The organism is Thauera phenolivorans, assembly GCF_001696715.1.
GTDB lineage: Bacteria > Pseudomonadota > Gammaproteobacteria > Burkholderiales > Rhodocyclaceae > Thauera > Thauera phenolivorans.
In genome coordinates this window covers 179,756-234,631 of the sequence record NZ_MBFM01000002.1, presented here as the reverse complement: position 1 = coordinate 234,631, position 54,876 = coordinate 179,756, and the positions used below count along the sequence as shown (strand labels likewise).

55 protein-coding genes (1 of these 55 running past the window's edge) are annotated in these 54,876 nt (G+C 68.3%); 29 read left to right on the top strand and 26 right to left on the bottom strand.

The genetic code is table 11. The features are described 5' to 3' along the window. Positions 1-385: the 5' end (the start) of a tRNA 2-selenouridine(34) synthase MnmH gene (gene mnmH, locus BB334_RS04620; protein WP_068804968.1), read on the bottom strand. It extends 665 nt beyond the left edge of the window; 385 of the gene's 1,050 nt are visible here — the first part of the coding sequence; the start codon lies at positions 383-385; the stop codon falls past the left edge of the window. Between the two features lie 48 nt (positions 386-433). Between mnmH and selD the strand changes: the two genes are divergently transcribed. Continuing rightward, entirely contained in the window at positions 434-1,474 is a 1,041-nt protein-coding gene (gene selD, locus BB334_RS04615) for a selenide, water dikinase SelD (RefSeq protein WP_068804965.1), read from the top strand. Positions 1,475-1,499: 25 nt separating this feature from the next. Here the strand turns inward: selD and BB334_RS04610 are convergent, their stop codons facing one another. Beyond that, positions 1,500-2,123 carry an arylesterase gene (locus tag BB334_RS04610; RefSeq protein WP_068806121.1) on the bottom strand — a complete coding sequence of 208 codons (624 nt, stop codon included), beginning with the start codon at positions 2,121-2,123 and terminating at the stop codon, positions 1,500-1,502. On the opposite strand from BB334_RS04610, the gene BB334_RS04605 reads away from it, so the two are divergent. Beyond that, positions 2,107-2,820 carry an ABC transporter ATP-binding protein gene (locus BB334_RS04605; protein WP_068804962.1) on the top strand — a complete coding sequence of 238 codons (714 nt, stop codon included), beginning with the start codon at positions 2,107-2,109 and terminating at the stop codon, positions 2,818-2,820. The genes BB334_RS04610 and BB334_RS04605 overlap by 17 nt on opposite strands. A 25-nt stretch (positions 2,821-2,845) precedes the next feature. Here BB334_RS04605 and serB read toward each other — a convergent pair whose 3' ends face one another. The 8 genes from serB to amrB all read right to left on the bottom strand — a co-directional run bounded on the left by serB (position 2,846) and on the right by amrB (position 13,029). After that, on the bottom strand, positions 2,846-3,676 hold the full coding sequence (gene serB / locus BB334_RS04600; protein ID WP_068804959.1) for a phosphoserine phosphatase SerB: 831 nt from the start codon (positions 3,674-3,676) through the stop codon (positions 2,846-2,848). Next, positions 3,673-4,752, bottom strand: a complete 1,080-nt coding sequence (locus tag BB334_RS04595) for a 3-deoxy-7-phosphoheptulonate synthase (RefSeq protein ID WP_068804956.1) — start codon at positions 4,750-4,752, stop codon at positions 3,673-3,675. The genes serB and BB334_RS04595 overlap by 4 nt, the downstream gene beginning before the upstream one ends. 67 nt (positions 4,753-4,819) lie before the next feature. Then, positions 4,820-5,785 (bottom strand): magnesium/cobalt transporter CorA, encoded by a 966-nt coding sequence (gene corA, locus BB334_RS04590; RefSeq protein WP_068804953.1) that lies wholly within the window; start codon positions 5,783-5,785, stop codon positions 4,820-4,822. 43 nt (positions 5,786-5,828) lie between these two features. Further along, positions 5,829-6,878, bottom strand: coding sequence for a GGDEF domain-containing protein (locus tag BB334_RS04585; RefSeq protein WP_198531177.1), 1,050 nt, complete (start codon positions 6,876-6,878; stop codon positions 5,829-5,831). Between the two features lie 18 nt (positions 6,879-6,896). Further along, positions 6,897-10,334: a transcription-repair coupling factor gene (gene mfd, locus BB334_RS04580; protein ID WP_068804947.1), complete on the bottom strand. Its 3,438-nt coding sequence runs from the start codon at positions 10,332-10,334 to the stop codon at positions 6,897-6,899. Between the two features lie 238 nt (positions 10,335-10,572). Further along, positions 10,573-11,655 (bottom strand): AmmeMemoRadiSam system radical SAM enzyme, encoded by a 1,083-nt coding sequence (amrS, locus tag BB334_RS04575; RefSeq protein ID WP_068804944.1) that lies wholly within the window; start codon positions 11,653-11,655, stop codon positions 10,573-10,575. Further along, the gene (gene amrA / locus BB334_RS04570) at positions 11,652-12,224 is read right to left on the bottom strand and encodes an AmmeMemoRadiSam system protein A (protein WP_068804941.1); all 573 of its coding nucleotides are present in this window, start codon (positions 12,222-12,224) and stop codon (positions 11,652-11,654) included. Before amrA ends, amrS begins: the two co-directional genes overlap by 4 nt. Next, complete coding sequence (gene amrB, locus BB334_RS04565) at positions 12,205-13,029, bottom strand: AmmeMemoRadiSam system protein B (protein ID WP_068806118.1); 825 nt, start codon at positions 13,027-13,029, stop codon at positions 12,205-12,207. Before amrB ends, amrA begins: the two co-directional genes overlap by 20 nt. A 177-nt stretch (positions 13,030-13,206) precedes the next feature. Here amrB and ispD point away from each other — a divergent pair, with 177 nt between their 5' ends. The 3 genes from ispD to thpR are packed head-to-tail and all read left to right on the top strand — an operon-like array spanning position 13,207 to position 15,032. Beyond that, positions 13,207-13,908, top strand: coding sequence for a 2-C-methyl-D-erythritol 4-phosphate cytidylyltransferase (gene ispD, locus BB334_RS04560; protein WP_068804938.1), 702 nt, complete (start codon positions 13,207-13,209; stop codon positions 13,906-13,908). Positions 13,909-13,912: 4 nt separating this feature from the next. Continuing rightward, a complete protein-coding gene (ispF, locus tag BB334_RS04555; protein ID WP_068804935.1) occupies positions 13,913-14,416 on the top strand; it encodes a 2-C-methyl-D-erythritol 2,4-cyclodiphosphate synthase in 504 nt (167 codons plus the stop codon). Then, a complete protein-coding gene (gene thpR / locus BB334_RS04550; protein ID WP_068804932.1) occupies positions 14,409-15,032 on the top strand; it encodes an RNA 2',3'-cyclic phosphodiesterase in 624 nt (207 codons plus the stop codon). The genes ispF and thpR overlap by 8 nt, the downstream gene beginning before the upstream one ends. 71 nt (positions 15,033-15,103) lie before the next feature. Here the strand turns inward: thpR and BB334_RS04545 are convergent, their stop codons facing one another. The 3 genes from BB334_RS04545 to BB334_RS04535 all read right to left on the bottom strand — a co-directional run bounded on the left by BB334_RS04545 (position 15,104) and on the right by BB334_RS04535 (position 16,906). Next, complete coding sequence (locus BB334_RS04545) at positions 15,104-15,544, bottom strand: host attachment protein (RefSeq protein WP_068804930.1); 441 nt, start codon at positions 15,542-15,544, stop codon at positions 15,104-15,106. A gap of 112 nt (positions 15,545-15,656) precedes the next feature. Then, positions 15,657-16,124: a flavodoxin family protein gene (locus BB334_RS04540; protein ID WP_068804926.1), complete on the bottom strand. Its 468-nt coding sequence runs from the start codon at positions 16,122-16,124 to the stop codon at positions 15,657-15,659. Then, the gene (locus BB334_RS04535) at positions 16,121-16,906 is read right to left on the bottom strand and encodes a M90 family metallopeptidase (protein WP_068804923.1); all 786 of its coding nucleotides are present in this window, start codon (positions 16,904-16,906) and stop codon (positions 16,121-16,123) included. The genes BB334_RS04540 and BB334_RS04535 overlap by 4 nt, the downstream gene beginning before the upstream one ends. A gap of 239 nt (positions 16,907-17,145) precedes the next feature. Between BB334_RS04535 and rfbC the strand changes: the two genes are divergently transcribed. Genes rfbC through BB334_RS04520 form a run of 3 tightly spaced genes read left to right on the top strand, consistent with a single transcriptional unit; the run spans position 17,146 to position 21,059 of the window. Continuing rightward, positions 17,146-17,727, top strand: coding sequence for a dTDP-4-dehydrorhamnose 3,5-epimerase (gene rfbC / locus BB334_RS04530; protein WP_068804920.1), 582 nt, complete (start codon positions 17,146-17,148; stop codon positions 17,725-17,727). A gap of 7 nt (positions 17,728-17,734) precedes the next feature. After that, positions 17,735-18,802 carry a dTDP-glucose 4,6-dehydratase gene (rfbB, locus tag BB334_RS04525; protein WP_068804918.1) on the top strand — a complete coding sequence of 356 codons (1,068 nt, stop codon included), beginning with the start codon at positions 17,735-17,737 and terminating at the stop codon, positions 18,800-18,802. A 49-nt stretch (positions 18,803-18,851) separates the two neighbouring features. Continuing rightward, the gene (locus BB334_RS04520) at positions 18,852-21,059 is read left to right on the top strand and encodes a RelA/SpoT family protein (RefSeq protein WP_068804915.1); all 2,208 of its coding nucleotides are present in this window, start codon (positions 18,852-18,854) and stop codon (positions 21,057-21,059) included. A gap of 24 nt (positions 21,060-21,083) precedes the next feature. Here the strand turns inward: BB334_RS04520 and wecB are convergent, their stop codons facing one another. Further along, entirely contained in the window at positions 21,084-22,193 is a 1,110-nt protein-coding gene (gene wecB, locus BB334_RS04515) for a non-hydrolyzing UDP-N-acetylglucosamine 2-epimerase (protein ID WP_068804913.1), read from the bottom strand. 76 nt (positions 22,194-22,269) lie between these two features. Continuing rightward, positions 22,270-24,351, bottom strand: coding sequence for a polyphosphate kinase 1 (gene ppk1, locus BB334_RS04510; RefSeq protein WP_068804910.1), 2,082 nt, complete (start codon positions 24,349-24,351; stop codon positions 22,270-22,272). Between the two features lie 152 nt (positions 24,352-24,503). Here ppk1 and ppx point away from each other — a divergent pair, with 152 nt between their 5' ends. From ppx to BB334_RS04490, 4 genes are all read left to right on the top strand, one after another. Further along, the gene (gene ppx, locus BB334_RS04505; RefSeq protein ID WP_068804907.1) at positions 24,504-26,006 is read left to right on the top strand and encodes an exopolyphosphatase; all 1,503 of its coding nucleotides are present in this window, start codon (positions 24,504-24,506) and stop codon (positions 26,004-26,006) included. 144 nt (positions 26,007-26,150) lie between these two features. After that, entirely contained in the window at positions 26,151-27,803 is a 1,653-nt protein-coding gene (locus BB334_RS04500) for an acyl-CoA synthetase (RefSeq protein ID WP_068804904.1), read from the top strand. 94 nt (positions 27,804-27,897) lie between these two features. Then, a complete protein-coding gene (locus BB334_RS04495; protein ID WP_068804901.1) occupies positions 27,898-28,698 on the top strand; it encodes an enoyl-CoA hydratase in 801 nt (266 codons plus the stop codon). A 13-nt stretch (positions 28,699-28,711) separates the two neighbouring features. Beyond that, the gene (locus tag BB334_RS04490) at positions 28,712-29,500 is read left to right on the top strand and encodes a TatD family hydrolase (RefSeq protein ID WP_068804898.1); all 789 of its coding nucleotides are present in this window, start codon (positions 28,712-28,714) and stop codon (positions 29,498-29,500) included. On the opposite strand, the gene BB334_RS04485 is transcribed toward BB334_RS04490, so the two are convergent. Next, a complete protein-coding gene (locus BB334_RS04485; RefSeq protein ID WP_068804893.1) occupies positions 29,473-30,084 on the bottom strand; it encodes a TetR/AcrR family transcriptional regulator in 612 nt (203 codons plus the stop codon). The two genes, BB334_RS04490 and BB334_RS04485, sit on opposite strands and share 28 nt — an antisense overlap. 179 nt (positions 30,085-30,263) lie before the next feature. Between BB334_RS04485 and BB334_RS04480 the strand changes: the two genes are divergently transcribed. From BB334_RS04480 to BB334_RS04465, 4 genes are all read left to right on the top strand, one after another. Continuing rightward, positions 30,264-31,013 (top strand): electron transfer flavoprotein subunit beta/FixA family protein, encoded by a 750-nt coding sequence (locus tag BB334_RS04480; protein WP_068804891.1) that lies wholly within the window; start codon positions 30,264-30,266, stop codon positions 31,011-31,013. A 1-nt stretch (position 31,014) separates the two neighbouring features. After that, positions 31,015-31,944: an electron transfer flavoprotein subunit alpha/FixB family protein gene (locus BB334_RS04475; RefSeq protein ID WP_068804888.1), complete on the top strand. Its 930-nt coding sequence runs from the start codon at positions 31,015-31,017 to the stop codon at positions 31,942-31,944. A 25-nt stretch (positions 31,945-31,969) separates the two neighbouring features. Then, positions 31,970-32,635, top strand: a complete 666-nt coding sequence (locus BB334_RS04470; protein ID WP_068804885.1) for an energy-coupling factor ABC transporter permease — start codon at positions 31,970-31,972, stop codon at positions 32,633-32,635. Positions 32,636-32,696: 61 nt separating this feature from the next. Further along, positions 32,697-34,493 (top strand): acyl-CoA dehydrogenase C-terminal domain-containing protein, encoded by a 1,797-nt coding sequence (locus tag BB334_RS04465; RefSeq protein WP_068804881.1) that lies wholly within the window; start codon positions 32,697-32,699, stop codon positions 34,491-34,493. A gap of 120 nt (positions 34,494-34,613) precedes the next feature. Here the strand turns inward: BB334_RS04465 and BB334_RS04460 are convergent, their stop codons facing one another. The 7 genes from BB334_RS04460 to ompR are packed head-to-tail and all read right to left on the bottom strand — an operon-like array spanning position 34,614 to position 39,182. Next, entirely contained in the window at positions 34,614-35,393 is a 780-nt protein-coding gene (locus BB334_RS04460) for a peptidylprolyl isomerase (protein ID WP_068804878.1), read from the bottom strand. Positions 35,394-35,415: 22 nt separating this feature from the next. Continuing rightward, complete coding sequence (locus BB334_RS04455; protein ID WP_068804875.1) at positions 35,416-35,685, bottom strand: BolA family protein; 270 nt, start codon at positions 35,683-35,685, stop codon at positions 35,416-35,418. Continuing rightward, a complete protein-coding gene (locus BB334_RS04450; RefSeq protein ID WP_068804872.1) occupies positions 35,682-35,981 on the bottom strand; it encodes a YciI family protein in 300 nt (99 codons plus the stop codon). The genes BB334_RS04455 and BB334_RS04450 overlap by 4 nt, the downstream gene beginning before the upstream one ends. Next, a complete protein-coding gene (locus BB334_RS04445) occupies positions 35,981-36,589 on the bottom strand; it encodes a septation protein A (RefSeq protein ID WP_068804869.1) in 609 nt (202 codons plus the stop codon). Before BB334_RS04445 ends, BB334_RS04450 begins: the two co-directional genes overlap by 1 nt. Before the next feature lie 9 nt (positions 36,590-36,598). Further along, the gene (locus tag BB334_RS04440) at positions 36,599-37,033 is read right to left on the bottom strand and encodes a group II truncated hemoglobin (RefSeq protein WP_408646416.1); all 435 of its coding nucleotides are present in this window, start codon (positions 37,031-37,033) and stop codon (positions 36,599-36,601) included. After that, positions 37,030-38,433 (bottom strand): ATP-binding protein, encoded by a 1,404-nt coding sequence (locus BB334_RS04435; RefSeq protein ID WP_408646415.1) that lies wholly within the window; start codon positions 38,431-38,433, stop codon positions 37,030-37,032. The genes BB334_RS04440 and BB334_RS04435 overlap by 4 nt, the downstream gene beginning before the upstream one ends. Further along, positions 38,430-39,182, bottom strand: a complete 753-nt coding sequence (ompR, locus tag BB334_RS04430) for an osmolarity response regulator transcription factor OmpR (protein ID WP_068804862.1) — start codon at positions 39,180-39,182, stop codon at positions 38,430-38,432. Before ompR ends, BB334_RS04435 begins: the two co-directional genes overlap by 4 nt. Before the next feature lie 228 nt (positions 39,183-39,410). On the opposite strand from ompR, the gene BB334_RS04425 reads away from it, so the two are divergent. From BB334_RS04425 to BB334_RS04410, 4 genes are read left to right on the top strand one after another with little or no spacing between them, the layout of a single operon-like run. Then, positions 39,411-39,752, top strand: a complete 342-nt coding sequence (locus BB334_RS04425) for a hypothetical protein (protein ID WP_158014349.1) — start codon at positions 39,411-39,413, stop codon at positions 39,750-39,752. A 59-nt stretch (positions 39,753-39,811) separates the two neighbouring features. Then, entirely contained in the window at positions 39,812-40,519 is a 708-nt protein-coding gene (gene tsaB / locus BB334_RS04420; RefSeq protein ID WP_068804854.1) for a tRNA (adenosine(37)-N6)-threonylcarbamoyltransferase complex dimerization subunit type 1 TsaB, read from the top strand. 29 nt (positions 40,520-40,548) lie between these two features. Further along, on the top strand, positions 40,549-40,977 hold the full coding sequence (rimI, locus tag BB334_RS04415; RefSeq protein ID WP_068806108.1) for a ribosomal protein S18-alanine N-acetyltransferase: 429 nt from the start codon (positions 40,549-40,551) through the stop codon (positions 40,975-40,977). A 29-nt stretch (positions 40,978-41,006) separates the two neighbouring features. Further along, the gene (locus BB334_RS04410; protein WP_068806111.1) at positions 41,007-41,858 is read left to right on the top strand and encodes a uracil-DNA glycosylase; all 852 of its coding nucleotides are present in this window, start codon (positions 41,007-41,009) and stop codon (positions 41,856-41,858) included. An 8-nt stretch (positions 41,859-41,866) separates the two neighbouring features. On the opposite strand, the gene lplT is transcribed toward BB334_RS04410, so the two are convergent. Beyond that, a complete protein-coding gene (gene lplT / locus BB334_RS04405) occupies positions 41,867-43,117 on the bottom strand; it encodes a lysophospholipid transporter LplT (protein WP_068804851.1) in 1,251 nt (416 codons plus the stop codon). A 155-nt stretch (positions 43,118-43,272) separates the two neighbouring features. Between lplT and BB334_RS04400 the strand changes: the two genes are divergently transcribed. The 9 genes from BB334_RS04400 to BB334_RS04360 all read left to right on the top strand — a co-directional run bounded on the left by BB334_RS04400 (position 43,273) and on the right by BB334_RS04360 (position 53,444). Continuing rightward, the gene (locus tag BB334_RS04400; protein ID WP_083200285.1) at positions 43,273-44,193 is read left to right on the top strand and encodes a LysR family transcriptional regulator; all 921 of its coding nucleotides are present in this window, start codon (positions 43,273-43,275) and stop codon (positions 44,191-44,193) included. After that, entirely contained in the window at positions 44,193-45,566 is a 1,374-nt protein-coding gene (radA, locus tag BB334_RS04395; RefSeq protein WP_068804845.1) for a DNA repair protein RadA, read from the top strand. Before BB334_RS04400 ends, radA begins: the two co-directional genes overlap by 1 nt. Before the next feature lie 106 nt (positions 45,567-45,672). Further along, positions 45,673-46,494 carry a trehalose-phosphatase gene (otsB, locus tag BB334_RS04390; protein ID WP_083200284.1) on the top strand — a complete coding sequence of 274 codons (822 nt, stop codon included), beginning with the start codon at positions 45,673-45,675 and terminating at the stop codon, positions 46,492-46,494. Continuing rightward, positions 46,491-48,293, top strand: a complete 1,803-nt coding sequence (locus tag BB334_RS04385; protein ID WP_068804842.1) for a glycoside hydrolase family 15 protein — start codon at positions 46,491-46,493, stop codon at positions 48,291-48,293. Before otsB ends, BB334_RS04385 begins: the two co-directional genes overlap by 4 nt. 11 nt (positions 48,294-48,304) lie before the next feature. Next, positions 48,305-49,714 carry an alpha,alpha-trehalose-phosphate synthase (UDP-forming) gene (locus BB334_RS04380; protein WP_198531176.1) on the top strand — a complete coding sequence of 470 codons (1,410 nt, stop codon included), beginning with the start codon at positions 48,305-48,307 and terminating at the stop codon, positions 49,712-49,714. Between the two features lie 89 nt (positions 49,715-49,803). Beyond that, positions 49,804-51,372, top strand: a complete 1,569-nt coding sequence (locus BB334_RS04375; RefSeq protein WP_068804835.1) for an NYN domain-containing protein — start codon at positions 49,804-49,806, stop codon at positions 51,370-51,372. Between the two features lie 41 nt (positions 51,373-51,413). Then, on the top strand, positions 51,414-52,088 hold the full coding sequence (locus BB334_RS04370) for an SOS response-associated peptidase (RefSeq protein ID WP_068804832.1): 675 nt from the start codon (positions 51,414-51,416) through the stop codon (positions 52,086-52,088). Positions 52,089-52,131: 43 nt separating this feature from the next. Further along, a complete protein-coding gene (locus tag BB334_RS04365) occupies positions 52,132-52,371 on the top strand; it encodes a YbhB/YbcL family Raf kinase inhibitor-like protein (protein ID WP_083200283.1) in 240 nt (79 codons plus the stop codon). A 62-nt stretch (positions 52,372-52,433) separates the two neighbouring features. Then, a complete protein-coding gene (locus BB334_RS04360) occupies positions 52,434-53,444 on the top strand; it encodes a nucleoid-associated protein (protein ID WP_068804829.1) in 1,011 nt (336 codons plus the stop codon). A 21-nt stretch (positions 53,445-53,465) separates the two neighbouring features. Here BB334_RS04360 and BB334_RS04355 read toward each other — a convergent pair whose 3' ends face one another. Beyond that, positions 53,466-54,305, bottom strand: coding sequence for an aldo/keto reductase (locus tag BB334_RS04355; protein WP_068804826.1), 840 nt, complete (start codon positions 54,303-54,305; stop codon positions 53,466-53,468). 81 nt (positions 54,306-54,386) lie between these two features. Then, positions 54,387-54,818, bottom strand: coding sequence for an amino acid-binding protein (locus BB334_RS04350; RefSeq protein WP_068804823.1), 432 nt, complete (start codon positions 54,816-54,818; stop codon positions 54,387-54,389). Between the last annotated feature and the right edge of the window lie 58 nt (positions 54,819-54,876).

Genomic DNA, 54,876 nt, shown 5'->3' with positions numbered 1-54,876 from the left:
TGACGTGATGGCGGAAGGCCTTGTAGCCGCCTTCGAGCTGACAGGCATCCCAGCCGACCATGCGCAGCCAGGCGACGAAGGCACCGCTGCGCTGGCCGCCGCGCCAGCAATACACCAGCGGCCGCCAGTTGCGGGGGCGATCGTGGAGCGTGCTGCGCAGATGGTGGGCGATGTTTTCCGCCACCATCGCGCCACCGAGCTTGCGCGCATCGAACGGCGACTGCTGCTTGTACATCGTGCCGACGACGATGCGCTGCTCGTTGTCGAGCACCGGCAGGTTGATCGCGCCGGGAATATGGTCCTCGGCAAACTCCGCCGGGGTGCGGGCGTCAATGATCTCGTCAAACTCGCCGCTCTGTGCTACGGTCGCCACGCCTTTTTTCATCTTATCCAGGGCCGCCGAAACCGCGCTGCCCCCTCGCTCCCTTCCGAAATGAATGAAATCAAATTGACGCAATTTTCCCACGGTGGTGGATGCGGCTGCAAAATCGCGCCCGCCGTGTTGTCCAATCTTCTTGCGTCGATGCCTGCCGGCCTGATGCCGGCCGAGCTGCTGGTCGGCACCGACACCGCCGACGACGCGGCAGTGTACAAGCTCAACGAGCGCCAGGCGGTGGTCGCAACCACCGATTTCTTCACCCCGATCGTGGACGACCCCTACGACTTCGGCCGCATCGCCGCCACCAACGCGCTGTCGGACGTGTATGCGATGGGCGGCACGCCGATCTTCGCGCTCGCGGTGGTCGGCATGCCGCTTGACAAGCTGCCGGGCGAGGTGATCTCGCGCATCCTCGAAGGCGGCGCCTCGGTTTGCCGCGAGGCGGGCATCCCGATCGCGGGTGGCCACTCGATCGACGTGCTCGAGCCGATCTACGGCTTGGTCGGGCTCGGCGTGGTCGACCCGGCGCGCGTCAAGACCAACGCCGGCGCGCGCGAGGGCGACGTGCTGATCCTGACCAAGCCGCTCGGGGTCGGCATCCTGTCGGCGGGTCTCAAGAAGGGCAGCCTCAGTGCCGCCGGCTATGCCGAGATGCTGCGCTGGACCACGATGCTCAACCGCGCCGGCGCGACGCTCGCCGAAAACGACGCGGTGCATGCGGTGACCGACGTCACCGGCTTCGGCCTCGCCGGCCATCTGCTCGAAATGTGCCGCGGCAGCGGGCTCGGGGCCGAAGTGCGCTTCGCGCAGCTGCCGCTGATCGAGGAGGCGGTGCGCCTTGTTCGCGAGGGTGTCGCCACCGGCGCCTCGGGGCGCAACTGGGCGAGCTACGGCGAAGGCGTCGAGCTCGTCGCCGACGCGCCGGAATGGCAGCGCAAGCTGCTCACCGATCCGCAGACCTCGGGCGGCCTGCTGGTCGCCTGCGCGCCCGAGGCGGTCGAGGCGGTGATCGCGACGGTACGCACCGAGCAGGGCTGCGAGGCGAGGGTGATCGGGCGCATGCTCGCGGGCGCACCCAGACTCAGGGTGATCTGAGCGGCAAAAGGCGGGCCGCCCGGCGTCAGCGGGCGGCCCGCCGCTCGCCGAGCAGGGGCTCGAGTCCGGTCCACACGGTGTCGAGCATGCGCGCCTGGGCGCCGGCGTTGGGATGGATGCCGTCGGCCTGGAAATGCTCGGGCTGGTCGGCGAATCCGTCGAGCAGGAAGGGCACGAGCGCGACCTTCTGCGCCTCGGCCACCGCGATGAAGGTCTGCGCGAAGCCGCGCGTGTAGGCCGGGCCGTAATTCGGCGGCATCTGCATGCCGACCAGCAGCACGCGGGCACCCGCGGTGCGCGCGGCGGCGATCATCGCCTCCAGATTGTCGGCGAGCAGCGCCGGACGCAGCCCGCGCAGCCCGTCGTTGGCGCCGAGCTCGAGGATCACGATCTCGGGTTCATGCTGTGCCAGCGCGGCCGGCAGGCGGGAACGCCCACCCGCCGAGGTTTCGCCCGAGACGCTGCCGTTGACCACGCGGTGCGGGAACCCCTGGTCGGCGAGGCGCGTCTGCAACAGGTCGGGCCAGGCTTCGCCGGGACGCAGGCCGTAGCCGGCCGAGAGGCTGTCGCCCCAGATGAGGATCGTCGCCGCTTGCGCGGTGCCGCCGAGAAGCACGAACAGGAAGGTGATGATGAATCGCAAGGGCATTGAATTCTCCACGCCGGTGGTCGAGGTCGAGGGGCTGTCGAAGAGCGTGCCCCAGGCCGACGGCCTGGGCACGCTGCACATTCTGCGGGATGTCGGATTCGCCGTCGCCGCGGGCGAGTCGGTAGCGATCGTGGGCGCCTCCGGCTCCGGAAAATCGACCCTGCTGGGATTGCTTGCCGGCCTCGACGTTCCCGTCGCAGGCAGTGTGCGCCTGCTCGGCACCGAGCTGTTCGGGCTCGACGAGGATGCGCGCGCGGCGCTGCGCGGCGAGTCGATCGGCTTCGTGTTCCAGTCCTTCCAGCTGCTGCCGGCGTTGACCGCGCTCGAGAACGTGATGCTGCCGCTCGAGCTGGCCGGCGCGACCGATCCGGCGGCGCAGGCCGGGCAGTGGCTCGAGCGCGTCGGCCTCGGCAGCCGGCTGCGGCACTACCCGAAGCATCTGTCGGGCGGCGAGCAGCAGCGGGTCGCGCTCGCCCGCGCCTTCGCCACCCGCCCGCAGCTGCTGCTCGCCGACGAACCCACCGGCAACCTCGACGCCGAGACCGGCAGGGCGGTCATCGAGCTGATGTTCAGCCTCAACCGCGAGGTCGGCACCACGCTGATCCTGGTCACCCACGACGAGGCGCTCGCGCGCCGTTGCGACCGCGTGCTGCGCATGAATGCGGGGCGGCTGGCCGAGGTCGCGCAGGCAGCCTGACGCGCCTCGGGCCGGCGCGGCGGGCTCAGGCGAAGAGATTGAGGATGCCGTCGAGCCCGCTGTGCGACAGGCTGGCATCGGCGGCCTCACGCAGCACCGGCTTGGCGTGGTAGGCGACGCCGAAGCCGGCGGCGCGCAGCATCGGGATGTCGTTGGCGCCGTCGCCGGCGGCGATCGTCTGCTCGGGCGCGAGTCCGAGGTGGTCGCGCACCCGCACCAAGTGGGCGGCCTTCGCCGCACCGTCGACGATCTCGCCGTGCACGCGGCCGGTCAGGCGACCGTCGGCCACCTCGAGCTCGTTGGCGTAGGCGTGGTCGAAGCCGAGGCGTGCCTTGAGACGGTCGGTGAAGAAGGTAAAGCCGCCCGACACCAGCATGGTGCGCAGCCCCGCGCGCTTGAGGCCGCGCATCAGCGCCTCGGCGCCCGGGTTGAGCTGCAGGCGCTGGTCGTACACCTCGCCGAGCGCGGCCTCCGGCAGGCCGGCGAGCAACGCGACCCGACGCGTCAGCGACTCGCGGAAATCGATCTCGCCCTGCATCGCGGCTTCGGTGATCGCTGCCACCTCGGTCTTCAGCCCCTGCATGTCGGCGATCTCGTCGATGCACTCGATGTTGATCAGGGTCGAGTCCATGTCGGTGACGAAGAGGCCGAAATCGGCGAGGCGGCGCTCGCCGCAGACCCAGCTGCAGTCGAGCCCGAGTTCGATGCAGCGCGCCGCCAGTTCGGGCCGGGGCTGGGCGTCGACCAGGCGGAAGGCGTGCGGGGTGATCTGAACGATCCCGCCCGCCTGCACCAGGCACGCGACCTGCTCGAGGGCGACGCTGTCAACCTCGACGGCCTGCACCACGAGCTTCATGCAGCGCGCTCCCGCTGCGCGAGCGCTTCGCGCAGCACCGCGTGCGCCTTGCGGATCATGTCCTCGGTGGCCGCCCAGTCGACGCAGGCGTCGGTGACCGAGCAACCGTACCTGAGCTGCTGGAGGTCGGCGGGGATCGGCTGGTTGCCGGCCTCGATGTTGCTCTCGATCATGAGGCCGACCACCGAGCGGTTGCCTTCGCGGATCTGGTGGACGACGTCTTTCATCACCAGCGGCTGGTATTCCGGCTTCTTCCACGAGTTCGCATGCGAGCAGTCGACGACGATGTTCGGCTGCAGCTTGGCCTTCGCGAGCGCCTGCTCGGCGAGACGGATCGACACCGTGTCGTAGTTCGGGCGACCGCCACCGCCGCGCAGCACGACGTGGCCGTGGCGATTGCCACGGGTGCGGATGACCGACGACTGGCCGTGGTTGTTGATGCCGAGGAAGCTGTGCGGATGGGCGGCGGAGATGATCGCGTTGATCGCCACCTCGAGGTCGCCGTCGGTGGCGTTCTTGAAGCCGACCGGCGTGGACAGGCCGGAGGCCATCTCGCGGTGGGTCTGCGACTCCGAGGTGCGCGCGCCGATGGCGGTCCACGACACCAGGTCGCCGTAATACTGCGGCGCGTTCGGGTCGAGCGCCTCGGTGGCGGTCGGCAGGCCGAGCTCGCAGACGTCGAGCAGGAAGCGACGCGCCTTCTCCATGCCGACGTCGATGCGGAAGGTGTCGTTCATGAAGGGATCGTTGATGAAGCCCTTCCATCCGGTGGAGGTGCGCGGCTTCTCGAAGTAGACCCGCATCACCAGCAGCATGGTCTCGGAAACCTCGTCGGCCAGCGCTTTCAGTCGCCGCGCGTAGTCGAGCCCGGCCACCGGGTCGTGGATCGAGCACGGGCCGACGACGAGGAAGAGGCGCGGGTCCTTGCGATCGAGGATGGCGCCGAGCGCCTGGCGGCCCGCCAGCACCGAGGCGGCGGCGCGCTCGGTGAGCGGCACCCGCGCCTTGATCTCCTCGGGCGAGGGCATGTGATCGAAGGAAGCGATGTTGAGGTTTTCGGTTTTTGCGACGGGCATTCAGCGCTCCGGATGCAGCCTGTGAAAGCGATGATTATAACGCCTGCACGCACGCGTCCCGGCAGGCTCAGAGCCAGCCGGCGCGACGGAAGCGCCAGAACAGTAGCCCGGCGCAGCCGACGATCACACCGATCGCGACCGGGTAGCCGTAGCGCCAGTCGAGTTCCGGCATGTGCGCGAAGTTCATGCCCCAGATGCCCGCGAAAGCGGTCGCGACGGCGAAGATGCCGGCCCAGGCGGCGAGGCGCTTGCTGACCTCGGTCTGCTCGATGGTGACCATCGACAGGTGCACCTGGATCGCGGTGGCGATCGTGTCCTCCAGGCCGTCGAGGATGGCGTTGAATCGCGTCAGGTGGTCGAACACGTCGCGGAAATATTCGCGGTTGCGGCGCACCAGCGGCGGCACGCGTCCGCCGTGCAGCTTGGCGGTCGCCTCCATCAGCGGCGCGACCGCGTGCTTGAGGACGGCGAGCTTGCGCTTGAGCTTGTAAAGGCGGCGGACGTTCGAGCTCGCTGCGCCGCGGATGAAGATGCGCTCCTCGAGCGCCTCCAGCTCCGTCTGCAAGGTCTCGATCATCGGCAGGTAACTGTCCACGACCGCGTCCATCAGGGCGTACAGCACGTAGCCCGCGCCGCGGGCGAGCATCTTCTGGTCGCGCTCGCAACGTGCGCGCACCGCGCGCAGGTCCTGCTTGCGGCCGCGGCGCACCGAGAGCAGGTAATTGGTGCCGACGAACACGTTGAGCTCGCCGACGACGAGCGCACCGCCCTTGTCCTCGAGCAGCCGCATCGCGACGAAGAGGCCGTCCTCGTATTCCTCCACCTTCGGGCGCTGGCGTCCGTGCACCGCGTCCTCGACGGCGAGCTCGTGCAGGCCGAATTCTTCCTGCATGCGGGCGAGTTCGTCCGCGCTGGCGTCGTTGAGGCCGACCCAGACGAAGCACTCGGGGCGCGCGAGATAGTCCTTGATCTCGCTGACCGCGATGTCGGCCAGCTTGCGGCCGCCCTGATAGGCAACGCAGTTCATGAGCATGGTGGCGGGGACCCGGGTGGCGCGCCGTGGTCGGCGGCGTGATTCATCGATCCGGCTGCGCGAGGCCATCGCGGCGGGTGGCGAGCACGGTGCAGTTGCGGCCGGCGCGCTTGGCGGCGTACAGCGCCTCGTCGGCACGGAGGAAGAGGTCGGCGACCGAGATCGCTGCCTCGCCGGGCTGCCAGCTCGCAGCGCCGAAGGACGCGCTCAGCTGTACCGGCCCGGGCGCGCTCGGGATCGCTACGGCGGCCACCGCCTGCCGCAGGCGTTCGGCGATGCCGAACGCGGTGTCGCCGCCGGCGTCCGGCATCAGCAGGGCGAATTCCTCGCCGCCGTAGCGTCCGAGCAGGTCGCCCGGGCGGGTCGCACCTGCGAGCGCTTCTGCGAACTTCCGCAGCGCCTGATCGCCAAATGCGTGTCCGTGCGTATCGTTGAGCTGCTTGAAATGGTCGATGTCGCACATCAACAGCGTGACCGGGCGCGCCTCGCGTTGGCAGCGCTCGAGCTGGCGGGCGAACTGCTCGTCGATCCAGCGCCGGTTGAAGACGCCGGTGAGCGCGTCGCGCCGGATCTCGTGTTCGAGGTCACGACAGATGTGGTGGCTGCGGATCAGCGCACTGTTTACCGAGCGCAACCGGCCGCTGAGTACCTGCATCAGGTTGAACGCGAGCAGCGGTTCGACCCGCATCATCGGCCATAGGTCGCGGCTGGCGATGGACAGCAGGCGACAGTCGGCGACTGCGATGACGGTGGCGGAACTGCCCGTGCGGTCGATCAGCGACATCTCGCCGAAGCACTGGCCGGGGCCGAGCGCCAGCAGGTGGCCGAGCAGTTCGTCCTCGAGCTGGACGGTGAGGGCGCCCTCGAGCACCACGAAGAGGCGATCGTTGGCGCAGCCGGGCGCGAGCAGGACGCTGCCCGCGGGGTGCGCCTGGATCACCGCGCCGGAGAGGAAGCCGTAGACGATCTGCTCCATCTCGAGCGGCGGGATCCCGCGGAACAGCTCGGCGCCGGCGAGGAGGGCGATATCGCTCTCGCGCAAGGCCTGCATGCTGCGCCCGGCCGGCGGGTCGGTCTGGATGGCGACGCTCATGTCGGAACTGGCTTCCATTCAGGCGGAGACGGCGTCGAGCAGATCCTTGACCGCCTTCGCACGCTGGCGCAGGTCGGGCAGCTGGATGCGGCGGATGAGTCGGTCGGGACCGGCCATCCTCGTGTTGCGGTCCTTCTGCATGAGGAAGATCACCTTCGCCGGATCGATCGACGGATCGGGGCCGAACTGCACGCTGATCTGGCTTTCCGAGGCGTCGAGCTTCTGCACGCCCCACGGCCGCACCAACAGGCGCAGGCGGTGAGTCTCGATGAGCGCCTGGGTCTGAGGCGGCATCTCGCCGAAGCGGTCGATGAGCTCCTCCTGCAGCGCGCGCAGTTCGTCCTCGGCTTCGCAGTTGGCGAGCCGCTTGTAGAGGGTGAGGCGCTCGCCGACGTCGGGGCAGTAGGTGGTGGGCAGCAGCGCAGGGGTGTGCAGGTTGATCTCGGACACGACCTCGAGCGGCTGGCTCAGGTCAGGCTCCTTGCCCGCCTGCAAGTCCTTCACCGCGCGCTTGAGCATCTCGGTGTACAGGCTGAAGCCGACCTGCTGGATCTCGCCGGACTGGTTCTCGCCGAGCACCTCGCCGGCGCCACGAATCTCGAGGTCGTGCATCGCGAGGTAAAAGCCGGAGCCGAGCTCCTCCATCATCGCGATCGCCTCGAGGCGCTTGCGCGCCTGTGGCGTCGGCCGCGCCTCGGCGTCGGTCAGCAGGTAGGCGTAGGCCTGGTGGTGGCTGCGCCCGACGCGGCCGCGAAGCTGGTGCAGCTGCGCGAGGCCGAAGCGGTCGGCGCGGTTGATGATGATGGTGTTGGCAGTGGGAATGTCGATGCCGGTCTCGATGATCGTGGTGCACAAGAGCAGATTGGCGCGCTGCTGCGTGAAGTCGCGCATCACGCGTTCAAGCTCGCGCTCGGGCAGCTGGCCGTGACCGATCACGATGCGGGCCTCGGGCAGCAGCTCGGCGAGCGTGTCGCGCATGTTCTCGATCGTGTCGACCTCATTGTGGAGGAAATACACCTGGCCGCCGCGCTTGAACTCGCGCAGCACCGCCTCGCGCACGATGCCCTTGCCGTAGGACTGGACGAAGGTCTTGATCGCCAGCCGCTTCTGCGGCGCGGTGGCGATCACCGAGAACTCGCGCAGGCCCTCCATCGCCAGGCCGAGGGTGCGCGGGATCGGAGTCGCGGTGAGGGTCAGGATGTCGACCTCGCTGCGCAGCGCTTTCAGCGCTTCCTTCTGGCGCACGCCGAAGCGGTGCTCCTCGTCGATGACGACGAGCCCGAGGCGCTTGAACTGCACGTCCTTCTGCAGCAGGCGGTGGGTGCCGATGAGGATGTCGACCTTGCCCTCGGCGAGCAGGCGGATCGCCTCGGCCTGCTCCTTGGCCGATTTGAAGCGCGACAGCTCGGCGACCTTGATCGGCCAGTCGGCGAAGCGGTCGGCGAAAGTCTGGTAGTGCTGCTCGGCGAGCAGCGTGGTCGGGCACAGCACCACCACCTGCTTGCCGTCCGCGACCGCGACGAAGGCGGCGCGCAGCGCGACCTCGGTCTTGCCGAAACCGACGTCGCCGCACACCAGGCGATCCATCGGGCGGCCCGACTTCATGTCGGCGACAACGGCGTCGATCGCCGCCTGCTGGTCGGGGGTGGTCTCGAAACCGAAGGCCTCGGCGAAGGCTTCGAGGTCGTGCTGCTTGAAGTCGAAGCGATGGCCGGCGCGCGCCGCGCGCTGGGCGTAGAGCGCGAGCAGCTCGGCGGCGGTGTCGCGCACCTGCATCGCCGCCTTCTTCTTCGCCTTTTCCCACTGGCCGGAGCCGAGGCGGTGAAGGTCGACCGCTTCCGGGTCGGCACCGGCGTAGCGCGTGATCACGTGCAGCTGCGACACCGGCACGTAGAGCTTGTCGCCGCCGTTGTATTCCAAGTGCAGGAACTCGGTGTCGCCTTCGCCGAGGTTCATATGCACCAGGCCAAGGTAGCGGCCGATGCCGTGCGAGATATGCACCACCGGGTCGCCGATCTTCAGCTCGGAGAGGTCGCGCAGCCAGCCTTCCATGGTGGCGGCCTTGCGCGCGTCGCGCCGGCTGCGGGTGCGGGCGGTGGTGGCGTAGAGCTCGGTTTCGGTGACGACCGCGATCGCCGCGTCCGGCAGCACGAAGCCCGAGGCGAGCGGACCGACGCCGAGCGCGAGCGGCGCGTCGCCGTCGACGAAGGCGTCGAAGTCGGCGCTCGCCGCCGGCTGCAGGCCATACTCGGCGAGGAACTCGGCGATCGTCTCGCGCCGGCCGGCGGAGTCGGCCAGCAGCAGTACGCGGCCATCGAAGCCGGTGCAGAAATCCTTGAGCTTGTGCAGCGGGTCGGTGGCCTTGCGCTCGACGGCGAGCGCGGGCAGCGGCAGAGCGGGGCCGCCCTCCGTACCGGCGCCGAGCAGGAGACGCGGGTGCTCCTTGAGGGCGAGGAAGAAGGCTTCCTCGGTCAGGAACAGCGCATCGGGTGCCATCACCGGGCGGCTGCGGTCGCCCTTGAGCAGGTCGTGGCGGGAGCGGGTGTCGCGCCAGAACTCGGTGATCGCCGTCGGCACGTCGTGGTGCAGCAGCACCGGCGTGCCTGCCGGGAGGTAGTCGCCGAGGGTGGCGGTGTCCTCGAAGAACAGCGGCAGGTAGTACTCGATGCCGGCCGGGGCGATGCCGTTGGACACATCCTTGTAGATCGTCGAGCGGCTCGGATCGCCCTCGAAGGTTTCGCGGAAGCGGCTGCGGAAGCGCACCCGGGCCGGCTCGTCGAGCGGAAACTCGCGCGCCGGGAGCATGCGGATCTCGGGCACCGGATAGACCGTGCGCTGGGTGTCGGGATCGAAGGTCTTGATGCTTTCGATCTCTTCGTCGAACAGGTCGACCCGGTAGGGCAGCGGCGCACCCATCGGGAAGAGGTCGAGCAGGCCGCCGCGCACCGAGAACTCGCCCGGACTCACCACCTGGGTGACATGGTTGTAGCCTGCCACCGTCATCTGCTCGCGCAGCCGGTCGAGGTCGAGACGATCGCCCTGCTTGAGGAAGAAAGTGTAGGCGGCGAGGAAGGCGGGCGGCGCGAGCCGGTAGAGCGCGGTTGAGGCCGGCACCAGCAGGACGTCGACCTCGCCGCGACTGACCGCATACAGGGTCGACAGGCGCTCGGAGATGAGGTCCTGGTGGGGCGAGAAGTTGTCGTAGGGCAGGGTCTCCCAGTCCGGCAGCAGGTGCAGGCGCAGCCCCGCGGCGACCCAGGCCAGCTCCTCGCGCAGGCGCTGAGCGTCGAGCGGGTTGGCGGTGATCACCAACAGCATCTGCCCGCGACCCGCCAGTTCGGCGATCGCCAGCGCGTCCGCCGAGCCGGCGAGCGGAGGCAGTTCGAGGCGGACGCCCGGTTTGGGCAGTTTCAGGGCGGCGAGATCGGGCAGCAGGGCGGGGCGGGAGCGGGGCATCGGAAGCGTCAATAGCGCGGCTGGCTCGATTACCGGCTGCGCGCGTGGGCGGAAAGAGGACGAATTATAGCGACCGGCCACCGCCGCCGCGCGGCGATTGCAGCGCACGGCCCCACGGGTTTCTGTAGGAGCGCAGCCCTCTGCGCGATCGACGGTGAAGGCGCCCGCGATTAAGACCGCGATCGCCCTGATGTCGGGCGCCTACGGTGCCTTCGTGACGGGCGCCGGCGCCAGCCCGTCAGGCGCCGCGGTGGATTGCCACCGGAATGCGGCGCGCGCCGAAGGGCTCGCCATGCTCGCCATACTCGCCGAAGCGACCGGCGAGCAGCTTGCCGCAGCCCGGGCAGGCGCCTTTGGGGTCGAGGCGGTAGTCGCGGATCTCGTACCAGTCGCGCACGATCAACCTGGCCCCGCAGCCCGGGCAGGACGTGGTGTCACCCTCCACGTTGTGCACGTTGCCGGTATAGACATGCTGCAGCCCGGCCTCGAGTGCGAGGCGACGAGCCCGCACCAGCGTCGCGGGCGGCGTGGACGGCACTTCGTTCATCTTGAAGTCGGGGTGGAAGGCGGAGAAGTGCAGCGGCACGTCGGCGCCGAGCTCGTTGCGCACCCAGGCGGCGAGGGCGGCGATCTCGGCGTCGGAATCGTTGTGGCCGGGGATCAGCAGGGTGGTCAGCTCGACCCAGACGTCGGTCTCGTGGCGCAGCCAGATCAGGGTGTCGAGCACCGGCTGAAGATGGCCGCCGCACAGCTTGACGTAGAAGTCGTCGGTGAATGCCTTGAGGTCGACGTTTGCGGCGTCCATCTTCGCAAAGAAGTCGCCCCGGGCGAGCTCGGTGATGTAGCCGGCGGTGACCGCGACCGTTTTCAGCCCGCGCGCATGGCAGGCGTCGGCCACGTCCATCGCGTACTCGGCGAAGATCACCGGGTCGTTGTAGGTGAAGGCGACGCTGCGGCAGCCATGGCGGGCGGCGGTGGCCGCGATCTCCTCGGGCAAGGCCGCGTCCATCAGGCTGTCCATCTCGCGAGACTTGGAGATGTCCCAGTTCTGGCAGAACTTGCAGGCGAGATTGCAGCCGGCGGTGCCGAAGGAAAAGACGCTGCTACCCGGGTAGAAGTGGTAAAGGGGCTTTTTCTCGATCGGGTCGATGCAGAAGCCCGAGCTGCGGCCGTAGGTGGTCAGCACGACCTGCCCGCCCTCGCGCATGCGCACGAAACAGGCGCCGCGCTGCGCGTCGTGCAGCTTGCAGTAGCGCGGGCAGAGGTCGCACTGCAGACGGCCGTCGTCGAGCGCGTGCCAGTAGCGTCCGGGATGGTTCATTCCACCTCCTCGGGGTTTTCGTCCCACTTTTCAACGGTGTAACGTGCCGCCATCAGGCCGGCGGCCGGCCGCGCGGGGTCGAGCCCGGCCTTGCGCTTGAGGGCGGCGAGGAACTGCGCCGGCTCGGGCAGCTGTTCCCACACCTGAGGCAGGAAGGTGGCGCCGCCGCAGCCGGAAAAGAGGGTCAGACCGTCCACCCCGGGGCGCAGCTTGCCCAGCAGCTCGGCCTCGTCGGCGAAGTCGATGAACTCGGAGGGCGAAAGCAGCGAGACACCGATGTGAACGCGCCCGAACTCCGCGGCCGACAGCGGCGGGAAACGCGGGTCCTCGAGGGCCGCGGCGCGCGCGTTGGCGACCACGTCCTCGCCGAGCGTGCGATGCGGCTTCAGGCTGCCGATGCAGCCGCGCAGCTCGTCGTCGAGCGTCAGGGTCACGAAGGTGGCGCCGCGTGCGCGCAACGCGGGATCGTCGTCCCAGCGCGGCGCGGGCCCGAGGCCGAGGGCGTTGGCGATCGATGCCCGCGCCAGCGCGAGCAGCCGCACGCCTGCATCAGTGGGTGTTGCTGTCATCGCGGGCGTCCTCGCTGAAGGCGATGCTGGCGTAGCCGACGACGCTGCTGCGGTCGCCGGCGGTGTCGCCGGAGTTGCGCAGATCGAGCAGGATCGGCGCGAGATGGTGACGTCGGGCCAGGTGGAGCAGGCCGTTGATCGGCGTCGCGCCGCAGGCCTGCTCGTGGTCGAGGTCCGGGCGCAGCGCGAGCACCCGGTCTACGGTGACGCGGTCGAGCGCCTGGGCGGCGGCGTAGGGGTGATAGTGGGAGAGGTCGGAGCTGATCACGATCAGGGTTTCCGGCCCGCCCCACAGGCTCTCGAGGACCTCGGCCACCGCCTCGCTCGACGCGTTGCCGACGAGCAGCGGAACGAGCACGAAGCTCTCGACGACCGTCTGCAGGAAGGGCAGCTGTACTTCGAGGCAGTGCTCGAAGGCGTGGGGGGCGTCGTCGACCACCACGTCGCCGCGCGACTGCAGTGCCAGCCAGTCGGGGCGGCTCAGCAGCACCTCGCCCAGCGGGGTCCTGAAGCTCTGCGCCGCAGGCAGCGCGAAGCCGTCCACCCAGACGCGATGCGCGGGCCCGAGCAGGACCACGCGACGCACGATCGCGCGCAGCGGCGCGAGCGCGGCATAGGCCGCGGCCGCGACCGGGCCGGAATAGACGTAGCCCGCGTGGGGGACGATCACCGCCTTCGGTGCGCTGACCGTCTCCAGCGGCACCGAACTCGACAACATCCCGGCGAGCTGGGCGCGCAGCGCCTGTTCGTCGCGGGGGTAGAAATAGCCGGCCACCGCGGCCGGCCGGATCGAAGCAGTGGCCATCTCGACTGGTTCCGTGTTGCGCTTGAAAAAGTATAGGCGCCCGGCGGCGAATACGCTCGCGGGGAGACCGATCGACAGGCCGATGCCGATCGGTCTCGGCACGGGGGCTCGGTGGGGGACGGGTCGCGCGCGAAGGCGTCGTTCATGGCTGGGACGGGCTTCGGCTAGAATCCGCGCATGCAAGCTTCCCGACCCCGACATTTCGCGCTGGTTCCTGCCGCCGGCAGCGGTTCGCGCATGGGTGCCTCGCAGCCCAAGCAGTACCTGCCGCTGCTCGGCCGGCCGCTGATCCATCATGCGCTCGCCACGCTGTGCGCCGCGCCCGACATCGACGAGGTCTTCGTCGTGCTTTCGGTGGATGACGCCGAGTGGGCGCGCCACGACTGGGCGGCGCTCGGGCCGAAGCTGGTGCCGCTGTTCTGCGGCGGCGCGACCCGCGCCGACACCGTGCTCGGCGGCCTGCGCGCGATCGGCGCGAAGGTGGAGCCCGCCGACTGGGTACTGGTACATGACGCCGCACGTCCCTGTATCGCACCCTGGCACATCGATCGCCTGGTACGCGAGCTCGCCGACGACGAAGTCGGCGGTCTGCTCGCGGTGCCGGTGGCCGACACCCTGAAGCGCGCCGACGCCAATCGCCGGGTGGCGGGCACGGTCGCGCGCGAGGGGCTGTGGCAGGCACAGACGCCGCAGATGTTCCGCTACGTGATGCTGCGTCGCGCGCTCGAGTCGGCTAGCGCGGTGACCGACGAGGCCGGTGCGATCGAGGCCGCCGGTCTGCGTCCGCGCCTCGTGGCGGGCGACGCGACCAATCTCAAGGTGACCTATCCGCTCGACCTCCACCTCGCCGAGTGGATCCTCCGCAACCGACAGGGCTGAGCCAATGAGCATTCCCATGCACGACATCTCCTTCCGCATCGGGCAGGGTTTCGACGTCCACGCCCTCGTGCCCGGCCGCAAGCTGATCATCGGCGGGGTCGATATCCCGTACGTGGCCGGCCTGCTTGGCCATTCCGACGCCGATGTGCTGCTGCACGCGCTCACCGACGCCTTGCTCGGCGCCGCCGGGCTGGGCGACATCGGACGCCTGTTTCCCGACAGCGATCCTGCGCACGCCGGCGCGGACAGTCGAGTGCTGCTGCGCGAAGCCTTCGCCCGGGTGCGCGCCGCGGGCTGGCGGGTGATCAACGTCGACGCCACGGTCATCTGCCGTGCGCCGCGCATCCTGCCGCACGCCCCGGCGATGGTGTCGAACATCGCCGACGACCTCGCGATCGAGCCGGCGGCGGTCAACATCAAGGGCAAGACCACCGAGAAGCTCGGCTTCACCGGGCGGGGCGAGGGGATCGCCGCGCAGGTCGTGGCTCTGCTCGCGCGCGATGCCTGAGCCCGCTGCGCCGCGTCCTGCGCCGGCTGATCGCGCCCGCGTCTTCTTCGCCCTGTGGCCGGACACCCGCACCGCCGCGGCGCTGCACGAGATCGGTAGCGGACTGCACGCCGACTGCGGCGGCCGGCTGATGCGCGAGGCGAGCCTTCACCTGACGCTCGCCTTCCTCGGGGAGGTGCCGCGCGCGCGGGTGGACGAGTTGTTGGCGCTGGCGGGCAGGCTGCGCGCTGCGCCCTTCGGGCTGGCACTCACGCGCAGCGGCAGCTGGAAGGGCAACCGGGTGGTGTGGCTCGCGCCAGACGATACGCCGCCGGCGCTCGAAGCGCTCGTCGCCTCCCTGTCGCAGGCATTGCGCGCCGCAGGCTTCGGCCTCGAGGAGCGCCCCTTCTCCGCTCACCTCACGCTGGTGCGCAATGCGCGACAAGCACCGCAGCCGCTCACGCGCGAACTCGGCTGGCAGGTCGGGGATTTCGTGCTGGTGGAGTCCGGACGGCGTGCCGAAGGCGCGCAGTACCGGATCCTCGGGCGCTGGCCGCTGCGCGGCGGCGCAGCCGGGGAGGCGACGGACGGCGACGACGGCAGGGCGGGCCCTGGCACGGGCGACGCGGTTGCATGACAAGAAACGGGGCGCCTCGCGCCCCGTTGGTCAGCAGGGCCGCTTGTGGAGAAGCAGCGGCGGAAGCTGTTTCAGACGAAGACCGCCGATGACAGGTGACCGGCGAGCTCGCCGTCGGGCGTCTTGGTGTAATCCTTTTCGAAACGGTCGGTGACGAGTTGCGCGGTGGGCGCGTCGAGCACACCGTTGAGCATGCCCATGAAGGAGGGCGGCGCCACCAGCACGAGACGCTTGTAGGCATTGGTTGCGCGGCCCTGATATAGCTCCTGCGCGATCTCCTGTGCGAACACCTTCGCTTCGTGCTGCTTTGGCAGCGTCTGCGGCTGCATCGAGCCGCCGCCGGTGCCGTTGCCGGCCATCGCGCCAGATCGGTCGGAGACGAGTTCGCCGTTCTTCTGTCGGCTTTCGGGGTGGACCAGTTCCTTGACCAGCTTGAGGCCCTTGTTGGGGCCGGAGTTTTCATAGAGTTTCGCCAGGCTGGCGTTGGCAACCAGAATCCAGGTCATAGACATTTGACAGCCTCCGTTGCGTGCACTTTTTTGCGCCGGCCGCGGACAGTTGCGCGTCCGGCTGCGATTTCAGCTTAGCGATTTGCGCCGCGACTGCCAACCGTGATCGACGCCTTCAGAGGATGCCGATCGACAGCGCGGTGGCGAAGCCTTCGCCGAGCTCCTCGGCGCGGGCGAGATCTTCGGCCGCGATGCCCTTGCGGGCGATCAGCGCCTCGGCCGCCGGCTTCCATCCGTAGCCCTTCGCGATGCGCCCGATCTCGCGCACCGCGCCGCTGCCGTCGTTGCCGGCGCTGACGAAGACGGCGTAGGGCAGGCCTTCCAGACGGCCTTCGCAGGGGTAGTAGGTGCGGTCGAAGAAGTCCTTCAGCGCGCCCGACATGTAGCCGAAGTTCTCCGGCGTGCCGAGCAGCAGGGCGTCGCACGCGAGCAGGTCCTCGGTGCCGGCGTCGAAGGCGCGCTTGATCACCGTGTCCACCTCCGCCACCCGGCGCGCGCCGCGCAGCACCGCGTCGGCGAGCTGGCCGGTGTTGCCCGATTGGGTGTGATAGACGATCAGGAGACGCTTGCGCGCATCGGTCATTGCACCCGGGCCTCGCGGTCGAGCGCGCGTTCGCCGGCGGCGGGGTCGAGCTGGTAGAAGCGCGCGAGCTGTCCGTACACCTCGGGATAGCGGCCCTGCAGCGCGAGCGGGGTCTCGAAGAAGGCTTCCGAGGCGACCGCGAAGAACTCCCCCGGGTGCTCGGCGCCGTAGGGGTCGAGCACGGTGTCGCGGCCGGCATCCACCTCGGCGCAGAATGTCTCGTAGGCGGCGGTGAAGGCCGCCGCCCAGGCAGCACGCGACATACCGGGGGGCAGCGGCGGCAGGCCGTCGACGCCGCCGTTCTCCATGTCGAGCTTGTGCGCGAACTCGTGGATCACCACGTTGACGCCCTCGGGCGCATCCGCCTCGTCGAACCAGGACAGCAGCACCGGGCCGCCTTCCCAGGCCTCGCCGAGGACCTCGTCGTCGTATTCATGCACCACGCCGCTGTCGTCGACCTCCTGTCGCGGCACCACGAAATCGCCGGGGTAAACGATTACGCCGACCCAGCCGCGGTAGGCCTCGAGCCCGATGTTGAGCACCGGAAGGCAGGCCTGCAACGCGATGCCCAGCAGCATCTCGTCGTCGAGCCGGAGGCCGTGCGCGCCGTGGAACTGCTTGCTGGCGAGGAACTCGGCGGCCATCGTGCGCAGCCGCGGGCGGTCGGCGTCTGGCAGGAAGTCGAGGAAGGGCAGGCGGGCCTCGGCGCGGCGCCAGAGCGCGTCGTCGATCCCCTGCTCGGCCGCGGCGAGGCCGAGCCAGCGCTTGAGTTGCGTGAGCATGGGCAGCTAGGCCACCGCCGCGCGGGCGGCGCCGGCGCTTGCAAGCGCAGGCTTGCAGGGCCGGTCGTGGATGGAGGATTCAGGGCGTTTCATCAGGGGCGGGGCAGCGGCGATGGACGATCCGATGATCGCACAGGCCGCGGTTTGCCAGGAAGCTTGCCCGCGGGCTGCGCTTCTCCCGCGGGCGTGGTCGGTGGCAAGATGTCCTCCTTTCCCAATCCGTCGGGCCCGCACTCCCCATGAACGTTCTCCGCACCCGTCTGCCAGGCGTCCTGATCTTCGAGCCGCAGGTGTTCGGCGACGACCGCGGCTTCTTCATGGAAACCTTCAATGCCCAGCGCTACGCGGCGGCCGGTCTCGAGCTGCCGTTCGTGCAGGACAATCTCTCGCGTTCGCGGCGCGGGGTGTTGCGCGGACTGCACTTCCAGAATCCTGACGCCCAGGGCAAGCTCGTCTATGTGCTCGAAGGCGAAGTGTTCGACGTCGCGGTGGACATCCGCGTTGGTTCACCGACCTACGGCCAATGGGAAGCGGTCGTGCTGTCGGACGCCAACCGCCGCCAGCTGTGGGTCCCGCCAGGTTTCGCACACGGCTTCTGCGTGACCAGCGAGAGTGCGCTGTTCGCCTACAAGTGCACCGCGCTCTACAATCCCGCGGCGGAGGCCAGCGTGGCGTGGAACGATCCGGCGCTCGCCATCCCGTGGCCGGTCGAGGCGCCCGAGCTTTCTGCGCGCGACGCCGTGGCGCCGTGTCTGGCCGAGTTCGCGCGCGAGCGCCTGCCGCGCTACGACGCCGAAGACCCATCGCCATCCCGTTCGTGAGGACGCCATGAGCAAGACCATCCTCGTCACCGGCGGCGCCGGTTTCATCGGTTCGGCGCTGGTGCGCCACCTCATCGGCGAGACCGCGCATCGCGTGGTGAACGTCGACTGTCTGACCTATGCGGGCAACCTGTATTCGGTTGCGGCGGTCGCCGCCGATCCGCGCTACGCCTTCGAGAAGGTCGACATCCGCGACGCCGACGCGCTGCAGCGGGTCTTCGAGCGCCACCGTCCCGACGGCGTGATCCACCTCGCCGCGGAGAGCCATGTCGACCGCTCGATCGACGGCCCGCGGGTGTTCGTCGAGACCAACGTGCTCGGCACCTACAACCTCCTCGAGGCCGCGCGCCGGCACTGGCGCGAACTCGACGAGCAGGACCGGCGGGACTTCCGCTTTCATCACGTGTCGACCGACGAGGTGTATGGCAGCCTCGGCGAGACCGGCCTGTTCACCGAGGAGACCCGCTACCGGCCGAATTCCCCGTACTCGGCGAGCAAGGCCGCCTCCGACCACCTGGTGCGAGCGTGGCACCATACCTACGGCCTGCCGATCCTCGTCACCAACTGCTCGAACAACTACGGCCCCTACCATTTCCCCGAGAAGCTCATCCCGCTCATGATCCTCAACGCGCTCGAGGGCAAGCCGCTGCCGGTGTATGGCAGCGGCCAGCAGGTGCGCGACTGGCTCTACGTCGAGGATCACGCGCGCGCGCTGACCCTGGTGTTCGAACAGGGCAGGGTGGGCGAGGAGTACAACATCGGCGGCCACAACGAGCGACGCAACGTCGAGGTGGTGCATCAGATCTGCGAACTGCTCGAGGCGCTCGCACCGATCAAGCGGCCGGCGGGCATCGACCACTATCGCGACCTGATCACCTACGTCGACGACCGTCCCGGCCACGATCTGCGCTACGCGATCGACGCCGGCAAGATCCAGCGCGAACTCGGATGGGTGCCGCAGGAAAGTTTCGACAGCGGCCTGCGCAAGACGGTGCAGTGGTACCTCGATCACGAGGAGTGGTGGCGCAGCGTGCGCGACGGCAGCTATCGCGGCGAGCGCCTCGGGCTGGGTTGAGTCGTCGCGCCCGCGGCCGCCACCTGGCGCTTGTGGGATAATCCGCGTCATGGTTTCCGTCACGCATGCCGTTTCCCCCACCGACGCCGCGGCGTCGATCGAGTTGCTCGCAGAAGGTCTCGGCGAGGTCGATCGCAGCCTCGTAGAACAGGCTCTCACCTATGCGGAGAGCATCTATGACGAGCGCCGCCTGAGCACCGGCGAGTCGGTGCGCACGCATGCCCTGGGCGCAGCGCTGATCGTCGCCTCGCTGCGGCTCGACGCCGAGGCGCGTGCCGCCGCCCTGCTGTTCGCGGTGGGCGACTACGATGAGGACTACGCCAGCGCGCTGGAGCAGCGCTTCGGCGCGGGCGTGATACGGCTGGTCGATGGTTTGCGCCGGCTGAACGGGCTGCGCCTCATCACCCACCGCACCGCCAATGCGGCGACGCCCGAGATCCGCGCCCAGCTCGAAGTGCTGCGCAAGATGCTGCTGGCGATGGTCGAGGACATCCGGGTCGTCCTGCTGCGCCTGGCCTCGCGCACCCAGACCCTGCGCCACCTCACCAATGTCGAGCACGAGGCACGCGTCGAGATCGCGCGCGAGAGCCTGGACATTTACGCGCCGCTGGCCAACCGGCTCGGCGTGTGGCAGCTCAAGTGGGAGCTCGAGGATCTCTCCTTCCGGTTCATCGAGCCCGACACCTACAAGCGCATCGCGAAAATGCTCGACGAGCGCAGGGTCGAGCGCGAGCAGTTCATCCACGACGCGATGGCGAGGCTGCGCAGCGAGCTCGCCGCGGTCGGCATCGAGGCCGAGATCACCGGCCGGCCCAAGCACATCTACAGCATCTACAGCAAGATGCGGAAGAAGCGGCTGGATTTCTCGCAGGTCTTCGACATCCGCGCGCTTCGGGTGCTGGTGAAGGAGATCAGGGACTGCTACACGGTGCTTGGCGTGGTGCACCAGATCTGGCAGCCGATCCCGCAGGAGTTCGACGACTACATCACCAAGCCCAAGGGCAACAACTACCAGTCGCTGCACACCGCGGTGCTGGCGGGCGACGGCCGCGCGCTCGAAGTGCAGATCCGCACCTTCGACATGCACAGGCACGCCGAACTGGGCGTGGCCGCCCACTGGCGCTACAAGGAAGGTGCGAGCCGCGGCGGCGACTATGACGAAAAGATCGCGCTGCTGCGAAATCTGCTGTCGTGGCGTGACGAGGTTGCCGACTCGGCGCATTGGCTCGAGCAGTACAAGCGCGCCTCGCTCGACGACACCATCTACGTGCTGACCCCGCAGGGCCGGGTGATCGACCTCGCGCGTGGCGCCACCCCGGTGGACTTCGCCTACCGGGTGCACTCCAGTCTCGGCCACCGCTGCCGAGGGGCGAAGATCGATGGCCACCTGGTGCCGCTGAACACGCCGCTCGAGAGCGGGCAAACGGTGGAGATCGTCACCGTGCGCGAAGGCGGGCCTTCGCGCGACTGGCTCGACCCGCGCCAGGGCTATGTCGCCACTGCGCGCGCGCGCAGCAAGATCAAGAGCTACTTTGCCCAGCAGGACGAAGAGGACCTGCTCGCCCGCGGCCGCAGCTTTGTCACCAAGGAGATGCAGCGCGACGGCCACGGCCAGGCAAACATCGAGGGCCTCGCGGACAGGCTCGGCTTCAAGAACGCCGACGCGCTCTTTCTCGCCGCCGGGCGCGGCGAGGTGGGGCCACGCGCGGTGCAGGTGGCGTTGCGCGCAGCCGACGCGGTGGCCGCGCCGACACCGCCCGAACCCGATAGCATCGTCGTCGGCCGCAGCCGCTCGGGCGACAACACCGACAAGATCCTGGTCGCTGGCGTGGGCAAGCTGATGACCGCGCTATCGCGCTGCTGCAAGCCGGCGCCGCCGGATGCGATCGAGGGCTTCGTCACCCGCGGGCGGGGCATCTCGATCCACCGGGTGGACTGCCCCGACTTCAAGGAACTGGTGCGCCAGCATCCGGAGCGGGTGATCGCCGCCGAGTGGGGCGAGGAGGCCTTCGCCAGCAAGGGCGGGCTCTACCAGGTCTCGATCGAGGTGCAGGCGGGCGATCGCCAGGGGCTGTTGCGCGACATTTCCGACGTGCTCTCGCGCGAGAAGATCAACGTCATCGCGGTGAATACGCTCACCAAGAAGGGCACCGCCTCGATGCGCTTCACCCTCGAGGTGGGCAGCGTGGGGGAAATGCGACGCGCGATGCAGATGATCCGCGAAGTGTCCGGGGTGAACGAGGTGCAGCGGCGCTGAGCCGCTGCCTTCGACGGCTTCGGCTCAGGCCGTGGCGAGCGCGCGATCGAGCAGCTCGACGATGCGCTCGGCCGCACGGCCGTCCCACAACGCCGGCCGGCGGCCGGACTTGCCCTTGCCACCGAGGATCGCGCGCGCTTCGCGCACGATCGCCGCGGGGTCGGTACCGACCAGCACGTTCGTGCCTTCGTCCACCGTGATCGGCCGTTCGGTGTTCCTGCGCAGGGTCAGGCAGGGCACGCCGAGTGCGGTCGACTCTTCCTGCAGGCCGCCGCTGTCGGTGAGGATCAAGACCGCGTCCTTCCACAGATTGAGGAAGTCCATGTAGGCCGCCGGCCCGATGAGGCGAATCCGCGGCCCGGGCGTGATGCCGAAGCGTTCGAGGTTGGCACGGGTGCGCGGATGGACCGGGAACACGAGAGGAAGATCTGCCGAGATCGTGTTCAACGCGTCGACGATGCCGGCCAGCACCTCGGGTTCGTCGACATTTGAAGGCCGGTGCAGGGTGACGATGCCGTAGCGCCCGAGCTCGGCTTTGAGCGCTGCCGACGGGAAGGATCCGCTGTCAGTGCCGCCGAGGCGCTCGCGCTGGAACAGCAGGTTGTCGACCATGACGTGGCCGACATGGAACACCGCCGCTTTCGGCTTTCCTTCGGCGAGCAGGTTGTCGACACCCGCAGGCTCCGTGCAGAAGAACCAGTCGCTGATGCTGTCGGTCACCAGGCGGTTGATCTCCTCGGGCATGTCGCGGTCGCCACTGCGCAGTCCGGCCTCGACGTGGGCCACCGGGATGTGCATCTTCTTGGCAACGATCGAGCAGGCCAGGGTCGAATTGACGTCGCCCACCACGAGCACGCAATCGGGCCGTTCCTGCAGGCACACCTTCTCGAAGGCGACCATGATCTTCGCGGTCTGCTCGGCATGGCTGCCGCCGCCGCAGTCGAGGTGGTGGTCCGGTTGCGGAATTCCGAGCTCGTCGAAGAAGACCTCGCTCATCTCGCGATCGTAGTGCTGACCGGTGTGCACGATCCGGTAGGCGAATCGCTCGGGCTGGCGTTCGAGGGCGCGCACGATCGGCGCGATCTTCATGAAGTTGGGGCGGGCGCCGGCGACGAGATGGATCAGCTTGGGCATGGCGGGGGAAGGGCGGTGAATGAAGACACTCGCATTGTGCCCGAATTCGCTCGCCCCCCGTGCCCCGCGGCCGTGATCAAGTCCGCGCCGCGAGCTCGTTGAGCAGTATCAGCTGCGCCGCGCGCCGGGTGCCGCGCGGCGACTTGCGCTTGTAGCTCCCATCGGATTGCATCTCCCAGGCCTGACAGTTGTCGCCTAGATAGGCGCGCAGACCCTCCTTCATGACGCGACGCTTGAGGCGGGGGTCGAGCACCGGGAAGGCGATCTCGATCCGGCGGAAGAAGTTGCGGTCCATCCAGTCGGCACTCGAAAGATAAGTGTGGTCCTCGCCGTCGGCGTGGAAATAGAAGATGCGGTGATGCTCGAGGAAGCGGCCGATGACCGAGCGCACGCGGATGTTCTCCGACAGGCCGGGCACGCCGGGCCTCAGCGCGCACGGCCCGCGCACGATGAGGTCGACCTCGACGCCCGCCTGCGATGCTTCGTAGAGCGCCTCGATGGTTTCGGGCTCGAGCAGCGCGTTCATCTTGGCGATGACGCGGCCCTTGCGGCCCTGGGCGGCGATCTCCGCCTCGCGCCGGATCGCGGCGACCACGTTCGGCTGCAGCGAGAAGGGCGCCTGCCACAGGTGGCGCAGCTCAGAGGCGCGGCCGAGGCCGGTGAGCTGCTTGAAGACCGACGCGACGTCTTCGCCGATCTCGACGTTGCAGGTGAGCAGGCCGAAGTCGGTGTAGAAGCGGGTGGTGCGGGGATGGTAGTTGCCGGTACCCATGTGGACGTAGCGGCGCAGGCCTTCATCTTCGCGACGCACCACCATCAGCAGCTTGGCGTGGGTCTTGTAGCCGAACACGCCGTACACGACGTGCACCCCGACCTCCTCGAGTCGGTTGGCCCAGGTGATGTTCGCCTCCTCGTCGAAGCGCGCCATCAGTTCGAGCACGACGGTGACCTCCTTGCCCTTCTGCGCGGCGCGCAGCAGGTGCTCCATCAGCACCGAGTCGGTCCCGGTGCGATACACGGTCATCTTGATCGCGAGCACCTGGGGATCCTCGGCGGCCGCGCGCAGCAGCTCGATCACCGGAGCGAAGCTCTGGAAGGGGTGGTGGAGAAGAATGTCCTGGGCGCGGATGGCGCCGAAGATCTCGCGCCGGTGCTCGAGCGCGCGCGGCAGGCCGGGGGTGTAGGGACGGTACTGGAGATCGGCATGATCCACCCAGTCGAGCACCTGCATCAGGCGCACCAGGTTGACGATGCCCGGCGTGCGATAGAGGTCCTCGCGACCGAGGCGGAAGTGTTGCAGCAGGTAGTCGGCCATCTCGTCCGAGCAGTTGTCCGCCACCTCGAGGCGGACGGCGTCACCGAAATGACGTTGCTGCAACTCCCCCTTGAGGCTGACGCGGAGGTCCTTGACCTCTTCCTCGTCGACGAACAGGTCGGAGTTGCGGGTGACGCGAAACTGGTAGCAGCCGGTCACCTGCATGCCCGGGAAGAGCCGGTCCACATGCGCGTGCAGTACCGAGGACAGGAAGACGAAGCCGAATGGTTCCGGGCACAGGTCCTGCGGCAGGCGGATGACGCGCGGCAGCGCGCGCGGCGCCTGCACGATGGCGAAGCCCGAGTCGCGGCCGAAGGCGTCGCGCCCTTCGAGTTCGACCGCGAAGTTCAGGCTCTTGTTGAGTACGCGCGGAAAGGGGTGCGCAGGGTCGAGGCCGATCGGCGTGAGGACCGGCATCACCTCCCTCTCGAAGTAGCCGGCGATCCAGGCCTGCTGGGCGGCGGTCCATTCGCTGCGCCGCGGGAAGACGATGCCCTCGACGGCGAGCGCCGGGAGGATCTCGTCGTTGAGCAGCGCGTACTGCTCGCCGATGATCTCGTGCACCTCGGTGCTGACGCGGCCGAGCAGTTCGATCGGCGAAAGCCCGTCGTTGCCGGCGATGCGGCTGCCGGTGCGGATCTGCTCCTTGATGCCGGAAACGCGGACCTCGAAGAACTCGTCCAGATTGCTCGAGACGATGCAGAGGAAACGCAGCCGCTCGAGCAGGGGGACGTTCTCGTCGGCAGCCTGGGCGAGCACGCGGCGCTGGAACTTTAGCAGCGAGAGTTCTCGGTTGATGAAGTGCTCGGGAGGGTAGCGATTGCTGCTGTTCGGTGTGTACATGATGCGTCCGACGGATTGGGCCCGGCCCCGATTATGTGACATTTATATTGCCGCTTCATGACGAGCGCACGACCCCGGCCGGGCTTGGGGCCTGCTGCGGCTCGAGTGCTAAAATCGCCGTTTCGACGCCGTTGGCGTTCCAACAAGAGAACATGATGCGCGATCTGATTGCCGCGGTGGACCTGGGTTCAAACAGTTTTCGTCTCCAGGTCGGGCGGATCGTCAACGACCAGATCTACCCGCTCGACGGCCTCAAGGATCCGGTGCGACTGGCCGCGGGGCTGGGCCCCGACAAGCGGCTCGACATCGCTTCGCAACAGCGCGGGGTAAGCGCGCTGCGTCGTTTCAACGAGCGTCTACATGATTTTGCGCCCGAACGGGTTCGCGCGGTGGCGACCAACACCCTTCGCGTGGCGAAGAACGCCCCCGACTTCCTGATCCGCGCCGAGGAGGCGCTCGGCTTCCCGATCGAGGTCATCGCCGGCCGCGAGGAGGCGCGCCTGATCTACATCGGCGTCGCCCATTCGCTCGCCAACCCCCATCGCCAGCAGCTGGTGGTCGACATCGGAGGCGGCTCGACCGAGTTCATCGTCGGCAAGAGCTTCGAGCCGCAGCTGCTCGAATCGCGCTACATGGGTTGCGTCGGCTACACCATGCGCTTCTTCCCCGATGGGCGGATCGACAAGCGGAATCTGAAGGAGGCCGAGCTCACCGCCCGCCGTGAGCTGCAGAGCATCGTCGGCGACTATCGCGACGCGGGCTGGGAGGAGGCGATCGGCTCGAGCGGCACCGCCAAGGCGCTCGCCGAGGTGCTCGAGCAGAACGGGCTGACCGCCGGCGGCATCACCCGCGATGGGCTGGAGAAGCTGAGGGAACTTCTCCTGCGCGCGGGCAACGTAGACGAACTCAGGCTCGCCGGGTTGCGCGGCGACCGGTTGCCGATCTTCGCCGGCGGCTTCGCCATCATGAGTGCAATCTTCAAGGAGTTCGGCGTCGAGCAGATGAACTTCGCCGATGGCGCCTTGCGACTCGGTGTGCTCTACGACCTGCTCGGGCGCTACCACCACCACGATCTGCGCGACGCCACGGTGGAAGCCTTCGTCAATCGCTACCGGGTGAACCAGGTGCAGGCACAGCAGGTGGCGGAGACCGCCTGCCACCTGCTCGGACAGCTCGCGCCGGAGACGCGTGAAGAAGACAATCAGGACCAGCGCTTCCTGCGCTGGGCAGCGATGCTGCACGAGATCGGCGTGTCCGTGGCGCACTCGAGCTACCACAAGCACAGCGCCTACATCCTCGCGCACGCCGACATGCCGGGTTTTTCCCGCATGGATCAGGGCCGTCTCGCGCGTCTGGTGCTGTCGCACCGCGGCAAGCTGGAACGCGTCGCCGGCATCGATCCCGGCAGCATCGACTGGCTGCTGATCGCCTGCATGCGGATCGCGGTGGTGATCCATCGGGCGCGCGACAAGCGCGGCGTACCGCCGATCAAGCTCGCCCGCGAGGGCCGGGGGTTCGCGCTCGACGCTCCCGCCTCCTGGCTGCACAAGCTTCCGCTGACCGCGGCCGCGCTCGAAGAGGAGCGCCGCCAGTGGGCCTCGGTCGGCCGCGCCCTGTACGTACGCGTGACCGACACGCACGCGGCCGCCTCCTGAGTGCGCATGACCGGCCCCCGCCCCGCCCTGGCTGCGTGGCTCGCCGAACTCGATCGGAATCCCGGACGAAGATCGACTACCATCGAGCGCTGTCGGCAGGCTTCGGCCTTTCGTCCGACAGCCATCACTGGAGAGGGAGAAACCATGAGTGACACCAAGCCGTCGCCGTACGACCACGCGCTGGAAAAGAACCCGGCCAACTACGTCCCGCTGAGCCCGCTGACCTTCATCGAGCGCAGCGCCTACGTGTATCCCGACCGCGTCGCCGTCATCCACGGCGAGCGCCGCTACACCTGGCTCGAAAGCTACCGCCGCGCACGCCGGCTCGGCTCCGCACTGCGCCAGCTCGGCGTCGGCAAGAACGACACGGTCGCGGTGGTGCTGAACAACACCCCGGAAATGTTCGAGTGCCATTTCGGCGTGCCCGGCACGGGGGCGGTACTCAACACCCTCAACACCCGGCTCGATGCCGAGGCGGTGGCCTTCATGCTCAACCACGGCGAGGCGAAGGTGCTGATCACCGACCGCGAATACTCGCGCATGGTGAAGAAGGCGATCGAGCTCGCGCAGCGCCCCGATCTCATCGTCATCGACGTCGACGACAGCGAATACACCGGTCCGGGCGAGCGCGTCGGCACCATCGAGTACGAGGCTCTTCTTGCCGGCGGCAGCGAGGACTTCGTCTTCGAGCAGCCCGGCGACGAGTGGGACGCGATCTCGCTCAACTACACTTCGGGCACGACCGGCAACCCGAAGGGCGTGGTCTACCATCACCGCGGCGCCTACCTCAACGCGATGTCCAACATCGTCTCCTGGGGCATGCCGCCGCACTCGGTGTATCTGTGGACGCTGCCGATGTTCCACTGCAATGGTTGGTGTTTCGCGTGGACGATGGCGGCCAATGCCGGCGTCAACGTCTGCCTGCGCCGGGTCGATCCGCGGCTGATCTTCGATGCGATCCGCGACCATGGCGTCACCCATTACTGCAGCGCCCCGATCGTCCATTCGATGATGGCGAATTCGCCCGAGGAGTGGCGTCACGGCATCAACCACAAGGTCTCCGGCCTGATCGCCGCCGCGCCGCCCCCGGCTGCGGTGATCGAGGGCATGGCCAACATCGGCATCGACCTCACTCACGTCTATGGCCTCACCGAGACTTACGGTCCGGCCTCGGTATGCGCCAAGCACGACGAGTGGCAGGATCTGCCGCTCGCCGAGCAGGTCGTCCTCAATGGCCGCCAGGGCGTGCGCTACCACGCCCAGGAAGCGATCACCGTGCTCGACCCGGCGACCATGGAGCCTGTGCCCTGGGACGGCGAGACCATGGGCGAGATCATGTTCCGCGGCAACCTCGTGATGAAGGGCTACCTGAAGAACGAGAAGGCCACCGACGAGTCCTTCGCCGGCGGTTGGTACCACACCGGCGACCTCGCGGTGATGCAGCCCGACGGCTACGTCAAGATCAAGGATCGCTCCAAGGACGTCATCATTTCCGGCGGTGAGAACATCTCTTCGATCGAGGTTGAGGACACCCTCTACCGGCATCCGGCGGTGATGGCGGCGGCCGTGGTCGCGATGCCCGACGAGAAGTGGGGCGAGGTGCCCTGCGCGTTCGTCGAACTGCGGAGCGGGGCGGAAGTCACGACCGAAGACATCGTCGCCCACTGCCGCGAGCATCTGGCCGGCTTCAAGGTGCCGAAGAAGGTGGTGTTCGGCGAGTTGCCGAAGACCTCGACCGGCAAGATCCAGAAGTTCGTCCTGCGCGATCAGGCGAAGTCCGCGGGCGCCTTCGACTGAGGTCCGCGCCGGCGCCCGATGTCCGCCGGGGGTGGCGGGCACCGGGCGCCTATGAGTTCAATCCCCGATCCAGAATGAAAAGAGGAGTAGAGACGTGAGCGCTGTTCCAACCCCGGTCGACGAAGCCCTGGTCGTGCGAAGCGACGATGGCGGTGTGACGACCCTGACCCTGAACCGGCCCAGCCAGTTCAACACCTTGTCGTCTGAACTTATCGAGGCGCTTATCGCCGAACTCGACGCGATCGCGCAGGACGAGCGCGTCCGTGTCGTGGTGATCGCCGGCGCCGGCAAGGCTTTCTGCGCCGGACACGATCTCAAGCAGATGCGGGCCAACCATAACCTCGGCTACCAGCAGGCGTTGTTCCGCCTGTGCAGCAAGTTGATGATGAAGCTAACCGAGCTGCCGCAGCCGGTGATCGCGCGGGTGCACGGCATCGCCACCGCCGCCGGCTGCCAGCTGGTGTCGATGTGCGATCTCGCGGTCGCGGCCGACGTGGCGCGCTTTGCGGTGTCCGGCATCAACGTGGGCCTCTTCTGCGCCACCCCGAGCGTCGGCCTGTCGCGCAACATGGGGCGCAAGCAGGCCTTCGAGATGCTCGTCACCGGCGACTTCATCGACGCCGCGGAGGCCCAGCGCCGCGGCCTGCTCAATCGCGTGGTGCCGCTCGAGCAGCTCGACGACGAGGTCGCCCGCCTCGCGGGCGCGATCGTGGCGAAATCGGCGGTGGCGATCGGAGCCGGCAAGCAGATGTTCTACAAGCAGCTTGAGATGGGACTCGATGCCGCCTATCAGCTCGCCGGCGAAGTGATGGCGTGCAACATGATGAGCGAGGACGCCGCCGAAGGCATCGATGCCTTCATCGGCAAGCGTCCGCCGCAGTGGAAGGGGCGCTGAGCCCGGCCCTCCGGTGCTGGTAGACACCCACATCCACCTCGATGCCGCCGCGTTCGAGGCCGACCGCGACGCGGCCATCGCTGCCGCGCGCGCCGGCGGTGTCGGCGCGTTCGTGGTCCCCGCGGTCGAGGCTGCCAACTTCGATGCGGTGGCCCGGCTGGCGCGCGTCCATCGCGACGTCGCCCACGCCTATGGCATTCACCCGATGTATGTCGGCGGCGCGCGCGAGGAGGACCTCGAGCTCCTCGACGAGCGGCTCGCGGAAAGCGAGGTCGTCGCGGTCGGCGAGATTGGGCTCGATCATTTCGTCACCGACGTGGACCCGGCGCTGCAGGAGCGCTATTTCGTCGCCCAGTTGCGGCTGGCGCGCAAGCATGGGCTGCCCGTCATCCTGCATCTGCGACGCGCGCAGGACGCCATCCTCAAGCAGCTCAGGCGAATCGAGGTGCCCGGCGGGATCGCCCACTCCTTCAATGGCAGCCGGCAGCAGGCCGAAGCCTTCATCGCGCTCGGCTTCCGCCTCGGCTTCGGGGGCGCGATGACCTTCGAGGGCTCGAGCCGGATTCGCGGCCTCGCCGCAGCGCTGCCCCTCGAGGCGATCGTGCTCGAGACCGATGCGCCCGACATTCCCCCGGCCTGGGGCCAGGGGCGGCGTACCGAACCGGCCAACATCGGACGCTACGCGGAGCTGCTCGCCCGCCTGCGCGACATCACGGTGGATGAGGCGGTCGCCGCGACCACGTGCAACGCTCTCGCCGCGCTGCCGCGCCTGCGCTATGCCGCTGGGCTCGCCAGCGCATAGCGGGCGTTGCCCGAACGCGCGATGACGTCTGCGATGTCCTGCTTGAGCCGGGGGATGTCGGCCTCGAACTTGTCGTAGATCATCAGCGAAATGCCGAACACATAGGCATAGAGCAGCATGCAGCGACTGGAAGCCTCCTCCAGCGGCAAGCCGCAGGCGAGGAAAAGGTCGCGCGCGCACTTCAGGCGCACCTCGTCGACCTCGGCGACGATCGCCGCCGCCTGCGGGTCCCGTCGCGCCCAGTCGCGCACCGCAAGTTCGATCAGCATGCCGCGCCGGCTCCGGCTGGTGCTGTAGACGTCGATGACGTGGTAGATCTGTTCTAGCTCGCGACCGGGAACTGCGCGCGTCTGCTTTATGATGTCCTTGATGCGGCCCTCCTTCCACTCATCGAGCATGGCCACCAGGAGGTCGCGACGGTCCTGGAAATGCCAGTAAAAGCTGCCCTTGGTCACCTTGAGCCGCTTGGCCAGCACCTCCACCCGCAGGCCGGCGATACCCTCCTCGGCGAGGACCTCGATCGCGGCGCGCGTCCAGGCAGAGCGGTCGAGCTGTGTGCGGGGCTTTCTGGTGGTCGGTTCCATACGGTCTAGTATTGACGATTAGGCGTCCATACGCTACCGTATGCAAGCCATACCGCTGCGTATGGATGGATTGTGTTCTGCGACAGTTCGAGTGTCAATTCCGAGCTGCGATGAGATAATCGAAGCAGCCGGCGCCCCGCCGGCCCTGCTGAAAACGACCTGAAGAGGAGCGCTGCACAGTGAAAATCCTTGTTCCCGTCAAGCGCGTGGTTGATTACAACGTGAAGGTCCGCGTGAAGGCGGACGGCAGCGGTGTGGATATCGCCAACGTGAAGATGAGCATGAACCCGTTCGACGAGATCGGGGTGGAAGAGGCGGTTCGGCTGAAGGAGGCCGCCGTGGCGACCGAGGTGGTCGCGGTGAGCTGCGGACTGGCGGCCAGCCAGGAGACGCTGCGCGCGGCGATGGCGATGGGCGCGGACCGCGGCATCCTGGTCGAGACCGATGCCGAGCTGCAGCCGCTGGCGGTGGCCAAGCTGCTCAAGGCGGTGTGCGACAAGGAGCAGCCGCAGCTGGTGATCTGCGGCAAGCAGGCGATCGACGACGACGCCAACCAGACCGGCCAGATGCTGGCTGCGCTGGCGGGCTGGCCGCAGGCGACCTTCGCCTCCAAGGTGTCGATCGCCGACGGCAAGGCCTCGGTCATGCGCGAGATCGACGGCGGCGTGGAGACGCTGTCGGTGACGCTGCCGGCGGTGGTGACCACCGACCTGCGCCTGAACGAGCCGCGCTACGCGACCCTGCCGAACATCATGAAGGCCAAGAAGAAGCCGCTCGAGACGGTCAAGCCGGCCGACCTCGGGGTCGATGTCGCGCCGCGCCTGGCCACGCTCAAGGTGAGCGAGCCGGCGCAGCGCAAGGCGGGCGAGATGGTGGCGGACGTGGCCCAACTGGTCGACAAGCTCAAGAACGTTGCAAAGGTGATCTGACATGGCGATTCTGGTTATTGCTGAACACGACAATCAGTCGCTCAAGGCGGCCACCCTCAACACGGTCGGCGCGGCCGCGCAGCTCGGTGGCGAGGTCCATGTGCTGGTGGCCGGCGCCGGTTGCGGCGCGGTCGGCGAGGCGGCGACGAAGATCGCCGGCGTGGCCAAGGTGCTGGTGTGCGATGCGCCGCACTACGAGGCGCAGGGCGCGGAGAACGTGGCCGAGCTGGTGAAGGGCCTGGCGGGCGGCTACAGCCACATCCTGGCCGCAGCCACCCCCGCGGGCAAGAACATGGCGCCGCGCGTGGCGGCGCTGCTCGACGTGGCGCAGATCTCGGAGATCGTCGCGGTCGAGGCGCCCGACACCTTCGTGCGCCCGATCTACGCGGGCAACGCGCTCGCCACGGTCAAGAGCGCGGACGCGGTGAAGGTGATCACCGTGCGCACCACCGCCTTCGAGGCGGCGGGCGAGGGCGGCGCGGCCGCGGTCGAGAGCGTGCCGGCGGCGGCCGATCTCGGGCTGTCGGCGCTGGTCAGCCGCGAGCTGGTCAAGAGCGAGCGCCCGGAGCTGGGCGCGGCCAAGGTGATCGTCGCCGGCGGTCGCGGCCTGGGCAGCGCGGAGAACTTCCACGGCCTGCTCGAGCCGCTCGCCGACAAGCTCGGCGCGGCGATCGGCGCGAGCCGCGCGGCGGTCGATGCGGGCTACTGCCCGAACGACTACCAGGTCGGCCAGACCGGCAAGGTCGTCGCCCCGCAGCTGTACATCGCGGTGGGCGTGTCGGGCGCGATCCAGCACCTGGCGGGCATGAAGGATTCGAAGGTGATCGTGGCGATCAACAAGGATCCGGAAGCACCGATCTTCCAGGTGGCCGACTACGGCCTGGTCGGCGACCTGTTCCAGGTCGTGCCGGAACTGACAGCCGCGATCTGATCCGGAAAGGCACCGGCAGGACCGCATGAATCTGACCGCTTCGCTTTTTTCCTTCGCGTGGCATGGCTTCATGATGGTCGCCGCCGGCGTCATTCTGTACCGAGCGCTTCGACGCGCGCCCTGGTCGCGACTGTCCGACCAGGGCCTGCTTCACGCGGCGCTCGCTGGTGCGGTCGTGCTGACCCTGATGTGGAGCATGAAGGCCGGGGTGAAACCCGGCCTCAACCTGCATCTCCTCGGTGCGATGGCTGCCACCCTGATCTACGGAGCGCGTCTTGCGATGCTGGTGATGGCGCTCGCACTTACCGGCATAACGCTCAACGGCGCAATCGAATGGTCCGCCTGGCCGGTCAATTTCGTGTTGATGGTCGCCGGACCGGTGGGATTCGCCTCGGCGCTGCAACGCGTCGTGGAGCGCGTGCTGCCGCCGCATTTCTTCATCTTCGTTTTCGTGATGAGCTTTGCCGGGGCGGCGCTGACCGTGATGGCGCAGGGGGCGCTCGCCTCGCTGGCCCTGTTGCTGGCCGGCGCCTACAGCGCGGAGTTCCTCAGTACCGATTACCTGCCGTATTTCCTGCTGCTCGGCTTCGCGGAAGCGTGGCTCAGCGGTGCGGTAGTCACCCTTCTCGTGGTCTACCGCCCCGGACTGGTCGCTGCCTTCGATGACAAGCGCTACCTGTCGAACAAATGAAACCTTGCGAGCGGGAATTTCTCTCGCGCGCGCCTGCTGACAAACCTGGAGTTCCAGCACAATGAGCAACTACTCTGCACCGATTCGTGACATGCAATTCGTCATGCGCGAGCTCGCCAGCCTCGACGAAGTCGCGGCCCTGCCGGGCAACGAGGAAGTCTCGGTCGACCTCGTCGACGCCATCCTGGAAGAGGCGGACAAGTTCGCCAGTGGTGTGCTCGCTCCGCTCAACTGGATCGGCGACCAGGAAGGCGCGAAGTGGGTCGATGGTGATGTCAAGACCGTGCCCGGCTGGAAGGACGCCTACACCCAGTTCTCCGAGTCCGGCTGGGCCGCGCTCGCAGCCGAGCCCGAGTTCGGCGGCCAGGGCCTGCCCTCGCTGATCGGCACCGCGGTCACTGAAATGTGGAACTCGGCCAACGTCTCCTTCACCCTCTGCCCGATGCTGACCAATGGCGCGATCGAAGCGCTGCTGCTCACCGGCAGCGACGAGCAGAAGGCGATGTACCTGCCCAAGATGGTGTCGGGCGAATGGACGGGCACCATGAACCTGACCGAGCCCAACGCCGGCTCCGACCTCGCCGCGGTGCGCAGCAAGGCCGAGCCGCAGGGTGACGGCACCTACAAGATCTTCGGCCAGAAGATCTTCATCACCTACGGCGACCACGACCTCACCGAGAACATCATCCACCTCGTGCTCGCCCGCCTGCCGGACGCGCCCGAAGGCGTGAAGGGCATCTCGCTGTTCGTCGTGCCGAAATTCATGGTCAACGCCGACGGCAGCCTCGGCGCACGCAACGACGTGCAGTGCGTGTCCATCGAACACAAGCTCGGCATCCATGGCAGCCCGACCGCGGTGCTCGCCTTCGGCGACAACGGCGGTGCGATCGGCACCCTGGTCGGCGAGCCGAACCGCGGCCTCGAGTACATGTTCATCATGATGAACGAGGCGCGCTTCGCGGTCGGTCTGGAAGGCCTGGCGCTGTCCGAGAGTGCCTACCAGCTCGCCCGCCAGTACGCCAAGGACCGCATTCAGGGCACCGAGGCCGGCGTGCGCGGTGGCCCGAAGGTCGCGATCATCAAGCACGCCGACGTGCGCCGCATGCTGATGTGGATGCGCAGCCACACCGAGGCGATGCGCGCGATCGCCTTCGTGGTCGCCGCCGCCAGCGACAAGGCTCACCGTCACGCCGACGAATCCGTGCGGGCGAAGAGCCAGGCCTTCGTCGACCTGATGATTCCGGTGGTCAAGGGCTGGTTCACCGAGACCTCGGTGGACATCGCCTCGACTGGCGTGCAGGTGCACGGCGGCATGGGCTACATCGAGGAGACCGGTGCGGCGCAGTACTTCCGCGACGCCCGCATCACCCCGATCTACGAGGGCACGACCGCGATCCAGGCCAACGACCTGATCGGCCGCAAGGTCGCGCGCGACAATGGCGAAGTCATCGGCCTGGTGCTGGACGAGATGCGCGCGGTTGGGGATCAGCTGGCCGCCACCGAGGGCGAGGCCTTCGCCGCGATCCGCAAGTCGCTCGCCGCGGGCGTGGTCGCCGTCGAGGAAGCGGTCGCCTTCATCCTCGCCACCTACAAGGCGGACATCAAGGCGGCCTCGGTCGGCTCCGTGCCCTTCCTCAAGCTGCTCGGCATCGTCGCCGGTGGCTGGCAGATGGCGCGCGCCGCGCTCGTCGCCCAGGAGAAGCTCGCTGCGGGTGACGGCGATGCCGATTTCTATCGTGCGAAGATCATCACCGCCCGCTTCTACGCGGACCACGTGATGTCGCAGGCGGGCGGGCTGTCCTACACGGTCGTCAATGGCGCCGCTGGCGCACTCGAAATGCCTGAAGATCTGTTCTGAGCGCATGCCGCCCGCCCTGGAAGGGGGGCGGCATGAAAAGGAATGGCCGGCGGAATCCCCGTCGGCCATTCTTTTTTGAGCCTGCGCGTGCGGCGCGGCGCGCCGCACGGAGCCGAGGGCTTACTGCACCTTGGCCTTGTTACGCAGTTCCATCATGTGCTGCTCGATCTTCTGCTGCTGCAGGCGCTGCTGCAGCTGCGGCTTGACCTCGTCAAACGCGGGCGCCTTGAGGTCGCGTACGTCCTCCAGCAGGATGACGTGGTAGCCGAAGTCGCTCTTGACCGGGGTCGTGGTGAACTTGCCCTTCTGGAGGGCCACCATCGCCTCGGAGAACGGCTTCACGAAGGAATTCGGGTTGGCCCAGCCGAGGTCGCCGCCACGCTCCTTCGAGCCCGGATCGCGGGAATCCTTGGCGAGGTCCTCGATCTTGGTCCCGCCCTTCAGCTTGGCAATGGCGGCCTTTGCCTCGTCCTCGGTCTCGAGCAGCAGATGACGGGCCTTGTATTCCTTGTCGCCAAGGCGGCCCTTGATCGTCTCGTATTCGGCCTTCAGCTCGGCGTCGCTGACCGGGTTCGCCTTCACGTAGTCCTGCAGATAGGCGCGGATCAGGATCGCCTGACGGGCCATGTCCATCTGCGCCTGCACGTCGCCCTTCTTGTCGAGGCCCTTGCGGCTCGCTTCCTGACTCAGCACTTCGCGGCGGATCAGCTCCTCGCGTACCGCGTCCTTCAGCTGGGCGCTGTCGGTCGCGCCCTGAGCTTTCTGTTCCGCGATCATCGCGTCGGCGCGGGAGGCGGGAATGGCGACGCCATTGACGGTGGCGACCGACTGGGCGGCAGCCGGCAGGCTCAGGAAGGCCGCAAGGACGGCGACGGCGAGACGGTTCTGGAACGGTTTCATCTGGATTCCTTCTGGGGTGGTTTTACTTGCCGGCCTCGGAGGCCGAAACGGCACGGATGGCGAGCGCGTGGATTTCCTTCTTCATCATGTCGCCGACCGCCTCGTAGACGAGTCGATGACGGGCGACCGTGTTCCTGCCCTCGAACGCGGCCGAGACGATGTACAGGCGGTAATGCCCGCCGCCGTCGCGCGCACCGGCATGCCCCGCGTGCAGGGCGCTGTCGTCCTGGATGTCGATCTCGAGCGGGGAGAGCGCCGTCAGGCGTTCGCGAAGACGTTCGGGCACGCTCACGGCAAGACCTTCTTGAATGGGCGGACGGTGGTACGGGCGAACACGCCCTGCTTGACGTAGGGATCTTCTGCCAGCCAGCGCTCGGCGCTGGCCTGGTCGGCGAACTCGGCCACTACCAGGCTGCCGACGAAGCCCGCCGCGCCGGGGTCGGGAGCGTCGATCGCCGGCATCGGGCCGGCTGCGAGCAAGCGTCCTTCGTCGCGCAAGGCCTCGAGACGGGCGAGATGGGCGGGGCGCGAAGCCATGCGAGCCTCGAGGCTGCCGGGCGCGTCCTCACCGATCAGGGCGTAGAACATCAGTGTGCTTCCTCCTCGATATAACGCGAAAGGTAGAACCCCTGGCCGAGCACGAAGGCGAACATCAGCCCCATGCCGCCGAAGAGCTTGAAGTTCACCCAGGCCTCCTCGCTGAAGTTGTAGGCGACGTAGAGGTTCAGCACCCCCATCAGCGCGAAGAACAGGATCCAGGCCAGGTTCAGTCGTCCCCAGACGGCATCGGGGAGGCGGATCTGCACCTCCATCATGCGCCGGATCAGATTGCGGCGGAAAACCAGTGCGGACACGCCGAGCACCGTGGCAAACAGCCAATAGAGCGCGGTCGGCTTCCACTTGATGAACGTCGGGTTGTGGAAGAAGAGGGTCGCACCGCCGAAGACGACGATGATCCCGAGGCTGACCCACAACATCGTGTCCACCTTGCGGTGGCGCGTCCATACGATGGCGATCTGAGCAACGGTGGCGAGGATCGCCACTGCAGTGGCGAGCAGGATCGGCGCCTGGCTTACCGCGATGCCGTCGCCAAGCCAGCGTGCGGCGAGCTCATGCGAAGCTTCTGGACTGGCACCGGCGAACTTGTAGGCACCGAAGAACAGGATGACGGGGAGGAGATCGAAAAGGAATTTCATATTGCGGAATTATAGCGACTGCCCGTCGTGCGGGGGATCCGCGCGATTGCGCATGTGATCGGCGAGCCCGGCAAAGGCCGCCACTAGCCGGGCACGGAGGGCAGGGTCGGCGACCTGTTCTTCGATCGCCTGACGCATGCACAGCATCCACTGGTCGCGCTCGGCGCTGCCGATCGCGAACGGCAGGTGGCGCGCCCGCAGGAAGGGCGGCCCGTAGCGCTGCACGTACAGGTCAGGCCCGCCGAACCAGCCGGACAGGAACAGGAACAGCTTCTCGGCCGAGCCGCCGAGCTCCTCGGCGTGCATCTTGCGAACATCCCACGCCTCCGGCAGTTCGTCCATCAGCTGGTAGAAGCGATCGACCAGCGCGCGCACCGCGGTCTCGCCGCCGAGCAGCTGGTAGGGGGTCGGTGGGGCGTTCTTCTGGGTCTGCATTGCGTTCATTTGTCATCGCCCCGGTCGAGGGCGTCGCGCATTCTAGCGCGTCCCGACGCGCTCGCCCGTGAGGGAAGCCGCAGGATGGCGCGGAGCCCGCCGCCCTCGCGCGGCAGCAGGTCGAGGCGACCCTGGTGGCTGCGCATGACGCGCTCCACGATCGCCAGGCCCAGCCCCGCGCCCTTGGTATTACTGCGTGCGACCTCGAGACGGGAAAAAGGTTGGCGCAGTCGCTCCACTTCTTCCTCCGGGATGCCCGGCCCACGGTCCGCGACTTCGATGCAGACCTCGTGTCCCTCGGGATAGACGCTCACCTGCAGGGGGCCGTCCGGCGCGCCGTAGCGCAGGGCATTGTCGATCAGGTTCGCGAGCGCGCGCCGCAAGGGCAGCGCGCGGGCGGGGACGCGCAAGGTGTCGGGCACCTCGGTGTCGATCGCGACCCCACGCAGGCGGTAGGGCTCGGTCATCTCGCGCACCAGTGCCGCGAGATCCACCTGCTGCACCGGCTCCTGCGGTTCGCCACGACCGTAGTCGAGGAACTGGCCGATGATGCGGTTCATCTCGTCGATGTCGGTCACCATCGCGGTGACCTCGTCTTCCGGCGCGCCCGACATCTCGACGCCGAGCCGCAGGCGGGCGAGCGGCGTGCGCAGGTCGTGCGAGACGCCGGCGAGGATCAGCGCGCGATCCGCCTCGGTGCGCGCGATGTCGCCGGCCATCCGGTTAAAGGCACGGGTCACGAGGGCGATCTCCTGCGGGCCGGTCTCGGTGAGCTGCGGCGGCGTCCGCCCGCTGCCGACCTGGCGCGCGGCCTTGGCGAGATGGCGCAGCGGGGAACTGATGCGGGACACGATGAAATAGGCGCCCAGCAGCGCCACCAGCATCGCTGCCGAGCCCCACGTGAGCCATTCGAGCGCCTCGATGCGCTCGAAGCGCTCGGGCGCGAGCATGACCCAGTATTCGTCCTCGTCGTCCTGGTCGAGCCGGAAGCTCACCCAGAAGGCGTCGAGCGACTTCCAGCGCGAGGCGAAGCGGGTATGCTCGCCGAGCTGGGCGCGGACCTCGGCGATCAGCAGGCGGATCGGTCGCGTGTCGGGCAGCGGCAGGATCTCGTCGGTCGGCTCGGCGGGGTAGATGCGAATGCCTTCCTGCGCGGCGAGCTCGATCAGGAGATCGGTGCGACGCTCCGCGTCGGCATTGATCAGTGCGGTGCGCGTCAGATTCACCACGCTGACGATGATCTGCGACACGTCACGCGCGCGCGCCGGTTCCTCGAAGTAACGGAAGATCTGCGACCAGGCGCCGAGCGCGAGCACGAAGAGCAGCGCGATCATCAGGAAGGTCTGCCACAGCAGGCTGCGGGGCAGCCATCCGGTGAGCACGCGCGACGCGAGCGAGGAAGCGCTCACTCTTCGACGGCTTCGGCGGCTTCGGCAGCCTTGGCGTCGTCGGGCACGAATACATAACCGAAGCCCCACACCGTCTGGATATAGCGCGGCTTGGAGGGGTCGTCCTCGACCAGCTTGCGCAGGCGGGATACCTGCACGTCGATCGCCCGGTCGAACACGCCGTATTCGCGGCCGCGCGCGAGCTCCATCAGCTTGTCGCGCGACAGCGGCTGGCGCGGATGCTGCAGCAGCACCTTGAGCAGCGAGAACTCGCCGGTGGTGAGCTGGATCTCCTCTCCGTCGCGGACCAGGGCGCGGGTGCCCAGGTTGACCTCGACGCGGCCGAAGCTCACGACTTCGTCTTCCGCGGTGGGTGCGCCCGGCAGGGTCTGGGGTTGGCGACGCATCACCGCCTGAATGCGCGCGACCAGCTCACGCGGATTGAAGGGCTTGGCGAGATAATCGTCCGCACCCATCTCGAGGCCGACGATGCGATCGACGTCGTCTCCCTTGGCGGTGAGCATGATGATCGGGATGGCATCCTCCGCCGCCCGCAGGCGCCGGCAGATGCTCAGCCCGTCCTCGCCGGGGAGCATGAGATCGAGCACGATGAGGTCGAAGTGCTCCCGATGAAGGGCGCGATCCATCTGCGGCGAGTCGCCGACCGCCTTCACCGAGAAACCCTGCTCTTGCAGGTAACGGGACAACAGGTCGCGCAGGCGCGCGTCGTCGTCCACCACCAGTACGCGGTATCGATTCTTTCCGTTCATGGCGGCATCGTATCTTCGCTTCGAGCCGCGTGCCAGCATCTCGAGCAAGGCAGGCGAAGCAGCCCGGTAACGCTTCGTAAGGGCCTCGAAGCCGGGCAACATCGCCTTACAAAGCCGCGCCGCGGCGGGGTCGCGATCCCTGACCTGAAAGGGGTTTTGGCGTAAGGTCTGCCTCATCCCCGAAAGTCAGGAAGGATCTTGCCCCTCCTCCAGAGATCGATGAAGTCAATGCCCTCCCAGACCCCACATGCGGAAGCGCGGCCGTTTGCCGCGTCCTTCCGCTGCGGCGTCTTCTCGCTCGCGATCACGGCCATGCTGCATGGCGGCAGCGCCCATGCCGAGTCGCCAGGTGAGGCCGTCACGGAGGGGGCGCGACAGTCCCAGCGCTTCGAATGGCGCAGGATGCTTACCGTGGATCCGGACGAGGAACGACGCGAAGCGGTCCGGCGCAGGCTGAGCGAGGAGGAGCGTGACCGGCTGCGTCGCGACATACGCGATGCCGCGCGTGACGGTTATCCGAAGGCACCGCAGCGCAGGAGCAGGAACGACAAGGGCAGGAAATCGCGCTGAGACCGGCGCCGCCCGCCCCTTGCCGGAATCCGCTGCCGAGCCGTTAGAATGGCGGCACCATGAATCTGCTAGCGATCGAAACCTCCTGCGAGCACGGCAGTATCGCGCTGCGATGCGGCGACAGCCTGCTCGAGCGTGCCATCGAAGGCAACGCCGCGCATTCCGAACAAGTCCTCCCGCTGATCCGCGTTCTGCTTGCCGAAGCCGGCCTTGCGGTCGGCCAGCTCGACGCGGTGGCATTCGGCAGCGGCCCGGGCGCTTTCACCGGGCTGCGCCTGGCCTGCGGCCTCGCCCAGGGTCTGGCGCTCGGCGCCGGTATCGGAGTGGCGCCGGTCGTGAGCCTCGAGGCACTTGCGCTGCAGGAGGAGGGCGACCGTATCCTCGTCGCCACCGACGCCAGGATGGGCGAGATCTACCATGCGGCCTACCTCCGCTCGTCGAACGGCGGCATCCATGGCGCTCCCTTGCGGACGGTCGCTGCGCCCGGCTGCTGCAAGCCAGACGATTTCGCCGCTCCCGCTGGCCACTGGGCGGGCATCGGTGCCGCGTTCGGTGTGTATGAGGACCAGCTCGCGAGCCATCTCGGTCCGCGCCTGCTGAGCGCGCGCGCGCAGGCGGCGCCGCGTGCGCGGGAGGTGGCGGCGCTCGGCGCGTTGGTCCTGGCGCGCGGCGAACTGCTCGCCCCCGAACTCGCCGCGCCGCTCTACGTGCGCGACAAGGTCGCGTTCACCACCGTCGAGCGCCGCGCACGCGGCGGCAAGGCTTGAGCGTCGTGCGGCAACTCGATTTCGTTCCGATGCAGGAGAGCGACCTCGACTGGGTCGTCGCGCGCGAGGCCGAACTGCACGCCCGCCCCTGGACGCGGGGCAATTTCGCCGACGCGCTCGAGAGTGGCAACGAAGCCTGGATCCTGAGGCGAAACGAGTGCCCGGTCGGCTACGCGGTCGTGCTGCCAGTGCTCGATGAAGCCCATTTGCTGACCATCGGGGTGGCGCCCTCCGAACAGGGCAGGGGCTTGGGCCACGCGCTGCTCGCACAGCTGATCGCGGCGGCGAGGGCGCGCGGCGCGTGCAGTTTTTTTCTCGAGGTCAGGCCCTCGAACGCGGCGGCGCTCGCACTCTATCGCAGCGCCGGGTTCGAGGCGGCGGGTCGACGCCGCGGCTATTACCCGGCCGCCGGGAATGGTGAGCGGGAGGATGCGATCGTCATGAGGCTGCGGCTGTGAGCGCGCAGCGTGGATCGGTCCTGCGCGAGATGGGGCTGGCCCCGCTCTGGCGGCTTCGCGATGGCGGGACGGAGGACGTTTCCGAGCCAGCCGCGACGAGCGGCGTCGCGCCCTCGGCCGCGATGCCCCGCCCACCCAGGCTCGAAGCCAGCGCATCACGCGCGTCGACGCCGCCGATCGTCGCTCCTGCGGCGCCGTCTGCCAGTAGACCCGCCACACAGCTACGCCAGGGCCGGGAAGAAGCCGCCGCGGCGAGACCGGCGGCCCCGTTGTCGGATGCCCGGCAAGCCGAGAATCCGGATATGCGGGCGCGGCGCATCGCGACGCTCGATTGGGACGCGCTCGAAGCCGACATCCACGCCTGCCGGCAGTGCGTGCTCGGCAGCGGACGCACCCAGGCGGTGCCCGGGGTCGGCGACCGTGAGGCGCGCTGGATGCTGGTCGGCGAAGGGCCGGGCAAGGAGGAGGACCGCAAGGGCGAACCCTTCGTCGGCCAGGCGGGCCGCCTGCTCGACAACATGCTCGGCTCGATCGGTCTGCGTCGCGGCGAGGATGTCTATATCGCGAATACGGTCAAGTGCCGTCCGCCGCACAACCGCACGCCGGAGGCGGCGGAGATCGGCGCCTGCCTGCCTTATCTCGAGCGCCAGATCGAACTGGTCCGCCCGCAGATCCTGATCGCGCTCGGACGGCCCGCGGCTCAGGCCCTGCTAGGGCGCGAGATCCGCATCGCGGCCGCGCGTGGCCAGCGTTTCGCCTACCGTGGCATTTCGCTGGTGGTGACCTACCATCCCGCCTATCTGCTGCGCAATCCGCAGGACAAGGCGAGGGCGTGGGAAGATCTCTGCTTCGCGCGCCGGCTGATGGCCGCCGGGGACTGACCCCGGCGTCAGTGGGTGCGATCGTCGAGCAGGGCGACGGCGTCGAAACGGCGCTGGTTCAGCGCGTGGTGCCGCTTGACCAGGATCATCGTGCCGGCGACGAAGGCACCGAACATCAGGATCACCGCATTGATCGACAGCCCGGCCATGATCAGCAGCGCATAGAGGCCGGTCATCACCAGGATCGACAGGTTCTCGTTGAAGTTCTGAACCGCGATCGAGTGGCCCGCCCCCATCAGGATATGGCCACGGTGCTGCAGCAAGGCGTTCATCGGCACCACGAAAAACCCGGCCAGCGCGCCCACCACCACCATCAGGCACATCGCGATCATGGTGTCGGTGATGCCGACCATCATCATCACCGCCAGACCCATCGCTATGCCGAGCGGGATCACCTGCACCGACCTGCGCAGGCTGATCATGCGGGCGGCGAGGATCGCACCCGCGGCCACCCCCACCGCCACCACCCCCTGCAGCATGGAGGCCTGTGACAACCCGAGACCGAGGTTGTGCTCCGCCCAGCGGATGACGATGAACTGGAGGGTGGCGCCGGCGCCCCAGAACAAGGTGGTCACCGCGAGCGAGATCTGCCCCAGCTTGTCGCGCCACAGAAGCTTGAGGCAGTGATTGAAGTCGTGGACAAGGTAGAGCGGATTCTTCTTCAGCGGCTTGTGATCCACGCCGGTGTCGGGAATGAACAGGTTGAAGCCGGCCGCCAGCAGGTAGAGCAGGCCGACGATCAGTGCCGCGGCGGCGAAGGCGGTGTCGACCAGCGGCAGATCGAGGCGCATCAGCCAGGCCGAGACGTCGTCTCGGATCAGCACGCCGCCCATCACGGTACCGAGAATGATCGCGCCAACGGTCAGCCCCTCGATCCAGCCGTTGGCCAACACCAGCAGACGGTGCGGCAGGTATTCGGTGAGGATGCCGTACTTGGCGGGAGAGTAGGCCGCCGCGCCGAGCCCGATGACCGCGTAGGCGAAAAGCGGATGGGTACCGAAGAACAGCATGCTGCAGCCGCCGATCTTGATCGTATTGCTGATCAGCATCACCCGCGCCTTCGGCATCGAGTCCGCGAAGGCGCCGACGAAGGCGGCGAGACCCACGTACGAAAGGGTGAAGAACAACTTGAGCAGCGGTTCCTGCGCCTCCGGCGCCGCCATGTCCCGCAGCAGCGCAATCGCGACGATCAGCAGCGCGTTGTCGGCCAGCGCCGAACAGAACTGCGCTGCCATGATGATGTAGAAGCCGAGCGGCATCGTGCGGGAAGGTCGCGTCGCGGTTGCAGGTGCGCGGTTTATATCACGAAGCCGGAGGCGCGGTGATGACCCGCCGCAGCAATAGCGCGCGCGCTTGCGGAAGCGGCCCCGCTTTTGTGATCTAATGAGGAATATAAACCCTTCTTATCATAACCATGGCAGATCGCAGGCTTCAGGTATTCCACGCAGTGGCCAAGCACGGCTCCTTCACCCGGGCTGCGGAACACCTTTTCATGACCCAGCCGGCGGTGACCTTCCAGATCAAGCAGCTGGAAGAGCAGTACAACACCCGCCTGCTCGATCGCGGCCACGGTCGCATTTCGCTCACGCCCGCCGGCCAGATCGTTCTCGCCTACGCCGAGCGCATCCTCGACCTGTCCGAGGAGCTCGACTCGCGTGTCGCCGAACTCACCGACGAACTGGCGGGACCGCTCAACATCGGCACCAGCACGACGCTGTCGGCCTACTGGCTTCCGCTCCTGCTGGCCGGTTTCAAGCGCCTCTATCCACGCGTGATTCCGCGCGTGTGGGTGGCCAATTCGCAGACCACAGAAGACCGCGTCGCCGCCCGCGAGCTCGACATCGGCCTGGTCGAAATCGTCAGCGACCAGCCCACGATCGAGCGGCGTAACGCGACCCGCGACGAGCTGATGGTGATCTGCCATCCGCAACATCCGCTCGCCAGCTACGAGCGCCTCAAGGCGACCGACCTGCTCGGCCATCCCTTCATCCATCGTGAGAACGGCAACGCGATCCGCGACCTCGCCGACGATTTCCTCGAAGCCGGCGGGGTTCCCTCCGCCGACATGACCATCTGCGCCGAGCTCGGCGGCCTCAATGCGGTCAAGCACTTCGCCGCCGAGGGGCTGGGCTTCGGCATCGCCTCGTACGCTGCGATCCGAGACGAGCGCAAGGCGGGCACGCTCGCCGCGATTCCGCTCGATCCGCCGCTCTACACCCCGTTCGAACTGATCATCCCGCGCGACAAGTTCCGCTCGCGCCTGGTCACCACCTTCGCCGACTACGCCTGCGAGGAACTCGCACGCATGGCTGAAGCGCTGCGCGCCGAGGCGTGATGGCGAAGGCGAAGTCCGCCTTCGTCTGCAGCGAGTGCGGCGGACAGGTTCCGCGCTGGCAGGGCCAGTGCCCGCATTGCCAGGCCTGGAACACGCTGACCGAGACCGTGGTCGAGGCCGGCGGTGGCGCCGGCAGCCGCTTCGCTGCGCTCGCCGGCGAGACCAGCCGGCTTCAGCCGCTGTCCGCGCTGCAGCCGCGCGAGGAGCCGCGCCAGCCGACCGGCATCGACGAGTTCGACCGCGTGCTCGGCGGCGGTCTGGTGCCGGGCGGCGTGGTGCTGATCGGCGGCGACCCCGGCATCGGCAAGTCCACCCTCCTGTTGCAGGCGCTCGCCCAGCTCTCCAACACGCTGCCGGTGGTCTACGTCAGCGGCGAGGAGTCCGGCGAGCAGGTTGCATTGCGCGCGCATCGGCTGCAGCTGCCCGAGTCGCGCCTGCAGATGCTCGCAGAGATCAACCTCGAGCGCATCCTCGGTACCCTGCGCGGCGCGAGGCCGCGGGTCGCGGTGATCGATTCGATCCAGACGGTGTACTCCGAAGCGCTGCAGTCGGCACCCGGCTCGGTCGCCCAGGTGCGCGAATGCGCCGCCCAGCTCACCCGCTTCGCCAAGCAGAGCGGCACCAGCCTGATCCTCGTCGGCCACGTGACCAAGGACGGCACGCTGGCCGGGCCGCGGGTGCTCGAGCACATCGTCGACACCGTGCTCTATTTCGAGGGTGACACCCACTCGAGCTTCCGCCTCGTCCGCGCCTTCAAGAACCGCTTCGGCGCGGTCAATGAACTCGGGGTCTTCGCGATGACCGAGCGCGGGCTACGGGGTGTCTCCAATCCTTCCGCGATCTTTCTCTCCCAGCACGGCCAGCAGGTCGCCGGCAGCTGCGTGCTGGTGACGCAGGAGGGCACGCGCCCGCTCCTCGTCGAGGTGCAGGCGCTGGTCGATGCCGCCCACGCACCGAATCCGCGCCGTCTGTCGGTAGGCCTCGAGCAGAACCGGCTGGCGATGCTGCTCGCGGTGCTGCACCGTCATGCCGGCATCGTCTGCGCTGACCAGGACGTGTTCGTCAATGCGGTCGGCGGGGTCAAGATCGCCGAACCGGCGGCCGACCTGGCGATCCTGTTCGCGATCGTGTCCTCGCTGCGCGACCGCCCGCTCAGGCGGGGCCTCGCAGTGTTCGGCGAGGTGGGCCTGGCGGGCGAAATCCGTCCCGCGCCGCGCGGACAGGAGCGCCTGCGCGAGGCGGCCAAGCTCGGCTTCGACACCGCGATCATTCCCAAGGCGAACGCGCCCCGACAGCCGATCGAGGGTATGCGCGTGATTGCGGTCGACCGCATCGAGGACGCGATCGCGCGCGCGCGCGAGCTCGACGACTGAAGACCGACCGGCACCGCCGGCAGTGCGTGCTATCCTTTTTTGCACCAATCTATCGGATCGCCGCCGCTCCCGGCCGCGCGGCGCGCAGCGCGAGGTGACTAGCCCGATGTCCCGCACAGACCCGCACGCACAGGCGACGCCCACGACCGACCGTCGCGCCGGGCGGGGCGACACTGAAGCTGCCGAGGCGCTGCTCGCACGCTGGCTCCAGGACCGGGGAGCGCGCTGCGCGCTCTTTCTCGATGTCGATGGCAGCCTGCTGGACATCGCGGCGACGCCCGATGCGGTCGTCGTCCCGGTCACGCTTCGGACGGCACTGCGCAAGCTGCATGACGAACTCGACGGCGCACTCGCGCTCGTCAGCGGCCGCTCGATCGAGGACCTGGATCGCCTGTTCCATCCCCTGGCGCTGCCGGCCGCCGGCGCCCATGGTGTGGAGTGGCGGCAGTGGGAGGGCGGCGAGCTGCGGCGTGAGCCGCTGCCGCGGTTTCCCGACTCGCTTCGAGCGGAAATGCACACCCTTGCCGCGGCCGGCGGAGGCCTGCTGCTCGAGGACAAGGGCGCCAGCGTGGCCCTGCACTACCGCGCCGCACCCGCGCTCGGCGAGGCGCTCGGTCGAGCTTTGACCCGCCTGCTCGCCGCCCCTGGCCACGACGGCTTCCGGCTGCTGCCCGGCAAGATGGTGTACGAAGTGGTCGGCGCCAGCTGGAACAAGGCAACCGCCATCGCCCGCCTGCTCGCGCAGCCGCCCTTCGCCGGCCGCCGACCGGTGTTCGTCGGCGACGACGTCACCGACGAGCCGGCGATGGCCGCGATGCCGGCACACGGCGGGCTCGGGCTCGCGGTCGGCCGCGAGATGTCCGGCGCGAGCGCGATCTTCGACAATCCGGCGGCGGTGCGCGCCGCGCTCGGGAGGCTGACACCATGACGCAGACGGACAGGCACGGCGGTCTCGAACTCGGACTGATCGGCAACAGCCGGGTGGCTGCGCTGGTCAATCCCCTCGGCAGCCTGGTGTGGTGGTGCTATCCGAACTTCGATGGCGACCCCGTATTCTCGCGCCTCCTCGCCGGAGATGAGGACAAGGGCAGCTTCGACTGCGTGCTCGAAGGCATGGTCAACGCGCGCTCGGACTATCTGCGCAACACCGCGGTGATCCGCACCACGCTCACCGACGGTGCCGGCAATGCGGTCCGCATCACCGACTTCGCGCCGCGTTTCCGGCTCTACGGCCGCAACTTCCAGCCCGCGCAGCTGTGCCGGGTGATCGAGCCGGTGCAGGGGCTGCCACGGATCACCCTGCGCCTGCGCCCCACCCATGGCTATGGCCTGCCGCGGCGGGCAGTCGCAGGTTCGAACCACATCCGCTACCTCGGCGCCGAGGACACGGTGCGCCTCACCACCAATGCGCCGCTGTCCTACCTTTCGCGCGAGACGCCCTTCGCCCTGACCCGCGCGGTGCATATGGTGATCGGTGTCGACGAGCCGCTCGAGGGCGCGACCGACGCGGTGGTGGCGGATTTCCTCAAGCGCACCACGGACTACTGGCACGACTGGGTGCGCACGCTCGCGGTTCCCTTCGAGTGGCAGGAGGTATGCATCCGCGCAGCGATCACCCTCAAGCTCTCGAGCTTCGAGGAAACCGGCGCGATCGTGGCGGCCGTCACCACCTCGATCCCCGAAGCGCCTGGCTCCGGTCGCAACTGGGATTACCGCTACTGCTGGCTGCGCGACGCCTACTTCGTGATCCAGGCCCTCAATCGGCTCGGGGCCACGCGCACCATGGAGCGTTACGTCGAGTTCATCGCCACGGTGGCCTCGGGCGGGGCCGACCTCAAGCCGCTCTATGGCATCGTGCCCGACCTCGATCTCACCGAACGCATCGAGCCCAACCTCGCGGGCTTTCGCGGCGACGGTCCGGTGCGGGTGGGCAACCAGGCGGCCGAGCAAGTACAGCACGACGTCTATGGCTCGGTGATCCTCGCGGTGGCGCAGACCTTCTTCGACGAGCGTCTGCAGGTGCCGGGCGATGCCGGCATGTTCCGCCGCCTCGAGCCGCTCGCAGAACGCGCGGCGCGACTCGCCTTCGAACCCGACGCCGGTATCTGGGAGTACCGCGGCCGGCAGCGGCTGCATACGCATTCCGCGTTGCTGTGCTGGGTGGCCTGCCATCGCATGGGGCTGATCGCGCGCCGGCTCCGTCTCCCCGCGGAGGCGAAGCGCTGGGAGGGGGAGGCACTGCGGCTGCGCGAGCGCATCCTGCGTGAGGCCTGGAGCGAGTGCCGGCAGTGTTTCACCGGCACCTTCGGGCATGACAGCCTCGATGCCAGCGTGCTGCTGATGCACGAGATGGGCCTCGTTGCCGCTGACGATCCACGCTTCATCGCCACCGTGGAAGTGATCGGCCGCGAGCTCGGCAACAACGGCCACCTGATGCGCTATTCTGCACCCGACGATTTCGGCACGCCTGAAACCGCCTTCCTGGTGGTCAAGTTCTGGTACCTCGACGCACTCGCCGCGATCGGCCGGCGCGACGAGGCGCGTGCGCTCTACGACGAATTGGTGGCGCTGCGCAACTGCTATGGCCTGCTGGCCGAGGACGTGCATCCGCAGGACGGCCGGCTGTGGGGCAACATCCCGCAGACCTATTCGATGGCGGGTCTGATCAACACCGCGATGAAGCTGTCGCGCAGCTGGGAGGAGGGGATGTGTCACGAATCGTGGTGATATCGAATCGGGTGTCCCTGCCCGATGAGGCGGGCAACCCGGCGCCGGGCGGACTCGCGGTGGCGGTCGAGGCCGCGATGCGCGGCTACGACGGCGTGTGGTTCGGCTGGAGCGGCAATGTCGCCGAGTCGCCCGGCGATCTCGTGCATATCCAGCGCGGCCACGTCAGCTATGTGCTCACTGACGTCAGGCCGGCGGATTTCGAGGAGTATTACCAGGGCTTCGCCAACGGCGTGCTGTGGCCGATCCTGCATTACCGGCTCGACCTCGCTGACTTCCACGAAGCCGACCTCGACGGCTACCGCCGGGTGAACGATTTCTTCGCCGAGCGCGTGGGGGCGCTGCTCGAACCGGACGACATCATCTGGGTGCACGACTATCATCTGATGCTGCTCGCCCGCGCCCTGCGCGCCCGCGGTCATCACAACCGGATCGGCTTCTTCCTGCACACGCCGATGCCGCCGCCCGACCTCCTCACCGCGCTGCCGCGCCACGAGGAGGTGGTCGGTGCGCTGACCGATTTCGACCTCGTGGGGTTCCAGACCGACAACGACGCCGGCAACTTCGCACGCTACCTGTCGACGGTGATGGGGGCGGCCACCGCCGATGCGCGACGCTATCGGATCGGCGAGCGGGTGTTCCGCATCGGGGTGTTCCCGGTCGGCGTCGATCCCGAGGGCCTGCGTGAGCTGGCTGCGGCAGGGCTGGACTCCGACTTCGCGCGCGAGCTCGTGGCCAGCCTCGAGGGGCGCACACCGATGATCGGCATCGACCGCCTCGACTACTCGAAGGGCATCCTGTGCCGGCTCGACGGCTTCGAGCGCTTTCTCGAGAGATATCCCGAGTGGCACGACCGGACGACCTTCCTCCAGATCGCCCCGCCGAGCCGCTCCGAGATCGCCGAGTACGCCAACATGGACGCCGCGGTCAGCACAAAGGTGGGCCACATCAACGGCCGCTTCGGGCAGGTGTCCTGGGTGCCGCTGCGCTATGTGAACCGGGGCTACCGCCGCGACGAGATCGCGGTGATGCTGCGCCTGGCGCGGGTCGCGCTCGTCACCCCGCTGCGCGACGGCATGAACCTGGTGGCCAAGGAGTTTGTCGCCGCCCAGGACCCGGACGATCCCGGCGTGCTCGTGCTGTCGCGCTTCGCCGGCGCGGCGGCCGAACTCGATGCCGCGGTGCTGATCAACCCGCACGACCGCGACAGCCTCGCCGATGCCATCGACGTCGCGCTCGGCATGCCGCTCGAGGAGCGGCGCGCGCGCCACCGCGAGCTGTTCGCGGTGCTAGAGGCCAACCACATCAAGGACTGGGGTCGCCACTTCATTTCTGCCCTGACCCGTCCCGGGCGCAGCCTGGATCAGGTGCTTGGTCGCTGGCGCGACGCCGAACGGCTGAAGCGGCGTCCACCGCACTGAACGCGGGAGTCTGGCCGCAGGAAGCGGGCGCCTGCGGCGGAACGGCTAGAATGACGCATCGAACGGCCCAATCCACCGGAGAACAACGAATGGCCTCACCCCAGGAAAGCGTCAGCATGGCGCTGTTCTGCGACTTCGAGAACGTCGCCCTCGGCGTGCGGGACGCCAACTACGAGAAGTTCGACATCAAGCGCGTGCTCGAGCGCCTCCTGCTCAAGGGCAGCATCGTGGTCAAGAAGGCCTACTGCGACTGGGAGCGCTACAAGGGCTTCAAGGCGGTCATGCACGAGGCCAACTTCGAACTCATCGAGATCCCGCACGTGCGCCAGTCGGGCAAGAACTCGGCCGACATCCGGCTCGTGGTCGACGCGCTCGACCTGTGCTACACCAAATCCCATGTCAATACCTTCGTCATCATCAGCGGCGACTCCGATTTCTCGCCGCTGGTCTCCAAGCTGCGCGAGAACGCCAAGCAGGTGATCGGCGTCGGGGTCAAGCAATCGACCTCCGACCTGCTGATCGCAAATTGCGACGAGTTCATCTTCTACGACGATCTGGTGCGGGAGGATCAACGCAAGTCGAAGCGCGCCCAGCGCGATGCCCAGCCCCAGGCGCGCCGCTCGCCCGACGAGGAGACGCAGCGCCGGGACGAACTCGAGGCGCGGCGCACGAAGGCGGTCGAGATCGCAGTGGAGACCTTCGAGGCCTTGCTCGAGGAGCGCGGTGACAGCGGCAAGATCTGGTCCTCGGTGCTCAAGGAAGCGATCAAGCGCCGCAAGCCCGACTTCAACGAGTCCTACTTCGGCTTTCGCGCCTTCGGCAACCTGCTCGAAGAGGCCCAGTCGCGCGGCCTGCTGGCGATCGCCCGCGACGAAAAATCCAACACCTACGTCTATCGCAGTCGCGAAACCTTGCCGGCCGGTGGCGGCGAATCCGACGATTTCGAGTCCGACGCCGAAGTCGCAGCCGGCTCCGGCACGCCAGCGCAGGCCTCCGGGCCCGCACCGGGCGCGGAGGCGGACAAGCCCACCAAGGCGCGCGGACGGCGCAAGGGCGGGCGCAAGGATGAGGCCGGCAAGAAGGAGCGCGCACGGGAGGGTGGCGCGGGCCAGGAGGAGTCGGGCACGGACGCAACGAGGGCCGGCGGCGAGGGCAGGGCGGACGAAGGCAGGGCGGCACCCGCAGAAACCCCCGCGCCTGCCGCCGCCCCCCCGCGCGCGGAGGCGCCCGCGCCGGAGGTGCCGGCCACGCAAACCGCAACGGCGGCGGAACGCGAGCCGCCGCCGAGTGCCGCCGAGCGCGCCCCTGCGGTGGACGACGCAGCTGCGGCCGAAGTGCCGGCGGCGAGCGACAAGCCGGCACGCAAACGGACCCCGCGCAAGAAGAAGGTCGAGGGCGAAGCCGCAGGCGCACTGGCGAGCGCCGCCGGCCAGCCTGCCGAAGTCGAGAAGCTCGAAACGCGACCGTCGCAGCGTGCGCGCGCAGCTGTGGAGCAGGACTCGGCGCCGGACGCGATGGTCGAGGCGCAGCAGACGACCGAATCGCCCGAGGCAGAGTCGGGCGCGGCAAAGCCTGCGCGCAAAAGCACAGCGCGCGCACGCCGGCCGCGCAACAAGGAGGCGGCCGACGACACCGGCAAGCCGGCCAAGGACGACTGAAGCGCGGCCACCGCCCGTCCCGCGCGCGAGGAGGATGTGGCATGTGCGGACGCTATGCGCTCTACGGCCCGAGTTCGCGCCTGCGCGAGCAGTTCGACGCCGAGATCGAACACTTCGAGCTCGCGCCGCGCTACAACGCGGCGCCGATGCAGTGGCTGCCCGTACTGCGCCAGCGTGCGGGCGGCGATCGGGTGATCCACCTGCTGCGCTGGGGCCTGGTGCCCGCCTGGGCGAAGGACGAGGCGATCGCCACCCGACTGATCAACGCACGCGCCGAAAGCGTCGCCGACAAGCCGGCCTTCCGCGCGGCGTGGCGACGGCGTCGCTGCATCGTCCCCGCCAACGGCTTCTACGAGTGGAAGACGATCGCCGGCGGCAAGCAGCCCTACTACATCCACGCGGCGAATGACGAACTGTTCGCCCTCGCCGGCCTCTGGGAACGCTGGACGCGGCCCGACGACGGCGAGAGCGTCGACACCTTCACCATCCTCACCACCGAGGCCGAGGGGCCGATGCGCGAGCTGCACCAGCGGATGCCGGTGATCCTGACCGCGCCGGCCTGCGCGCGCTGGCTCGACCGCGCGGCGCCGGAGCCCGACTTGCGTGCGCTGCTCACGGCCGCGCCGCCGGCGCTTGCGATGCACCCCGTGTCGAAGGCGGTGGGCAAGGTATCGAACGAGGGCGAGTCGCTGATCCGCCCGCTGGCGGCGGAATGAACGGGCGGTCGGCGCCTGCCGGGGTCGCACCGGCTTTCGCTTCATGGGCAGGGGCCGCTATGCTGGACCACGGACGCCCGCACTGCGGTCGCACACCCATCGCACCGGCTATGGCGGTCCTTGCCCGCCGATCGGTCGCCACCGCTACTTCCACAAGATCTACGTCCTCGACCGCCTCCTGCCCGACCTGCACCGTCCGGACAAGGACAAGCTGCTGCGTGCGATTGACGGCCACGTGCTCGCTCACGCCGAACTGGTCGGCACCTACCGCAAGACGGCCTGAGCGCTGGCGGGCACGTCCGTCCGCGTATGAGAGAATCCGGCCTCGATTTTCGCGAGGCCCACATGAGCACCGTCCAGCACACCGTCACCCATCTCGTCGTTCACCGGCTGCACAAGGCGGCCGACACGCCCGCCCGGGTCGACCTGCGCGAGGCCGAATGCGCGCCCGACGCCGCCGCGGTGCGCCTCGTCGAACGCCTGAACGCTCATTACGCGAGCCGCACCGGCAAGGGCTTCGGCCGCTTCGAGGAAGACGAGGAGCGCTTTCCGCTGGCGCGATGGCTGCGCGAATGGCGGCTCGAGCGCGCGACCGATTTCCTCGAACTCTCGCGCCGCATCGCCGCGCAGGTGGGGGCGATTGCCGACGAGGAGGAACTCGAGGAGGGCGGTTTCATCATGCTCGCCCTGGTGCGCGAGGGGCCAACCGACTGCCTGTGGCTGACGGTGATCGGCGAGACGGTCGGCACCGCGGTGAGCGGCGGCCTCGATCTGCTCGACTGCCCCCACCTCGACCTCGCGGCGCTGCGCGGCGCCGGACGGATCGACCTCGAGGGCTGGCAGCGCGGCGAGGACCGCTACCTCGGCTTCCTGCGCGGACGCGGCAGCAGCGGCGCCTGGTTCAAGCGCCTGCTCGGCTGCAGCGACGTCATCGTCGCCCTGCAGGAAACCAAGAAACTGGTGCAGACCCTCGGTCGCTTCGTCGACGAGCAGCAGCTCGAGCCGGCGGCGCGCGATGCCATGCTCGAGCGCGCCCACACCCATCTCGATGCGCTCGGCGAGAGCGGTACGCCGGTGGTGTTCGAGGAGCTCGCGCGCGAGGTCTGCCCCGATCAGCCAGCGCCGCTCCACGCCTTGCTCAAGGCCGAGGAGACCCGCATCGCCAGCGGCTTCGTGCCCAACCGTCGCGCGATCCGGCCGCTGGTGCGCTTCAGCGCGAGCGCCGAGCAGTGGAAGCTCGAGTTCGATCGCAGCGGCCTGCATTCGGGCGCGGTGCACTACGACCCGGCGACCGACAGGCTGGTGCTGTCGGGCGTGCCCGACTACCTCAAGCGCATGCTCGCCGAGGAGGACTAGGCGGGCACGCGCCTTCGGCGCTCAGTGGCCGAAGCTGTCGGCGTCGAGCATTTCCGGGTCGGGACGATCGAGGCCGTCGAGCGCGGCCATCTGCTCGGCGCTGAGGGCGAAGTCGAAGATGTCGAGGTTCTGCGCCTGGCGCGCCGGGTCGGCCGACTTGGGGCAGGTGACGAAGCCCTGCTGTACCTGCCAGCGCAGCAGCACCTGGGCCGGAGTCCGGCCGTGGGCCTCGGCGATCGCGGTCACCGCCGGGTCGCTCAGCATCGCGTTGCCGCAGCCGAGCGGACGCCAGGACTCGGTGACGATGCCCTTCTCCTTGTGGAGGGCGACGAGCTCGTCGCGGCGATGATAGGGGTCGAGCTGGATCTGGTTCACCGCCGGCACCAGGCCGAGGTCGAACAGGCGCTGGAGGTGGGCGGGCTTGAAGTTGGACGTGCCGATCGCGCGCACAACGCCCGCGTCGAGCAGTCTCACCAGACCCTGGTAGGCCTCGACGTAGCGGTCCTGGTCGGGGTTGGGCCAGTGCACCAGTAGGAGATCGATGTAGTCGAGGCCGAGCCGCTCGAGGCTGGCCTCGCAGGCCTGGCGGGCGCCGTCGACGCTGTGCCACTTGCGGTTGAACTTGGTGGTGACGAAGATCTGCTCGCGGGCGACGCCGGAATTGCGGACGCCCTCGCCGACGCCGCGCTCGTTCTCGTAGTTCTCGGCGGTGTCGATCAGGCGATAGCCGATGCGGATCGCCTGGGCGACGGCGGCCGCCGCCTCGGCGTCGTTCATCGGCCAGGTGCCGAGGCCGAGCTGGGGCATCTCGACGCCGTTGGCGAGGGTGAGGGTGGGCGCGGGGTTCACGGTTTTCGTCATGGCGGAAATCTCGGGATTTGAATTGAGGTGCACAGGTTGCCACATTCCGCCGCCGGCCGACACAACCCTCGGACCGCATTCTCACTCGCCGAGGAGAACACGGGCGGGCAGCATCGCGATCCCCGCATCGTCGAGCGCGGCAATCGCGCCGTCGGGGTCGTCGAAGCGGAACAACAGCACCACCCGGCCGTCCCGGCGCAGGTAGAACGCGTACATGTACTCGATGTCCTTGCCCGCCGCCGTCAGCACCTCGAGCGCGCGCACCAGCCCGCCGGGCGCGTCGTCGACGTCGATCGCCACCATGTCGTTGCGCTTCACCACCCAGCCGGCCCGCTCGAGCAACTCGCGGGCGCGGGCCCAGTCCTTGAGGACGAGGCGCAGGATGCCGAACTGTGCGGTGTCGGCGAGGCTGAGGCCCGCCAGGTTGAGGCCCGCCTCGGCGAGCAGCTGCAGCGGGGGCAGCAGGCTGCCGGGCCGGTTCTCGAGGAAGACGGAGAGCTGGGGAATCTTCATGGCGGACACCGTGTGATGGACGCGTGGCTGCGGTTCAGTCATGGCGACGGTCGATCAG

Bases quoted from the DNA above. Each gene is read 5' to 3' on its own strand.
- BB334_RS04385 (WP_068804842.1), top strand. From the start codon at position 46,491: ATGACGCAGACGGACAGGCACGGCGGTCTCGAACTCGGACTGATCGGC.
- BB334_RS04585 (WP_198531177.1), bottom strand. From the start codon at position 6,878: ATGAGCGTCGCCATCCAGACCGACCCGCCGGCCGGGCGCAGCATGCAG.
- BB334_RS04465 (WP_068804881.1), top strand. From the start codon at position 32,697: ATGAGCAACTACTCTGCACCGATTCGTGACATGCAATTCGTCATGCGC.
- BB334_RS04610 (WP_068806121.1), bottom strand. From the start codon at position 2,123: ATGCCCTTGCGATTCATCATCACCTTCCTGTTCGTGCTTCTCGGCGGC.
- BB334_RS04370 (WP_068804832.1), top strand. From the start codon at position 51,414: ATGTGCGGACGCTATGCGCTCTACGGCCCGAGTTCGCGCCTGCGCGAG.
- amrS (WP_068804944.1), bottom strand. From the start codon at position 11,655: ATGAACCATCCCGGACGCTACTGGCACGCGCTCGACGACGGCCGTCTG.
- BB334_RS04475 (WP_068804888.1), top strand. From the start codon at position 31,015: ATGGCGATTCTGGTTATTGCTGAACACGACAATCAGTCGCTCAAGGCG.
- ppx (WP_068804907.1), top strand. From the start codon at position 24,504: ATGATGCGCGATCTGATTGCCGCGGTGGACCTGGGTTCAAACAGTTTT.
- amrA (WP_068804941.1), bottom strand. From the start codon at position 12,224: ATGACAGCAACACCCACTGATGCAGGCGTGCGGCTGCTCGCGCTGGCG.
- BB334_RS04500 (WP_068804904.1), top strand. From the start codon at position 26,151: ATGAGTGACACCAAGCCGTCGCCGTACGACCACGCGCTGGAAAAGAAC.
- amrB (WP_068806118.1), bottom strand. From the start codon at position 13,029: ATGGCCACTGCTTCGATCCGGCCGGCCGCGGTGGCCGGCTATTTCTAC.
- ompR (WP_068804862.1), bottom strand. From the start codon at position 39,182: ATGAACGGAAAGAATCGATACCGCGTACTGGTGGTGGACGACGACGCG.
- BB334_RS04460 (WP_068804878.1), bottom strand. From the start codon at position 35,393: ATGAAACCGTTCCAGAACCGTCTCGCCGTCGCCGTCCTTGCGGCCTTC.
- rfbB (WP_068804918.1), top strand. From the start codon at position 17,735: ATGAGCAAGACCATCCTCGTCACCGGCGGCGCCGGTTTCATCGGTTCG.
- tsaB (WP_068804854.1), top strand. From the start codon at position 39,812: ATGAATCTGCTAGCGATCGAAACCTCCTGCGAGCACGGCAGTATCGCG.
- BB334_RS04440 (WP_408646416.1), bottom strand. From the start codon at position 37,033: ATGAACGCAATGCAGACCCAGAAGAACGCCCCACCGACCCCCTACCAG.
- BB334_RS04355 (WP_068804826.1), bottom strand. From the start codon at position 54,305: ATGACGAAAACCGTGAACCCCGCGCCCACCCTCACCCTCGCCAACGGC.
- selD (WP_068804965.1), top strand. From the start codon at position 434: ATGAATGAAATCAAATTGACGCAATTTTCCCACGGTGGTGGATGCGGC.
- BB334_RS04520 (WP_068804915.1), top strand. From the start codon at position 18,852: ATGGTTTCCGTCACGCATGCCGTTTCCCCCACCGACGCCGCGGCGTCG.
- BB334_RS04540 (WP_068804926.1), bottom strand. From the start codon at position 16,124: ATGACCGATGCGCGCAAGCGTCTCCTGATCGTCTATCACACCCAATCG.
- BB334_RS04545 (WP_068804930.1), bottom strand. From the start codon at position 15,544: ATGTCTATGACCTGGATTCTGGTTGCCAACGCCAGCCTGGCGAAACTC.
- serB (WP_068804959.1), bottom strand. From the start codon at position 3,676: ATGAAGCTCGTGGTGCAGGCCGTCGAGGTTGACAGCGTCGCCCTCGAG.
- BB334_RS04425 (WP_158014349.1), top strand. From the start codon at position 39,411: ATGCCCTCCCAGACCCCACATGCGGAAGCGCGGCCGTTTGCCGCGTCC.
- thpR (WP_068804932.1), top strand. From the start codon at position 14,409: ATGCCTGAGCCCGCTGCGCCGCGTCCTGCGCCGGCTGATCGCGCCCGC.
- BB334_RS04445 (WP_068804869.1), bottom strand. From the start codon at position 36,589: ATGAAATTCCTTTTCGATCTCCTCCCCGTCATCCTGTTCTTCGGTGCC.
- BB334_RS04365 (WP_083200283.1), top strand. From the start codon at position 52,132: ATGGGCAGGGGCCGCTATGCTGGACCACGGACGCCCGCACTGCGGTCG.
- BB334_RS04485 (WP_068804893.1), bottom strand. From the start codon at position 30,084: ATGGAACCGACCACCAGAAAGCCCCGCACACAGCTCGACCGCTCTGCC.
- BB334_RS04535 (WP_068804923.1), bottom strand. From the start codon at position 16,906: ATGCTCACGCAACTCAAGCGCTGGCTCGGCCTCGCCGCGGCCGAGCAG.
- otsB (WP_083200284.1), top strand. From the start codon at position 45,673: ATGTCCCGCACAGACCCGCACGCACAGGCGACGCCCACGACCGACCGT.
- BB334_RS04470 (WP_068804885.1), top strand. From the start codon at position 31,970: ATGAATCTGACCGCTTCGCTTTTTTCCTTCGCGTGGCATGGCTTCATG.
- BB334_RS04375 (WP_068804835.1), top strand. From the start codon at position 49,804: ATGGCCTCACCCCAGGAAAGCGTCAGCATGGCGCTGTTCTGCGACTTC.
- BB334_RS04410 (WP_068806111.1), top strand. From the start codon at position 41,007: ATGGGGCTGGCCCCGCTCTGGCGGCTTCGCGATGGCGGGACGGAGGAC.
- radA (WP_068804845.1), top strand. From the start codon at position 44,193: ATGGCGAAGGCGAAGTCCGCCTTCGTCTGCAGCGAGTGCGGCGGACAG.
- ispD (WP_068804938.1), top strand. From the start codon at position 13,207: ATGCAAGCTTCCCGACCCCGACATTTCGCGCTGGTTCCTGCCGCCGGC.
- ppk1 (WP_068804910.1), bottom strand. From the start codon at position 24,351: ATGTACACACCGAACAGCAGCAATCGCTACCCTCCCGAGCACTTCATC.
- corA (WP_068804953.1), bottom strand. From the start codon at position 5,785: ATGCTCATGAACTGCGTTGCCTATCAGGGCGGCCGCAAGCTGGCCGAC.
- BB334_RS04400 (WP_083200285.1), top strand. From the start codon at position 43,273: ATGGCAGATCGCAGGCTTCAGGTATTCCACGCAGTGGCCAAGCACGGC.
- rfbC (WP_068804920.1), top strand. From the start codon at position 17,146: ATGAACGTTCTCCGCACCCGTCTGCCAGGCGTCCTGATCTTCGAGCCG.
- ispF (WP_068804935.1), top strand. From the start codon at position 13,913: ATGAGCATTCCCATGCACGACATCTCCTTCCGCATCGGGCAGGGTTTC.
- BB334_RS04450 (WP_068804872.1), bottom strand. From the start codon at position 35,981: ATGTTCTACGCCCTGATCGGTGAGGACGCGCCCGGCAGCCTCGAGGCT.
- BB334_RS04595 (WP_068804956.1), bottom strand. From the start codon at position 4,752: ATGCCCGTCGCAAAAACCGAAAACCTCAACATCGCTTCCTTCGATCAC.
- rimI (WP_068806108.1), top strand. From the start codon at position 40,549: ATGCAGGAGAGCGACCTCGACTGGGTCGTCGCGCGCGAGGCCGAACTG.
- BB334_RS04360 (WP_068804829.1), top strand. From the start codon at position 52,434: ATGAGCACCGTCCAGCACACCGTCACCCATCTCGTCGTTCACCGGCTG.
- BB334_RS04605 (WP_068804962.1), top strand. From the start codon at position 2,107: ATGAATCGCAAGGGCATTGAATTCTCCACGCCGGTGGTCGAGGTCGAG.
- BB334_RS04350 (WP_068804823.1), bottom strand. From the start codon at position 54,818: ATGAAGATTCCCCAGCTCTCCGTCTTCCTCGAGAACCGGCCCGGCAGC.
- mfd (WP_068804947.1), bottom strand. From the start codon at position 10,334: ATGCCCCGCTCCCGCCCCGCCCTGCTGCCCGATCTCGCCGCCCTGAAA.
- lplT (WP_068804851.1), bottom strand. From the start codon at position 43,117: ATGCCGCTCGGCTTCTACATCATCATGGCAGCGCAGTTCTGTTCGGCG.
- wecB (WP_068804913.1), bottom strand. From the start codon at position 22,193: ATGCCCAAGCTGATCCATCTCGTCGCCGGCGCCCGCCCCAACTTCATG.